This is a genomic window from Cognatiyoonia koreensis (assembly GCF_900109295.1).
GTDB lineage: Bacteria > Pseudomonadota > Alphaproteobacteria > Rhodobacterales > Rhodobacteraceae > Cognatiyoonia > Cognatiyoonia koreensis.
Genome location: NZ_FOIZ01000001.1, coordinates 1475683 through 1531974, shown reverse-complemented (window position 1 = coordinate 1531974; position 56292 = coordinate 1475683). Strand labels below are relative to the sequence as shown.

Below are 56292 nucleotides of genomic sequence, written 5' to 3'. Positions count from 1 at the left end.
CGTCCTTGTAGGCGTGCATGGCTGTCACGAAATCAGGTTCAGGCCATTGCGTAATCGCAGGTATACCATCGCCCGCACCGCTGGTTTGATGGCAGGACGTACATTCCCCCGACAGATATTCACCGTAGTCCGGGTCACCCACGATCGCGAGGATTTCGGGATCAACAGAGTGATCGACTGCCTGCGCCGTCGGGGCTGATTCTGGAATGTCTTGTGGATTGTCTGAAAAGACGCGCAAATATGCGATCAGATCTGCGCGGTCTTGAGGATCAGACATGCCACGAAAGCTCATCCGGGTCTGGCTGACCAGTGACCGCGGATTTTCGATAAACGCATCCAAGGTGTCGTAATTCCACGCGAGGCCACCATCCGCCGCACGGGTGAAGCCTTTCGAATAACGAAATCCTTCCGCTGCGCCAGCGTTGCGTTCGAAGATGTGGTTCAGTTGTGGACCAATGCGGTCCACGGCCCCTTCGCCGATCTGATGGCAGCCTGAACACTGGCCGTAAAGGGCTTCACCGCGGGTTGCGTCGCCATTGGTTTGGGCACCGCTCGATGTGGCGGCGACCAAACTAATTATTGTTGCAACCATTCGTTTCATTCAGCAGCAAAGCTCTGCAAATAGGCGGTCAGGGCGGCGATGTCTTCTTCATTGCGCACACCACGGAACGACATCTTGGTGCCAGGCATAGCCCCCTTCGGATCGGTCAAGAACGCAGCAAGCGCCTCTTTAGTCCAGACATCGCCTGCGGCCATCGCGTCAGCGAAAGTGGCAGAATAGCGGAACCCGTCGACGCTGCCGATGGTGCGCCCAAGGACATCGTTCAGATGTGGACCGCTGCGGTTTACAGCGCCTTCACCGACTTGGTGACACGCCTTGCATGCACGAAATGCGCCTTCGCCTGCGGCGACAAGTGCAGGATCGGGACCTGCGGCGGCAGCGTCTTCTACTGCAACTTCCTCGACTGCGGTTTCTTCAACAACCTCTTCGGCCACTTCTTCCACGACGGTTGTTTCAGCGGTTTCAGTTTCAGGCGTAACGTCCAAGACCATCGCGTTCATTGTGATCTCAACGCTGTCCTTACAGTTCTCCATGCAAACATCAGCAGATTGGAACAAAGGCATCTCGACCGTCAGGCGATCATCCATGTAAAAGTTGTCGACATTGGGCATTTGGACGTCGAGAAAGTTCTCATTGCTAAGCGTAAAATCATCCTCGACCAGATCGTTGACGTACAACAGGTATGCCGTGATTGCGTAGATTTCGTCAGGTTCAAGTGACTGCGCTTCACCAAATGGCATCGCCCGGTTCACATAATCGTAGACAGTCGAAAGATACGGCCAGTAGGACCCTATCGTCTTGACCGGATCATCGTCAGACAAGGTATTGAGCCCACCTGCAAGGACAGGCCAGCGACCAACCGCCTCACCAAAATCACCGTGGCATGCCGCACATTTTTCAACGAATACCTCTTCACCGGTCCAGACGTCACCGCTGCCAGCAGGCAGACCCAGCCCGTCTGGGCGCACATCGATATCCCAAGCCGCCACTTCTTCTTCCAAAGCGAGGCGACCCAATCCTAGACCCCCGGCCACGACAGTAGCACCCTCTTCGGTCGGGTCGGGTTCTACAGCGGCTGTTTCTTGTGCATTCGCAGGTTGGATCAAGGTCCCACGCATCGGCGCGGGCATGTCCGTGACAAACTGATCGGCAAGAAAGTATGCCAAAGTCAAAACAGATGCCGTACCGGCTCCGGCAGGAATGAAAAGCTTAAGAAATTTCAACATTTTCCGCCACACCTTGCTCGTTAACAGCCCATGTCTGGATGCTGTTGTTGTGATAGATTGAGTTTTCACCCCGGACCGCGCGCAGCGCGTCTTTGGTTGGCTGGACATAACCTGTGCTGTCATGTGCCCTGCTTTGCAGGAGCATTGGTTTTCCATCCCAATTGAAGTCATAGTAGAAGCGGTGCATCGACTTATCGAAACTTGGCCCGGACATCCTGGCCTGATGCCAGTTGATCCCACCATCAATGGTGACATCGACGCGCGGAATTGTTCCGCGGCCGGACCATGCCACACCTGTCAAGACCATCGGGCCTGGTCCATGTGTGATCGGCTTTTGCGGGCTTGGGCTGGTGATGACGGATTTAGCATCCATTTCCCAAGTGAAGCGACGGGCCTTGCCGTTCGCAAACAGGTCTGTGTACTTCGACGTTTCTTCGCGATGGTGCCAAGGTTGGTCGCCAATTTCGATCCGGCGCAACCATTTGACCCACATGTTGCCTTCCCAGCCAGGGACGACCAAGCGGACAGGATAACCCTGTTCAGGACGCAATGCCTCCCCGTTCATTTTGAACGCGACAAGGCAATCATCCATCGCCTTTTCCATCGGGATCGAGCGAGTCATGCCAGACGCATCCGCACCCTCTGGTAGCAGCCATTCTGCGGTAGTTTTCACACCGGCTTCTTCTAACAGCAAGCGCAGCGGAATGCCCGTATACATCACGTTATGGATCATTCCGTGGGTAAACTGGCAACCGTTCAGCTGCGACCCGGCCCACTCCATCCCCGAATTCGCGGCGCATTCAAGGAAGTAGACGTGGTTTTCGCGCGGGAAGCGCATCAGATCTTCCAACGTGAAGACCAGTTCACGGTCCACCAGTCCGTTGATCATCAGGCGGTAGTCTTGCGGTGCAATCTCTGCGACGCCTCCATGATGTCGCTCAAAGCAAAGCCCGTTCGGGGTAATAATTCCGTCCAACTCGTGAAGCGGTGTGAAGTTCACGGAACTGATAGGATCAGCTGTCAACCACGGGACATCCTGACGGCGCACATGGGCCTCGAACTTGGATGGCATCCCGTAAGGTGCCTCATCAACACCTGCGCCGAGAAATTGCGACCATGGTTGCTTCTCGACGATCAGCGGATCGGCTTGAGCCTTGGCGACCGTCGTGCCGCCCACCAACGCCGCTCCACTCGCCGCAGCGCCGCGCAGGAAGTTGCGGCGCGTTGGCTTCATGCCTTTGTAAATGTTGCTCATGCTATGTCCTCGATCTTATGCGCCAATAACCTGCACGGACGTGTTCGGCGCGACAGAAACAGTGCCTTGGCGGCGGATATGATTTTCAACGACGTCCCAAATGGGGGGACCTTCAGTGCCTTCGTTGACCGAAGCCCAACCCGCGACAGTGTATGTCTTGGCCGGATCAATCGCTTCGCCCGTTTTTAGCAAAGTCATCTCGGTGATCCGCTCACCAATTGGTTTGGTGACGTCGATCCGGTAGCCCATGCCGCCGACACGGACCATATCTCCGCCTTGCTGGTAGTAGGGATCAGGGTTGAACAGGTTGTCGGCCACGTCTTCCATGATCTCATGGATGAATTGACCTGTCATTTCAGTGCGGTATGCATTCGGATAGGTCATCGATGTGACATTCCAGATGTCTTCGCGCGTGATGTCCTGACCCGGCATGATTGACGGCCCCCAGCGGACCCCAGGGGACATGGCGATGTCTGCTTCGCGCTCTTCAATCAACGCATCACAGATCAGATCATCCCATGATCCGTTTAAGTTCCCGCGCCGGAAGAGGGTGGTATCGTCGGCCGTGCGCCCGATGACCTCTGACAATTCATTTGCGAACGGCGCGCGTTCCGCATCAATGGCCTCAGCAACCTCAGAATCGGGCGCGATGACGTCCGAAAAGATCGGGATCAGCTTGTGGCGGAATCCCATCATCCGCCCGTCACGCACATCCAGATCAACCCGGCTGATGAACTTACCGTTCGAGCCAGACGCAACAATGAGCGTTTCACCAACAAGATAAGGCTCGGGCAGGGCGTCGTGGGTATGACCTGCCAGGATCACATCAATGCCTGTGACCCGCTCTGCCATTTTCTTGTCGACGTCGAATCCATTATGAGACAGGCAGACGACCAATTCGGCACCTTGTCCGCGCACTTCATCCACCATCTTCTGCATGCGTTGGTCCCGAATTCCAAATGAATATTCGGGAAACATCCAGCCGGGATTGGCGATCGGCATGTAGGGGAAGGCCTGACCGACGACAGCAACTTTAACGCCGCCGCTTTCGTAAAACTTGTAAGGCGCGAAGTCTTCGGCGGGTTCATCCCATTCGCTGTCAAAAATGTTTTGACCAAGTGCGGCAAAGGGCAGGTCATCTACAATGTCACGGACCCTGTCCGAACCCAGCGTGAACTCCCAATGAAATGTCATTGCGTCAGGTTTGAGGAGGTTCATGACGTTCACGACGTCCTGACCTTCGGTTTTGTAGCACGTGTAAGAGCCGTGCCATGTGTCGCCGCCGTCCAGCAGCAAGGCATCAGGGCGTTCGGCCCGGATGTTGTTGATCACAGTGGCGCAGCGATCAAGGCCGCCCATCTTGCCATAGGCATGGCCGAGAGCGACAAAGTCATCATAGCTCAGTGCATAGTGAGAAGGAGAGCCATCTTCGATCCCGTAGGCCCGTCGGAAATCCGCGCCGGTTATGTGGGGCACTTGGCCTTTGTTGCCACCTACGCCAAGGTTGATTTCAGGTTCGCGGAACCAGATCGGTTTCAATTGCGCATGAATGTCGGTGATATGAATCAGGGATACGTTCCCAAAGGTATCAAACTGCAAAAGATCGTCTTGGCTAAGTGTTTGCTGGGCCGCCAAACGTCCCCAATTACCAAAGCCTGACGCTCCGTAGATCGCCGATACAGCCATTGACGCCTGAAGGAAGTCACGTCTGGATATCATAGTGGGTTCCCTCACTTTTCACATGCAGAAATATGAATGTTTCGACTTAAAGAAAACCCGCATCCGAATGCTCGGACGCGGGCCTCAGGAAGGATTAGTTTCGGACAGACGGTCCTTCGACCGAAAGACCATTGCCACGTGCAGCAAGATACAGTTCCAGCGCAACAAACTCGTCGGAACCGACGTCGTACGTCTCGGCCCGTGTATCACGAATGCAACCTTTGAAACGGGAATGTACGCCGTTCAACTTGGCATTCTTCAAACGATAGGTTGGAAAACCGTTGATCTGACCCTGGCTAAGATGATCTGCGCGAATGTAGTTGCCGTAGTTCTGCTCGTGGCAACTGGCGCATGAAAGATCGAGCTGGCCAGTACGGGTGTAATACAATTCTTCACCTAGCGCATAAGTAGCTTCGACAGGTCCGTCGATTGCAACATTGATGGGCAATCCTCGCGATACGGACGCCATCAGGGCCTCCATGTTCAACATGTCGGCTTTGTCGTAACCCCAAGGTTCGGCACCCATTTGTTCGGTCCGACATGCGTTGATCTGCATTGCCATCGTGCGAACCTCTTCGGCTTCGTCGTTCCACTTGGGGTGGGTCGCGCGTGCACCAGCAAGGCTTTCGGGGTTTTCGTGGCAGCTTGCGCAGGAATTGCTCTCAGTGCCCTCAACTGTGTTGAAGGCCTCGATTGCTTCATCAACAAAGATCATGCCGGGATTTTCAAAGTCGTCCATCTGAAGCGCTTGTGTTTCGGAAGAGCGGAACAACCACCCTGATAGAACTTCGCTCAGCCCATCAATGTGTGCAGGTGCTTCTGCGCGGGTAGTGATTTCAATCTCACCATTGACGACGAGATTGGCATTCTCATCTGCCTGCACAGCTGATGCAGCTATGACTGCCAATGCTGAAGTTTTCAGAAACCATTTCATACGCTTGGCCCTCCCTGACCGTGTCCGCCTTACTTAGCTGACCGTAATTTCTTTCGTTTCGGTGTAGACGTCACCGTCGTCATCGTACCAAGTAAATGTGAAGGTCCCGGACTCGGGCACAGTGGCTTGGAATTCGAAGAACGGGTTGGTTGAAATTGCCGGTTCCATCGCAACTTCTAAAACGTTCACACCGTTGAAATCGCAGGTGAAGCGGTTGATGATCGACCGGGGAATGATGTTGCCATCATCGTCGCGGCGTTGTCCGGACTCCATGTTGTGGCTGATGAGGGTTTTGATCGTGATCACCTCACCGGCTGTAGCATCACGGGGGACGCGGACGCGGGGTTTTACATTGTCTGCCATGTCTGAATTCCTTGCCTTAGCCGCCGCAGCCGCCGATTGTGACTTTCACTTCCTGGCTCGCCTTCACAAACGACCCGTCGGGCATGCGCGCGATCGCAATGACATCTTGGGTGCCAGCAAGGCGAATTCGGGTAGATCCGGACTGCGCAGCAGCCAAGGGACCAAAGTTGAAGGTGGCAACGCCAGGTGTCGGATTTCCCGCTGCGACAATGAAAATTGCCTCGGCACCTGGTGCGTTCACTTCAATTGGAACCGTGTTTCCGTTTTCTGCAATTTCAGGCGCGATCAGGGTGATACCCTCGCTGCCCATCTCGGCACCACCGGTAAAGGCGGCAATCGCCTCATCAACGGCAGCAGTCGCCTGAACCGGCAGAACCGCAACGACGGTGGCACCCAGTCCAAGAAAAAGCGTTTCTCTGCGCGTAAGTTTCATCGTTTTTCCTCTACAAATTGGGACCAGATCACTCAGTCAGTGTCTGGAGATAGGCCACAACATCTTCGACTTCTTGTGCTGTCAGCAGGGGGGACAACGGTCCAGTTGCGGCCTTGCCGGTGAATGCATCACCCGGACGCGTAAACCCGCTTGTGCGGTAGAAGGCCGGCATCACCGTTCCTTCAAAAGTGTTTTTTGGATTTGCGACAAGTCCGCGAAGCTCTGCTGCCGTCCACCGATCACCGGCACCATCAAGAATTGGGCCAACTTCGCCATGGAAGGGCTCGTCTTTGAGTGCGGTGACTTCATGACAGGCGATACAGTTGCCTTTGCCACGTGCGACCATTATTTCGCGGCCTGCGTCCGGATCTCCAGCGACGCCAGACAGAGATGCTTCAACTTCACCGTACTCACTATAGACGACGTCGTCAGGTGCGACGTCTTCCGCAAACGTTGGGGTTGCAAAGGCAAGGCAACAGAAGATCAAGATTTTACGTTTCATGGTCCCTCCCTGGATCACAAAATCTTGTTGTATACCGTAGACCACCGAACGAGATTCTCGCAACAACAAAATCAGTTATTTGAATGTTTCGTGCCTAAGCCCTTATTTTATTCGGTAATTCCCTTCTCTTGAAGGATGCGCGCGTGGTATCTTTGAAAGGTTTCGTCACCCAGATAGCCTTCTTCCTGCACCCAATTCAGAAGGTTCTGAGTCGTCCAACGCCCAAATGCTCCGGGAACAACCGCCACGGCAGCCTGCTGCGCGGTCTGGTCCGCGTCGACTTCCTGCGGCAAGAACATCATCGTTGGCGTGAACAGGACGTTCCAACGCTGGGCCATATCTTTTTCGGACAGAACACTGCCATCAAAATCGGTGACTTCCAGGTCGCCGAAAAGGTTCAGTTGCACCACGAAATAGCTGTCGTGCAACGTCGCGTCGATCTCTGGAATTGGAAACACTTCTTCATGCATTTTTGTGCAATAGATGCAGCCGCGTTGTTCGATGATCACCATCAGGCGTTTGCCCTCAGCATTCGCTTCTTCCAGATCCTCGCGTAAATCGAGGAACGTCTCGCGCATCCAGTCAGCTTTGTGCAGACCGTCGTCGCCAAGCTCGGCCGCGCTCAACGGGACTGCAGTTGTTAGGGCAAGAAATGCTACGATAAGACGTGAAAACATAAGATTATCTCCTTATCCTAATGTGCCAAAAGCCGGCACATACTCGATCATCAATTGTGCGATGTAGTTCACTGAGTTCGTCGCGATCAGGACGGCAAAAATGATCAGCATGACCCCCATGACCTTTTCGACGTAACCCATGTAGCGGCGATTGCGTTGCACCCACCCCAAGAATGGTCGTGCGAACAGGGCCGCGATGATGAACGGCGCAGTCATCGACAGACCGTAAACAAGCAAAAGTAGACCGCCGCGCCAGATATCGCCCATGCCGCTGGCCACCATCAGAATCGCAGCAAGGGCAGGGCCGACGCAGGGCGTCCATCCAAATCCAAATGCAAGTCCCATGAGGTAGGCACCAATGGCTGTTGTCGGTTTTGCGGTACTTTCAACCTTCGCTTCGCGGTACAGCAGGGGAACTTTCACGACCCCCAGAAAGTGCAAACCGAAAACAAGCAGCAAGGCAGCGGCGACATAGGACAGCGTGTCCCGCCATGCGCCAAAGGTCTGGCCGATTGCCGTTGCGCCCAACCCCAGCAAAACGAAAATTGTCGTCACGCCAAGCGCAAAAAAGACAGACGAAACGATCAATCGCTTTTGGGCCCCTGCAGGGATTGCGTCTCCGTCACGCAACTCGTTCATCGACAGGCCCGCCATGTAGCACAGATAGAACGGCACCATCGGTAGGACGCAGGGCGTGAAGAAGGACAAAAGCCCCGCAAATGCTGCCCCAAGGTATGTCACGTCAAGCATCAGCGCTCCCTTGTACCAATCCTATTTTCATATTAAGATTATTGAATGTATAAGCGTTTGACCATCCTTTATCGTGCAATCGTCGTATTGATGGTGTTCAGTATGTCCGCGGCAGTTGACGCGCAGACGGAACTGATGATGGCTGAAGAGCCGGGCTGTATCTGGTGCGCGCGTTGGAACGCAGAGATCGCGACAGCCTATCCCAAAACGCCCGAAGGCATTGCTGCGCCTTTGCGGCGTGTCGATATTTCGGACACTTTGCCGGAAGACATAACACTCGCGCGGCGGATCAATTTCACGCCAACGTTTATTCTGCTTGTCGATGGTGCAGAAGTTGCCCGCCTTGAAGGTTATGCAGGCGAAGACTTTTTCTGGGGCCTTTTGGGCAAGATGCTGGATGACCATGGAGTGGCGTTTACTGATGACACATCCGGATAGACATGCTGATCATGACCGCAGATGGCTTGATCCATTGGGTAAACCGTATACAGAGTGCGCACCCTTTGAGACACAACAGGCTAATCCGAGAATGACACTTCCCGTGTTCCATCCAGATATGGACCCCGATGAGCTTGATCGCATGATGGACAATGCGACCATCGCGACGAACTACCTCAAGGCGATCAGCCATGAGGGACGACTGATGATCTTGTGCCATCTGGCCACTGGCGAAAAGTCGGTGACAGAGTTGGAGGAATTGTTGTCGGCCCGTCAGGCTGCAGTATCCCAACAGCTGGGCAGGTTGCGCCTTGAAGGTTTGGTGCAGCCGCGCCGCGAAGGAAAGACGATCTATTACAGTTTGACCGATGAGCGGTCTCGCCGCATTCTTGGCTTGGTCTATGAACTGTTTTGTAAGCCAGACTGAACGGTTTCGCGCTCGGAGGAGGGGCCGCAACCGCTGAAGAGCAATGGGAGGGCTCTGATGTTGGACGTATGGGGGGAAGCCAATGTGGCGGCTGCGATCGGTTTGGTCGGGGGCATATTGCTAGGCTTGGCCGCGCGCTTGGGCCGGTTCTGTACCCTGGGCGCCATCGAAGACGTTCTATATGGCGGGAGTGATCAGCGCATCCGGCTTTGGATTGCAGCGATCGGATTTGCGATCATCGGCAGCTTTGGTTTGATGGCGTTTGGGCTATTTGACCCCGCCCAGTCATTCTATTTGGCCCGTACTTGGGTTCCGATTGCAAGCATCGCAGGCGGTCTTCTCTTCGGGTATGGTATGGCGCTCGCTGGGAACTGCGGATTTACGGCGTTGGCACGTCTCGGCGGTGGTGATTTACGTTCATTCGTCATTGTCGTCGTCATTGGTATGTCGGCCTATGCGACGCTATCGGGGCCGCTGGCTTGGGTGCGGGTCAACATACTGCCTGAATCAACGCTCGCAGCAGAGCCAAATGGCATTGCGCATATGTTGGGTAACCTTACCGGGATTTCGACTCCGTTCATTGGTATTGGCATCGGCCTGTCGGCCGTTGTTTATGCAATGTCTAACAGAACTTTTCGCAAAGACAAAAGTAATGCTTTTTGGTCTTTCATCATCGCATCTTCTGTCATCATTGCATGGGCAGGCATGAGCTATATCAGTCGCACTGGATACGAAGACTTGGCCGTCGTGTCCCATACGTTTTCTGCGCCTATCGGAGAGAGCATCCTTTATGGAATGACATCGTCAGGCCGCAGCCTGTCTTTCGGTATCGGTTCAGTCGCGGGCGTATGGATTGGAGCCTTCGCAGGAAGTTTGATCAAAGGACATTTCCGCTGGGAGGCCTGCGAAGACCCGCGCGAACTACGCCGTCAGATTTTTGGTGCGGCGATGATGGGCGTGGGTGCGGTTGTGGCACTTGGCTGCAGCATCGGGCAGGGCCTTTCAGCTTTCTCAATTCTGTCATTCAGCGCACCGGTGACCTTCGCCGCGATCTTTGCGGGCGCGGCATTCGGCTTGCGTCAATTGATCGTTGGTTTCGGGCGGGCACATACCTAGCGAAGTCAGTCGCCCAAGCCGCAAGTCCTGGCTGCCGTGTTTTAATGGAACCCTGTGGTTCTTTTTCAATTGCGGTTGACGGCCCACCTTCATCTGGAACAAGTCTCACCCTTCAAGGGTTATCTTGCCATCGGCCCGCGTCAGCGGACATCCTGCAGTGGGTCAGGCAAAAGCGTGTAACAATTGAATATGAGCGATAATCCCGAGCTAATCTACGTATCCGATAGCGATCCCGGCATTTCCCGCCGCCGCTGTGGCCGTGGATTCTCCTACATAGCTCCAGACGGCACGACGATTTCACGGGGTGCTGAGCGGAAGCGGATCGAGGCATTGGCCGTTCCGCCAGCATACGACGATGTGTGGATCTGTGCTAAACCGAATGGTCATTTGCAGGCGACAGGTCGTGATGTTCGCGAGAGAAAGCAATATCGCTACCATCCCGCATGGGCGGCGGCGCGGGCCGAAACCAAATTCAGCCAGCTTGCAGAATTCGGAGCAGTGCTGCCACGTATCCGTCGCCGAGTGCGGCGCGATCTCGAAGCAGCACCGGGCGATCTCGACTTTGCCTTAGCAGCGGCCGTCAAGCTGATCGATCATGCCTCTTTGCGGGTCGGCAGCGAGGACTACACACGAGAAAACGGCACATTCGGCGCGCTGACATTGCGCAGTCGCCATCTGAAGGCGAAGAAGGATGGCATGGAGTTGCGATATACTGGGAAGGGTGGTGCAAAGATCTGCAAAGCCGTGACCGATACGAGACTGCAGCGAATGCTTCAAAAGGTGAACGATGTCCCCGGTGCGACGTTGCTAACTTGGATTGACGATGACTCCCAGACCCGAACGTTGTCATCGCAACAATTGAATGCCTACCTTTCTGATGCCGCAGGCAACGACACGGTGACCGCAAAAACGTTCCGCACATGGGCTGGCACTGTTGCGGCTTTTGCACGGGCCGAAGAAGGCGGAAGCACAATCAAGGATCTGGCGAAAGCTGCATCCGAAAGGCTGCACAATACGCCAACTGTTGCACGCAATAGTTATATTCATCCAGCAGTGATTGACCTCGCGGGTGTAGAAAAGATCGATGCGCAGGCAGTTGAAAAAGCGGGACTTTTCGCGATCGAACAACGGCTGCTTGGCTTTCTGACAAATGCGTAGTCTTTTGACCATTGACTGTGCGCAGGCGACTGCGCGCAATTTCAGTGCTTCTTAATGGGCGCAAGATTGAAAGACTGATAGATGAGTAAACGCGCGATTGTCGCCAACCTGATTACAAAGACACGCTCCAGTTATTGGTTCCTGCCAACTGTTTTGGCGCTGACGGCCTGTCTGGCGTCGCAGCTTTCGCTCTACTTGGACCGCAACCACAGTTCAGTCCTCTATTTGTGGCCCGCCAGTTGGGAGACGACCCAGGTTGAAGGGGCTCGCTCGACCTTGTCGGTTATTGCGCAGTCTATACTTGGTGTCGCGGGCGTCATGTTTTCGGTCACGATTGTTGCCGTGTCCTTTGCCTCTGGCAACTTCGGGCCGCGCCTGATCGGCAATTTCATGCGGGACAGGGGCACGCAGTGGAGCCTTGGAATTTTGATCAGCACGTTCGTTTTCGCCTTGCTGGTGCTGCGGGCCGTCCAAGGAGTGCCGAATGAATCGGACGGCAGCACCGAAGCTTTTGTCCCGCACATGTCCTTATCTATCGCTATCGGCCTGGCAGCCGTGTCGATCATGACGGTGATCTTCTACGTGCATCACATCCCCGAGACGATCAACGTTTCCAATATTTCAGCTGGACTTGGCAAACGTTTGCGTGGCGCTGTCGAGGACGCAATCGATAAAGAAATTGAAGATGAGGCCGATGAGCGGCCGAAACGGGATCCGGACCGGACCGTCAACCTTGACGGGAACGGATATATCCAGACGTTCGACGTCTCGCGCCTTGTCGAACTCGCAAAGAAACATGATTGCCATATGCGCATCGTTCAAGGCGGCGGTGAATTCGTGAATCCGTACACGCCGGTTCTGGACATCTGGTCTAACGAAGAGCTGTCCGACGAAGTATTGGATGAATTGCGTGGTTGTTTCGTGATCGGCCAGATGCCGACAGAAAGACAGAATACGTTATTCATTGTCCAGCAGCTCGTCGAGATGATCGCCCGCGCACTTTCTCCCGGCGTGAACGATCCTTACACCGCGATCAACTGCCTCAACTGGCTTTATAGCGGTCTGGCGACGGCGGCGAACTATAAGGGAGGACTGCCTGAACCAACGTACAAGCGGGTCGAATTCCAGCCTCTGACGTTCGAGCGGCTGTTCAATCATGGGATCGCAAACAGTCTTCCTTACTGCGAAACCGACGTTCTGACGCTGCAGCATCTGAAAATCATGCTCAAGCGTTTGGAAGACGAGATTACGGAGCGAAAGCACAAGAAAATCGTCTCTGACTTTCTAAAATCCCTGAAGAAAGAATAATTTCGGGGCAACGCTGCAATTACTGGAACATTTTCGCGTCTCGTTTGTCTCTCCTCTTAAGAAGAGAAGGAGACAGATATGTCTGCACCAGACACAAACGTGAACAAACAGACCCGCCGCCATCGCGGGCCAATCATCGGAATAGCTTTGGTTTTGGCCTTTGCCGCCGTCCTTTTCCTCGGTCTGCTGGGCTACGTGTGGGAACCTGCCGAAACGGCAGGCGAAGTTCCTGCGGCCGCTGCGACCGTATCCGAATAACCTGATAAGGAGTGCGTAACATGTCAGATATGAAATCAGTTCGTGAGACAGGCAAGGAAACGCTGAAGAAAGCGAAATCCACTGCTAAAACCGGCGCGAAAGCGCTTCGTGACACGGCAACGTCGACTGTTCAGGAGCAGGCAGAAAGCGCGAAAGATGCACTGGCAAACGGTGCGGCATCAAAGGCAGAGCAGCTACACGCTGTTGCCGATCAAATGACCGAAGGCGCACCGCATACAGAAGCTGTCGAGGCTGCTGCTGCTCGTGTTCAGGCTTTTGCAGACAAGGTGCGTACAACTGATCCAGCGAACCTCGCTGCGGACACGGCCGAACTTGCGCGTCGTCACCCGATTGCAGCCTTGTCTGTCGCTGCTCTTGCCGGTTTCGCCGTCGGGCGTTTCGTGCGCTCTAGCGGGCGGACGCTGGATCAACAGGCTACGGACACTGCTGTGGATCACGGCCTAACACCGGATCAGCGGATCCCGTCATGAAGACACCAGGATCGCATCCTGATACGACGACAGCCGTTTCATCAATTCTTGCGCACCTGCATCGTCTCTTGCGCAAGGAGCTGGCGCTTCTGAAATCAGAAATGTCTGCGCGGTTGAACCGGGTCTTTGTCGCTTGTGCGCTACTCGCAGCCGCGATGGTTATCGCCGTCGCAGGGTTTCACGTTCTGACAGCCGCGGCTGTCGCAGCATTGATCGCTTCCGGTTTTTCGCCCACTGCAGCAGCCTGCATTATAGCAGCACTTTGCTTGCTGATTGCGGGCGGTCTGGTCTGGAAAGGCACGACAATGCTGAAATCTGCATCTTTGGTGCCGCACGACACCATCAGCACGATCCGAAAAGATGCTCGGGCTTTGAAGGAGACATACAATGGTTGACCACATCAATAACGAAATGCTTCAAGCGGAAATTGAAGAAGAAAGAAACGCTTTGGCAACTTCCCTGTCCGCACTCGCTGAAAGCTTCAAGCCGAAGGCGCTGATGGATAACTGGGACAAATCCGCTCCTGAGTTTATCCAGAAAGCTTTGCAATCCGCGAAAGACAATCCGGTTGCTGTCGCCGTGATCGGTGCAGGAATTGCCATGTTGACGCTCGGCACGTCAAAACAGGACGATGAGAAGGGTACCGCGTGGCGAATTAACGGTGAGGCAGATCCTGTCCGCACAAAGATCGCACAAGCAAAGCATCAAGTAACACAGACCGCAGCGCAAATGCGCGATGCGTTGTATGATGGAACGGCCAATCTTGGTGATGCCGCACGTGCCCGTGTCATAGAAGCGCGAAAGAAGGCGCTTGATGCCCAAGTGAAGATCGAACAGGCAGGAAATGCCGTCAAGACACGGTCAAGCAATGCGTTCGATGCCAATCCACTAGCCATCTGTGCAGGTGTCGCAGCGGCTGGTGCTTTGATTGCAATTACGCTGCCGCGCACAAAGATCGAAGACGATACATTTGGCGACTACCGTGACGCTTTGGTTGACCAGGCCGAGGCAGTTTTCCGGCAGGAAGTCGATCGCGTCGCAGCCCAAGGTCGCGAAGCGATGGACGCTGCACAGGATGCAATGCGTCAGCAAAGCGATACGGCGTCTACACAGACGACAATGCCGTCAGATGTAAAGCCGCACTAGGACTTCACCTTGGAGCCGATCAATATCCTTCTAAAGCAGCTGAACGAAATCGGCCGCGCAGCGATCGAGATGCTTCCGCAGTTTGCGGTGGCACTCGTCGTTTTGATTGCAACCTGGGCGGTGAAGCGGGCTTTGCAATCGCTCGTCGAAAGGGCGCTGGCGCGGACTAACCTGCGCCAAAGTCTGCAAGACCTGTTTTCGCTTCTGGTGTCTATCGCGATCTGGGTTCTTGGCGTCATGATCGCGGCGATCATTGTATTTCCGGGACTAACGCCGGCCAGCATTCTTGCGGGCCTCGGCATTGGATCGGTCGCTATCGGTTTTGCATTCAAAGACGTTTTCGAAAACTTTCTTGCAGGCATCATTATTCTTTTCCGCAAAGAAATGCGGATCGGCGATCACATCGCCTGCAACGACATCGAAGGCCGCGTGGATCATATAGCCATTCGTGAAAGCCATATCATGCGGACCGATGGCCAACTTGTCATCGTCCCGAATGCAATCCTTTTCAAAAATCCCGTCATCGTACGCACACAACAAGAGCTGCGGCGCGTTACTGTGATCTGCGGCGTTGCCTATGATGTCGATCTTGATGAAGCGCGAAGCACAATCAAGGACGCCGTCAGTGGGTGTGAGACCGTTGCGAACGTCGACAAACCAATTCAGATATTCGCACAGGAATTTGGCAGTTCTTCCGTCAATTTCGAAGTAACGTGGTGGACTGGATCAGAACCGGTCAAGGTGCGTCAGTCGCGCGACGAAGTGATCGGTGCGGTCAAAAAGGCGCTCGATACAGCCGGGATCGAGATACCGTTCCCTTATCGGACTCTCACTTTCAAAGAGCCTCTTCCGATTGCAGGCCAATCAGGGACAGACTAGACATGCGTCATGCCTGAAGCCGATCTTCCAGATGAACCAACCTCAGACGATCTTGCGGACACGCGCACGGCTTGGGCTGAAGATCGGACGGTCTTGGCAAATGAACGCACGTTCGCCGGCTGGATGCGGACAGGCATGGCATGCATCGCGCTAGCTTTAGGTTTGCGCGCCTTGTTTGGTGATACGAGCTACCCGCTGATCGCGAAGGGCGTATCCCTCGTCTTCGTTCTGGCTGCGATCATGATCTTCTGGGCTGCTGCGACAAAAGCACGCCGAACACAGCAACGAATGGATAGCCACGACGTGGCGGAACAGTCTGATAAACAGATGTATATTCTGGCGAGCATCCTAACAGTCGGTGCACTCGCGGTTGGCGTGCTTCTCGTGATGCTGTGATGGTTACGAAAAGCACTTCCTTGTCAGTATCCTGTAAAACGAATTAGGCCTTCGAAACCTCGCTGTCGGATTTCAGAACTTCATCACCGTCGTCCTGTTCGATCAGATAGGCAGGCTTGTCTTCGCTGGCGTTGCGAGTGACTTCATTGCCCTTGATCGTGCGCGTCACGTCGCTGGTGAAAACTTCTTTGACCTCACCTTTCGCGGTGCCATCACCCCAGTCCCACTTGACCTGATCGCCTTTTGAATAGTTTGACATTGCAGCTGCTCCTATTGATTACGCAGGGCGTCGATAAGTTCATCCTTGGTCATGTCCGACCGACCTTCGACGTCCAACTCTTGCGCGCGCGACATCAGTTCGTCCTTCGTCCATTCCTCGTAAGGCGGCGCTTTTCCGCCTTTCTTTGATGGTGATTGATCGTCGTTGGCTTGCGCATTCGCAATTGCCGCCGCTTTCGACTTGGAGGCACCATCTTCGCGAAGAGCCTCGTAAGTGTCGTCATTCTTGATGGAATTTCCGTGGTCTGCCATTGGGCACCCCCTTTCGCTGCATCAACTGTCAAAATGCGCTATTGTTCCAAAGCGTTTGGGAACAATCCTGCTAATTGATTGTTCTTTCAGAGAAACTGACGTCATGGGGAGAGTGCGATGCCGACAGGTGATCAAACCCGCGAACAAGAGCAAACCGTCACCCTGCGCACGTTGCGTGAAACGCGGCTCCTCTTTCGGGAAGCAACGAAAGACGAAGGCGAAATCCTGGATTTTATCGTCGACATAGTGACAAGCCGTATCAGTATGATTTTCGCCAGTGTTTCGACCGATCGTGGCAAGATCCCGATGTTGATTGACACCCGCTGCGCCAAGCTGGAGGGGGCGCAGGTGCTTGTCGATCGTTCAAAGGATGGTGCGATCCGGGAAATCGAAAAATCGGATCAGGCTGTCGATGTGTCGGCGCTGCCACCGCTGATTACAGGCCCATTCGGAAATACCGTTTCGCTTGCGCTGATGGGGGCGCTTTTGAATGAAAGCCTTTTTGACAGCGACGCAGTGGAAAGACCGGATGGTGCAGTAGATAGTAAAGGCCGTTTTTGGGCGTCACAGCTTCAAGACGTGCCGGTCTTCAATTCCATCAAAGAACTTGGCCGTTGGCATGATATAGTGGTGAAATGCTCTGACATGGCATGTCAGAACATCATCTTACGGACAGACGAAGATGAACAGGTCATACCTTTCGATATCCGCAATATTCCGAAAAAAGCGGACAACATCATAGTCAGCGACAGCGTGCCAGCGCCATGGAGCGTCGAGGCGATCATCAACTCTGCTGGTTGAGAAACCACGCAACATTGGAACAGATCAGGTGCTTGGTGGTTCCTTACTAAAGGCAACCAAACTGAGGAAATCACCATGTCTATGGAACTTTTACTTGGCGGACTATCAATCTTTACGCTTTTGACCGTCGCCGCACTGGCGCTTTACAGCAAAAAGCGGACCGAAACGCGCTTGGAGCGTGACACGAAGAAGTCGACGTTGGCCAAAGACGGCCCAGACCACTAAGGTCAATCAAACGGGGGTGGGATCTGATCCTGACGCTCGTTCATTTTCGAAGTTTTGTGCCACAGTGCCAATTCTGGCGAAAGGCACCTGTGGGGCAATACCTATGAATGCCAGCGACCTGATGGTTAAATGCCTCGCGGCGGCGGGTGTACAGCGGATTTTCGGTGTCCCGGGCGAGGAAAACGCAGATTTCATGATCGCACTGGAGAAGTCGGAAATCGACTTCGTTCTAACCCGACACGAACAGGGCGCTGCCTTTATGGCAGCAGTGCATGGTCGGCTGACCGGCGAAGTTGGCGTCTGCCTTGGTACTTTGGGACCAGGTGCAACCAATTTGATGACCGGAGTCGCGCAGGCGAATATGGACAATACGCCATTGATTGTCATCACAGGTCAGGCCGGGCTGGAACGACAGCACAAGGAAAGCCATCAGATGATGGACGTCATGCGCATGATGGCACCAATAACGAAATGGCAGGCCAGCGTTAAGACTCCTGAAACAATACCGGAAATCGTCTCACAGGCCGTGCGCACCGCCACGGCGGAACGGCCTGGCGCTGTTCACATCGAATTGCCGGAAGACATTGCAGGACAGGATAGTGATGGAGCACCTCTACACTTTACCACACCGCCGCCAGCAGTTCCAAATTTGGATCAAACGGCACGGGTCTGGAGCCGCATCGCAGAAGCAAGCAGCCCGATTGTCATTGCAGGTCACGGCGTTATCAGGTCAGGGGCGAGCGAAGAGCTTCGCACCTTTGCAAAGTCATCTGGCATCGGCGTCTTGACGACAATGATGGGTAAGGGGGCTGTCGCTGCCGATGACCCGTCCTGCCTGCACACCATCGGGCTTGGGCAATTCGACATCCCCGATCTGATCGCGACCGAAGCAGACCTTGTCGTGGCAGTTGGCTATGATCTTGTCGAATATCCACCATCAAACCTCAATGCGACCTGCGAGCTTATTCATGTTGGGGCTTCGCCTGCAGTCGTCGATGCGGCGTATCAGCCGGTGCTTGAACTGGTTGGTGAAGTTGGTGTTTCCCTCGCAGAGCTTGCAGAATGCGCGATGAATAGACCCGCAACGTTCGATCTTGCGCGCCAGCACAATCTGCGCGACGCGATGCGCGAGGAACTTCAGCGCAGGCCCGAACCCAACAACAAGGCAATTGCGCCCCAGACAGCTTTGGCTGCGATGCGCGACGTCATGGGCGCGTCTGATATTCTCATCTCAGGCGTGGGCGCGCACAAGATGTGGATTGCGCGCCATTTTGGATCAAGTCTGCCGAACACATGTCTGATCTCAAACGGCTTTTGCTCAATGGGGATGCCGCTGCCGGGCGTCATCGCAGCTGCACTTGCCTGTCCGGATCGCAAGGCCGTCGGTCTCGCCGGTGACGGCGATATCATGATGAACATACAGGAAATGGAAACTGCTGCGCGACTTGGCGTTGATGTCACAGTGGTCGTCTGGGAAAACGAAAGCTACGGATTGATCGCGTGGAAACAAGACGAACAATTCGGCCATCACACGCCCTTGTCATTCACAAATCCGGATTGGGCCGGGCTGTGCAAGGCGTTCGGCTGGAAGCCGGAAATCTGCAAAGCACCTGAAGACTTCAAAGAACGTTTTAAAGCTGCACTCGCGTTTGAAGGCCCCGCGCTCGTGGTGGTGTCGGTAGACGACGAAGAGAACACGAAACTTACGAAGCGGCTGCAAGATCTGATGCAAACGCTTTGACAAAACCAAAGGCTAGCGATGACCTCCAAGATTGATGCCCACCAATTCCTGTCGGATCTGCGGATCAGAACACCGCACGAGGAAGAGTTTCACCAAGCGACCGGAGAAGTTATTCCTGATCTAGTTCCAGTCGTGAATGAGAATAAGGAATACCTGGACGCGGGCATTCTTCCGCGGCTCGTCGAGCCCGACAGGATCATCACGTTTCGCGTATCGTGGGTCGACGATTCAGGCGCAGTACAGGTGAACCGCGGTTACCGGGTGCAATTTAATGGTGCAATTGGCCCCTACAAAGGCGGGCTGCGATTTCATCCCACGGTCAATACGTCAGTTCTGAAATTTCTTGGATTTGAACAGACCTTCAAGAACGGGCTTACCGGGCTCCCTATGGGCGGCGGCAAAGGTGGATCAGATTTTGATCCATCAGGCCGGTCAGACGCAGAGATTATGCGCTTCTGTCAGGCGTTCATGGGCGAACTCTACCGTCATATTGGTGCGGACACGGACGTTCCAGCAGGTGATATCAACGTGGGCGCACGCGAGATCGGCTATCTGTTCGGTGCTTATCGGCGCATCACAAACCGGTTCGAGGGCGTCCTGACCGGAAAAGGCCTTTCCTTTGGCGGCAGCGATATGCGGACAGAGGCAACAGGCTATGGGGTTATCCAGTTTCTGTCGTGCATGCTCGCGGCCCATAACGAAGATCTTGATGGTAAGTCCGTCGTCATTAGCGGTGCCGGAAACGTTGCAACCCACGCCGCAGAGCTCGCGCTGGATCGTGGTGCAAAGGTCATCACGCTATCTGACAGCAATGGGTTCATCCACGACAAGGATGGTTTGACGCAGGACAAGATTGATTGGGTGCGCACGCATAAATCACAACCGGGTGCCAGCCTTGAAAAATACGCATCCGAATTTGATGCCGACTGGCACGCTGACAAGGCTCCGTGGTATGTCGTATGCGATATCGCAATTCCTTCTGCGACGCAGAACGAATTGGACGCTGAAGGCATCAAAGCACTGATCGATAACGGCTGCATGGCCTTGGTCGAAGGGGCAAATATGCCGACGACTGCACAAGCCAAGGAACTGGTGAAGCAAAGCGATTTGTTGTTTGCACCCGGCAAGGCCGCCAACGCTGGCGGCGTTGCCGTTTCCGGGCTGGAAATCAGTCAGAACAAGATGCGCAAAAGCATGTCGAAAAAAGCGCTGTGCGAAGAGCTAATGCAAATCATGACCAACATTCATGACACGTGTGCCGATGAGGGGCAGGGCGGCAAGCGTATAGATTACGCAAAAGGCGCGAACATTGCCGGGTTCCGCAAGGTTGCGGATGCGATGCTTGCGCAGGGCGTGGGCTAAACAGACAGCGAACTGCGAAAGACAAGACGGCCGCCGGACATCACCGGCAGCCTTTCATTATTCTGCAGCGACCTGGTCTTGTTCATCGGGTCGAATAAAGGGGATCGGATCGTTGTAGACCATCGTGCGGGTAGGAAACGGGATATCGATTTCGTTTTCGTCCAACGCCTCTTTCACCTTTCGCTTCATGTCGGCCTGATACTGGAAGTAAACATCAGCATTACACCAGAAACGTACCAGAAAATCGACGCTGCTGCTGTTGAGATTATTGACCTGAATGAACGGCTCTGGATCCGTAAGCGAACGTTCGTCAGCCGAAATGGTGTCGCGGATCACTCGCTCTGCTTTCGCAAGGTTGGCACCGTATCCGACACCAAATGTCCACTCTGCGCGACGCGTATCATAGCCCGAAAAGTTCTTGATCGTATTGCCCCAGACTTCGGAATTGGGAACGACGACCATCACGTTGCCGACGTCCGCAATCTCCGTATAGTTCAGCGTGATTTCTTTAACAGTTCCCATCACGCCATTTACTTCAACGAAGTCGCCAATCTTAAGCGGGCGGAACAGGATGATCATGACGCCTGCCGCGACATTTGAAAGTGTGCCCTGCAGCGCGAGTCCGATCGCAAGGCCGGCGGCACCGATCACCGCAATGATCGAAGTGGTTTGCACGCCGAATGTGTTCAGAACGAACAGCGTCGTGAAGGCGAGAATTGTGTAGCGGGCAATATTGCCGAGAAAGTTAAAGAGGGTATTGTCAAGATTGGCGTGGTTCTCACCAATTCTGCGAACGCGTCGGTTCATGATGCCAGCAATGATGAAACCAATGATCAGAATGAAAATGGCACCGATCAGGTTACCTGCAAAACCAATCAGGAAATCGAACGTCAAGTAATCAGAGAACGATTTGCCATCGTAGATTTCCATCGTGAACAAACTGCTCAGCGTGTCTAAAATTGCGTCCATTTGGCGGCCCTCTCGGTCTTGGTATGGTCAGAAAAAAGGGCCCGGCAAAAATGCCAGGCCCTTGGGGATCGGTTTACTCACACTCTTCAAGGGGACAGGTACAGAAGAGTTCGGGATAGAGCAAACCGCATCGCGAAATTAACGACGGGAGAAAAGTTCGGGGGGACTGTCCGACATCCGCGCCGCACTGCGCTGCATGGACTTTCGCACATCCGTCATGGGCATGTTCAGTGGCCCAGGTACGCTGCAGGGATAGCGAAACGTCTGACCCCCACGAATGACGTCAACACGTCCTTCATAGGCTGCGGTGCTTGGGTTATATCGGATGCTTCTGATGCTCATAGTCATAGGAACGCCTCAACTTCATGGTTAACTCGGTTCAATCGGGCGGGGCTAACCCCGCCCAGACTGATATTACTTCGCGTTTGCCATCCACTGATCGACTTCTTCACGCGCGGCTTCTTTTGATTTGCCGTACTTCTCCTGAAGAAGTCCCTCGAGCTGCTCGCGGTTACCTTCTACCTTGTCGAGGTCATCATCTGTCAGGTCGCCCCACTTCTCTTGGGCCTGACCCTTTAGTTGTTTCCATTGACCTTTGATTTGATCCCAGTTCATTGGCTTTTCCTTTCGGTGACGTTTCGATCAAAAAACCATCTTGCTGATTGATTGTTCCATCGTCTCGGAACATTTTTTTCTAAGGGCGGTTCCTCAATAGAGAGCGAGGGGCCATGACAGCGAAGAACACTCCCAACTATGCGCTGTGGCTTGTCGCCATCATTGTGACGCTTGCTGCATTGGATATTGCTGCGAGCCTCATGGCACCCATTTTTCTTGCTGTCGTGCTCGGTATCGTTCTGTCGCCATTGACCGATTTTATGCGGCGGGGCGGTATACCACCGTCTGTCGGTGCGCTTTTCTCTCTTATGATCATCCTCGGGCTGATCGGTCTGCTGGTGTTCTTTCTCGAACCCATTCTCACCGACATCATTAACCGTGCGCCGCTCATCTGGTTGGAACTTCGGGCGACGATCACGGACGCGCAGGCCACACTGCGCGGGATCGAGGAAGTCAGTGCGGACATGGCAGAGGCGCTCAATCCCGACGACGCCCCTGACGAGGACGACGCAGTCAGGCTCCCTTCAGTAACAGATGCGCTGTTGTCAGCACCGGGATACGCTGGACGGCTGATGATTTTCGTCGGGACACTCTATTTTTTCCTGCTTGCACGTGTTGAGGTCTATGACTGGGTTACCCGGTCGACCCTGCGCCTGAAAGCTGCGCATCTCGTTGAAGCGGAAAAGCGGGTCGCCCGCTATTTCCTGACGATCACAATCATCAACACGACTTTTGGTTTCCTTGTTGGCGGCGTTCTGTTGCTTCTTGACATGCCTTATGCCCCGTTGTGGGGGTTCATCGCCGCACTCGTCAATTTCGTGTTGTATCTAGGCCCTGCGGTCTTCGTCGTCGCGCTTGTGACAGCAGGCGTCGTCACGTTTGATGGGCCATACAGTTTTGCACCCGCAATCGCATATGTCTTGATGAACATGACCGAAGGTCAATTTGTAACGCCTGCACTGGTCGGTCGGACGATGTCCGTCAATCCGTTGCTTGTCTTTCTGTCGCTCGTCCTGTGGCTTTGGTTATGGGGTCCGGTCGGCGGCATCATCGCAATTCCACTGCTGATCTGGGCAATCGCGATCAAGGAACAGGCAGAGAAGATTTAGATCTTCCTGTCATTTCCAAAGCTCGCACCGCATTCGCACAAAAAGAAACCCCGGCTTCTGGCAGGCATAAGTAGCTATGCTGACAGAAGACCGGGGATAAAGTTAGGCAGTGCAAGGCTCATGAGCCTTGGGGGGGGGGAGGTTGGTTAAACTGTTGCGCCGGCTGATTTTGGTCCGGCAATCAGCCAGATAATGAAGCCGACCAAGGGTAGGACAAGGACCAGAAGCGTCCAAAGAACCTTGCTACCTGTACTGGCAGAAGACCCGATGATCGACACAATCGCCCAGATGTTCAGGGCCAAAAGGATGAAGCCGCCAATTCCTGCATATTCCATGAGATTTTCCCTCCTTGAGAATGTTACTCAAATGGAAAAACCCGCAAGAAAAGAAAATGTTCCAGCTTAAACCAAGGGACGTGTCACAAGCTCAATGCTTTCGACCATGGCGACATCGGCCAGTTTCTGCGGGTCAATCACGACCAATTCCCCGTCCTGCCACGATACAAGTTGCCGCTCGCGCAATTGCTTGAGGGTGCGGTTGGTATGGACAAGTGACAGGCCGAGCGCGTCCGCGATGTCCTGCTGGCGATAGGGGAAGGGCATACGGTTTTTATGCACAAGATCAAGGTGTTGCCCACGGCTGAACACCTTGATCAGCGCCCAAGCCACTGCCTGCAGCGCGGTCCGTTGGCCAAGTGTCGTGAGCGCATCGCCAAGAAAGTGTTCCTCGACGGCAGCCAGCCAACTGATTGCAAATGCACGACGCGGATTGTCACGGAAGAATGACCAGAACTCCGAGCGATCGAACACGCAGAGGGTCATGGCGGTCGTCGCTTCGACAGAGTGACCCATCTCGCTCATCAAAGCGGCTTGGAGCCCGATAAAGTCACCTGGCAATACGAGGTTGACGACCTGCCGACGCCCGTCAGAAAGCAATTTCGAACGCAACCCCATACCACGCAACGCAGTAAACAATTGCGGGCTGTTTGATCCTTCCATCAGGAGGGGGGTTCCAGAATCAACTTTTAGCTCGCCAACTTTGAAGCGTTGCATCACGCGCACTTCGTCTTCTGTCATACGATCAAAGAGCTCCTGTCTGCGTAAAGGACAGTCGGCGCATTTGGTCGTCATATTTTGTTGGCTCCTCATTAACCTATGTTAATGCACGATTGCGTACAACTTGCGAGAAGAAACAAACCCCAGCGGAATTTGTTTCATGCAACGAAAATTTGTCATTCTAGCAGAAGACCCGGTCATCGCGCTCGACGTGACAGAAGTCATCATGAACGCTTTCCCAGATGCGCTCATCTGCGCATCCGCCAAGTCAGCACTCTTGTTAGCAATCACTGACACCGAATCCGACATTGCGTGCCTGGTGACTTACATCAACGGCGATATAACACCTCAGCAGGCTGCTGCTGCAAAAGCCCTTAATCTGCCGCACATTCACATCGGGGAAGAAAGTCTCTTCACCCAAGCTCGCCACGTTTCGCTGCCTTTCACATCCGAACACATTCGTCGGGCATTGCAGGATGTGTTGGCCATGAGTGGCGCTGATTAAAGATTCATCGGAACAAACGTAGCATCAATCGGTTCCTCCAATCAGAGAGCAGACTAGCACGCACGCTGGTCAAACCCTGAATAAAAAATGGAGCTGACAATGCTTTACTACGCCATAACTTTTCTCGTGATCGCGCTCATCGCGGCCGTGTTCGGCTTCGGTGGTATCGCAAGTGCATCCGCAGGGATCGCACAGATCCTCTTCTTTGTCTTCATCGCACTGTTTGTGATCTCCTTGATCGCACGTGCCGTCCGCGGATAACGGAGCAAGCACAATGACAAACGCATTAAACGTTATCAGCGAAGAAAAATCGGTCGACACCGGTATTACGGATCAGGACGCCCTCGCCACCGCACTTGGCGATATATTGGCCGACACCTACCGTTTGACCTTCAAGACCCACGTGTATCATTGGAATGTCGCAGGCCCGATGTTCTTTGCGGTCCATAACCTGACCGAAGGCCAGTATGAAAACATGTTTGCGGCGGCCGACGAATTGGCAGAACGGATCCGCGCAATCGGCAAACTGGCGCCGTCCACATTGAACGGGATCGTCGGCGACTCCGTGATAGAAGACAAGCCGGATATCCTGTCCGCGGGCGATATGTGTGAAGATCTCGCTGCTGATCACGAGCGCATCGCCCACCGTCTGCACGCGTTGGTTGAACTCGCCGGAAAGCACAAGGATCCAGTGACGGAAGATCTTGCAACAGCACGTTCAGCGTTCCACGAGAAGGCGGTCTGGATGCTTCGCGCGCTTTGCGCCGAGTAAATCTGGAACTTCAATGAAAAAAGCCCCGCAGATGATGCGGGGCTTTTTGATTCAGCGCGACAACCAGTCGCCGCACGTCATGTCATGATGCGTTTTGCAGCGTCTCGGTCGATGAGAAGAACATCGCTTGACTGACAGCAGAGCGGATCTGCTTCACTTTGAAAGGTTTTGAGATCAAGAACGCGGGTTCTGGTCTATCGCCGGTCAGCAGCCTTTCAGGAAACGCCGTGATGAAAACGACTGGTATGTCGAAATCGTTCAGCAGATCATTAACAGCATCAATTCCGGACGAATTATCAGCTAGCTGGATATCGGCGAGGATCAGGTCTGGCCTTTCGGCTTTGCCCAATGCCACGGCCTCGTCCCGAGTCCGCGCGATACCGGTAACACGATGGCCCAGATCACTGACAATATCGCTCAGATCGTCCGCAATGATCGGCTCGTCTTCGATGATCATTACTTTGCCAGCGCTGCTTTTCGCGATATCGGCAATCGCAACTTCCAGAAGATGCTGCACATCTTCAACGTCCGTTCCGATGATTCTGGCTATTTCGTCGACACTGAACTCCTCGATCGTGTTGAGCAAAAGCACCTCACGCGAGTTCACGGTCAGTTTGGCAAGGTGGCCATGTGCGCGGCCCACAATACCTTCTTCTTCCATGTCAAGTTGACGGCCACTGCTGACCCAGATGGCATGAAAGCACTGGAACAGGCCTTCCCTGATGCTCGCGGCAGCTTCGACGATACTGCGGTCGCGCAGGATTACGTCAAGCGTTGCGATTGTGTACTTGTCGCCGCTCTTTTGGGAACCAGTCAACGCACGGGCATACCGACGCAAATATGGCAACGATTGCGCGACAAAGTCTGAGAATGTGGCTTCTTCAGCACCTACAGACATAAAAATCCCCTTTTATCAGTTGGAATCTTGGAACGATGTGTGGATGCACTAGTTGTATCCTTCAAGACCTTAGAGAGCAAACTTGGTGCCGGACACAATGAAGTCAACTCCCGCGGACCCGAAACGTAAAACACTCATCGCGCAATATATCAACGAAAACCTAAAAGAGGTGTTCGATGAGTATGCGAGCGAGGATATGCCGGACGAGATGAAGGATATGCTGAGCCTATTAAAGGCGCAGGATGAAGACATGCCCAAGGGTGAAAAATGAGTACCCCAAATCCGCGGGACGAACTGCTGGAATATTTGGCTGACATGCGCGGGTTTGCACGCAGCTTGACGCGGAACCGTGCAAAGGCTGACGACCTCATGCAGGACGCTTTGCTGAAAGCATGGAAGAACATCGATCGCTACAAACCGGGCACCAACATGAAAGCCTGGTTGTTTACGATCATCCGCAACACATATTACACGCAACACCAGCGCGCGAAGCGCGAAGTCGCCGACGTCGACGGCGCATTTTCCTCCAAACTTTCTGTAAAGCCAGATCATGATGGTCGTTTGCACCTAAAGGACTTTCGCACGGCGTTTGAAACCTTGCCGGTTGAACAGCGCGAAGCTTTGGTCCTTGTCGGCGTGCAAGGATTTTCATACGAAGAAGCGGCGGCAACAGCGGGCGTCGCGATGGGGACGATCAAAAGCCGATTGAATCGCGCGCGTGAACGTCTGGCTGAAATTTTGGAATTGAACGGTGATGGTGAAATGGAACTGACAGATACCGCGACTGTCGCCGTTATACAGCAGGATCATTCACTGGTCGATCGTTGATGGACGAGACCGGAAACAAACACAAATCGTGGCGGAATGGCATAAGGGTTCGCGTGATCCTGATGCTTGGTCTTGCACTGCTACCGATTGGACTGATCGCCGTATACCAGACACTGAGCGTCGCCCGCGCTGCGGAAAGAAGCACGGAAATGGCTTTGCTCGCTGTCGCGGACCGCGCTGCGCAGGAAGACAGGCTCGCAATCGAACGCGCGTTCGGGGCCGGTGACATGCTCGGTAACGTCGTCGGGGAACTGTTGGACGACCCGGCCATCTGCTCGGACTATCTGCGCAACTTTGTTGAACGCGAAGAGTTGTTCAGTTTTGTCGGCGTTATGCCGCTTGACGGGACCATGGAATGTTCATCGGACGGTACGGTTAGCGACTTCTCGGAATATCCCAATTTTGCAGACGCGACGGCGCGGGACCGTCCATTTATTGAGGTCGATGCGGGCGCACCTGCCAGCGGAACGTCGGTTATCATCGTATCCTACCCATATTATATCGCCGACAGCTTTGCAGGTTACGTTACCATTTCGGTCCCGCATGAGCGTTTGGATACAAGTTCCCTTGACGAGAAATTGCGTAGTGATGGCCTGCAAGAGCTGATTACGTTCAATGACATGGGCATCATCGTCACCGCACAGGGCAATCGCGAAGACGCCCTTGCGTATCTGCCTTCCGATTGGAACCTGACCGACGTCGACACAACTCGCTCTAGGACGTTCCGTGCTACGGGTGCCGATGGAAATAAATACATCTACTCGCTTGTTCCTGTTGAAAACGGTCAGCTGACAATTCTCGGTGTGTGGAACGCCTCTGTCGATTTTCGCAATGGTGCTTGGTACAACCGGCTGCCACCCGCGCTTTTTCCGGCGCTGATGTGGATTGCAAGTCTTCTTGTGGCCGCGATGGCGATCTATTCGCTTGTTCTGCGGCATATCTCGCGTCTGCGCGCTGACATGGACCTGTTCGCGACAAAGCGGAAAGTAGCGTCGACGCGTGTGACAGCGGAAATGCCGAACGAGTTGCAAGTTCTGAATGCCCGCTTCCTTGAAATGACCGACGCGATCGTACGCGAGGAAGCGCGGCTCGAAGACATGGTGCGCGAAAAAAATATTCTCCTGAAAGAGGTCCATCACCGCGTGAAGAACAACCTGCAAATGATCGCATCGATCATGAATATGCAGATACGGACAGCCACGCATGATGAAACCGTTGAGAACCTGCAAAAAATCCAAGATCGGGTTACAAATCTCGCAAGCATCCACCGCGACTTATATACTTCACCCAAAGGTGGCAGGGTCGACGTCGGGGAATTAATCAAGCGGAACGTCGAACAGACGATTGAATTAAGCCCGATTGATCGATCCCAACTCGATTTGCGTCTGGATATCGACTCTGTCCTGCTGCTTCCCGATCAGGCTGTCCCGCTCTCGCTTTTGGCGGCCGAAACCATGACAAATGCGGTAAAGTTCATGCGCGCGCCGGTGGACGGGCCAAGTGTTCTTGATGTCTCGTTGAAATCAACTGGCAATACATGTGCTTTCAAGATTTCAAACACGACCGAAAGCATCCCGGACGAGATCGGCGGCGGTGTTGGTGGCAAGTTGATACGCGCATTTGCTACAAAGCTCGGGGCAGAACTTGAAACCCACAATCAAGACGGTCTGTTTACCCTAAGCCTGACATTTACAGTTGCCGAGTTCGAAATCGAAACACAGGACTATTGAGTCCCACTTGCGGTTTTCAGGACAGCAGAAGTGGCATCATCAATGTCGCTAGACTGAGAACAAGAAAAAAGCCGGCCATATCGGTTATAGTCGTCAAAAGGGGCCCACTTGCCGCTGCAGGATCCTGCTTGAGTCGTTTCAACAGCAGCGGTACGACCCCACCGATAGACACGGCAATTACCGTATTTATCGCCAACGCCAGACCGATTACCAATCCCAAAAAAGGGTTGCCTTTCCAAATGAACGCAACAAAACCGATCAACACGCCAAGGGCCAACCCATTGATCATACCAACGGAAACTTCTTTCAGCCAAACGCGAAAGGCGTCCTTTGGCTGAACAATACCAAGCGACAATTCCCGCATCGTAACACCGACTGCCTGATTTCCAGAACATCCGGACATGTCCGACACCATCGGAAGGAATACCGCGATTGCGATAACGGCAGCCAGCGTTTCCTCGTAAGCTGAAATCACACTTGCTGCGATGATGTTCAGCACGATATTTGCCGATAGCCACGCCAGCCTGCGCCGAGAGCGGATCCAGAGCGGCATCGCGCGGACTTCATCTCCGACAACACCCTGACGTTTGAGGCTTTCGCTTTCCGACCGCTCCAATGCGGCGCCATCGACCGCACTTCGGGACACGACCCCGGCGAGTCTGCCGGTTGAGTCAACGACAGGAAGGCCAAGGAAATTGTTGCCGTCGAACAAATCCTGCAGATCATCCAGCGAAAGGTCCGCATCAACCGTGATCGGGGGCGTCATGATTGTTGTCAGTTTGTCGCTGCGTTTGGCCGTCAAGAGACCACGCAAGGATACAACGCCGACAGGGTGTCTGTCCGCATCAACGACATAGGGGTGCTGGCCGCGATATCGCTCGAAATCGTCGTCATCACTGACCATGCTGCGCAGTACTGCACCAACGGTAGCTGTGTCAGGGAACGAGAATGACTCAGCCACCATCAAGCCACCGGCGGTGTCGTCGTCATACGTTACCAGACGTCTGACATCGGCCGCATCTTCCGGATCAAGCCGCGACAGAATGGCTTCTGCCTCGTCGTCATCCAGATCGCCAATCAAGTCGGCCTGAAGGTCTGAATCCAGTTCTTCGAAGATTTCTGCCGCCCGGGACGCTTCCATGCGCTCGACCATTTCGGTCGCTGCCTCAAAGGGCGCTTCCTCGACCAGATCAGCTGCCAGTTCGGCATTGACGACTTCAAGAAGTAGATCACGGTCGTCCTGTGACAGGTTCAGAAGCTGCCGCATCTTGCCACTCAGCGGCAACGGTTCGAGCAGTGCCTCGATCTTTTCGACATCGCGTTGATCGACGGCATCTTTCAGCTGTTCCCGCACGGAACGCGTCGTATCCTCGATTTGAAGATCGTCAGATGGGTTGCTGTCGGGGTCGTGTTGATCGGTCATGATGCCGATTCCCTTTCATTCCAATGGGGGCTGGATGGTGTTGACGTCAAATGCAGCAATTGCGCGCCGCCCGAAAGCCGGAGTGCCAATTGACTGTGAAGCGCGGGAAGTCGGTCATGGCGTAGGGAGACTCAGATGACCTTACTGATCGCGCGATCCAGCTTGTCCACCAGTTCATCGATTTGCGCATCATCGATAATGAAGGGTGGGGCGAGCAAAACATGATCACCTCTGCGGCCGTCGATCGTACCTGACATGGGATAGCAGATCAGACCTTCTTCAAAGGCAGCCTTCTTGATTTTGGCGGCCACACCTCGATTGGGATCAAACGGGTCTTTCGTCGCGCGATCCGCGACAAGCTCGATGCCGCGAAACAACCCGCGCCCGCGAATGTCACCAACGTTTGGGTGCTGGCCAAACCGCTGTTCGAGTTGCTGCATTAGCAGATCACCCTGCGTATTGACCCGTGAGACCAAATCGCGATCAAGGATGGCGCTGACGACGGCATGTCCTGCGGCGGCGGCTGCAGGGTGGCCCAGATAGGTATGGCCGTGTTGGAAAAAGCCGGACCCATCAGCAATCGTGCTAAATATGTCAGACGTGCAAAGCATCGCGCCGATCGGCTGGTACCCCGCACCAAGTCCCTTTGCGATGCAGACGACGTCAGGAGCAATGCCATCCTGTTCGCACGCAAACAGACTTCCAGTGCGGCCCATGCCGCACATGACCTCGTCAAGGATCAACAATACACCGTAGCGGTCACAGATTTCCCTGATCCGCTTGAAGTATCCGGGGGCAGGGGTGAGTGCACCAGCCGTCGCACCGACCACAGGTTCAGCCATAAACGCCATCACTGTTTCAGGGCCAAGGCGCAGGACTTCATCCTCCAAAGCCTGGGCTGCGCGCAGGCCATAGTCCTCCGCGCTTTCACCGTCCTGCTGAAGGCGATAGGCATTACAGGGGTCGATATGGCTCACGTCCAAGAGAAGGGGCCCGAATTGCTGACGGCGCCATTCGTTTCCACCCGCACTCAATGCGCCGATGGTATTGCCGTGATAGCTTTGCTTGCGGGCAATCAGGCGGCTGCGTTTGGGTTCGCCTTTTTCAACCCAGTATTGCCGCGCCAGTTTAATGGCCGCTTCGGTTGCTTCGGATCCGCCCGAAACCAGATAGACCTTGTCCAGATCACCGGGTGCATTGGCGATAAGAAGATCGGCAAGTCTTTCCGCAGGCTCGGACGTGAAGAACCCGGTATGCGCGAACGCGAGCGAGTCCATTTGCGATTTGACGGCCTCTGTCACTGCGGGGTCACTGTGTCCAAGGCAGCTGACGGCTGCACCACCGGAACCGTCAAGATACCGCTTTCCAGTTGAATCCATCAGGTAACATCCGTCTCCGCCAACCGCAGTGGGCGGTGAAGCATGACAGTGGCGGGCAAAAATATGCGACATCAGAAATTCCCCCTATTGGCGGACACCCGACGTTAGTCCCGCCCACACAGTCTGACCCATCAAGGTAAAAATGAAAACGGGCAGGGCAGATGGTCCCATGGCAAAGCCAGTGCCATGGGTCTGCCAAGGCCGCTACCTAAATAGCAGCAAGATGGCTTTCGGCCGCAATAGCATCGGCAAGCGCGGCTTCGAAGATCGCAAGACCTTCGTCGATAATGGCATCGGACGCGGTCAGCGGCACCATGATCCGCAGTGCGTTGCCGTGCATGCCACAAGACAGCAGGATCAGGCCACGCTTCAGCGCATGTGCAATAACCGATTTCGTCAATGCAGCGTCGGGTTTCGCCGTTTCAAAGTCGGTGACGAATTCAACAGCTAGCATCGCACCAAGGCCGCGAATGTCCCACATCCGGTAGGGGGCCGTGCGCGCGCCTATCTCAGCAAAACGGGCGCGGAAAATTTCGCCCAACGCAGTGGAGCGTGCCAAAAGGTCTTCGGATTCAATCGCCTCGATCGCAGCAAGGGCAGCGGCACAGGCAACAGGGTTGCCGCCATAAGTGCCACCAAGTCCACCCGGTGCAAGTGCGTCCATGATGTCAGCACGACCGATGACGCCGGCAATTGGATATCCGCCAGCCATGGATTTCGCGACGGTGATCATATCAGGCACCACTCCGGAATGGGATATGGCGAACCATGCGCCAGTTCTGCCAAAGCCAGCCTGAATTTCATCAGCGATCAGGAGAATCCCGTGCCTGTTGCAAATCTCGCGCAGGGCGATCCACATTTCGGTCGGAACAGGAACATAGCCGCCTTCGCCCAGAACAGGTTCCAGGATGATCGCGGCCACCCGTGATGGATCGGCATCTGTAAGAAACATTGTTTCAAGCCCGTTCAGTGCGTCCTGCACCGTGATCCCGTTGCGTGCATCAGGGAAGGGTGCGCGGAAAATGTCAGAAGGAAATGGGCCGACGTCTTTTTTGTATGGTGTGACTTTGCCGGTCATGCCCAGCGTCAGGAGTGTGCGGCCATGATAGCCGCCAGTGAATGCGATCACGCCAGGTCGGCCCGTGTGGGCACGCGCGATCTTGACTGCGTTCTCGACGGCTTCGGCCCCGGTTGTGACCAGCAGCGTCTTTTTCGGTGCATCACCCGGAGCCAACGCATTCAGCTTTTCAGCCAGCGCCACATAGGGTTCGTAAGGGACAACCTGAAAAGACGTGTGCGTATAGCGGTCTTCCTGCGCCTTGGCTGCTGCGACAACAGACGGATGGCGATGGCCGGTATTCAGAACAGCGATCCCGCCTGCAAAGTCGATATAGCGATTGCCTTCGACATCCCAAAGCTCGGAGTTCTCGGCGTAAGACGCAAAAATCGGCGCAGCGGATGCGACCCCGCGCGGAACTGATGCCTCACGGCGCTTGAGCAACGCCGCATTGGATGTTTGTGCGATATTCATCGCTGATACGTCAGCGGCAAGCTTGGCAACAACCTCGGATTTCGTGGTTTTCGCTTTCGTTTTCTTGGCATTGGATTTGGCGGGCGCGCTTTTGGTCGCGGCAGATTTTTTTGTCATGGAAAACTCCGGTTTCAGAAGTCTGAAAGTGATGAAAATATTTACAGCCTGATTATTATAGTTGTCAAACAATTTGGCGAGGAAGTGCAGAAAAACCGCCTATACTGCAGTTGAGCGGTTGGAATGGAAGAACTTTTTCGTTGACGGAGGTGCCCCTGCGGTGCTTAGAATAACAATCATAAGCTAAAAATAGGGAGAGACGCGCCTTGGATATTGGAGGAAAACTCCGAGCTGTGCGGGAATCGCGCAAGATGTCGCAGCGCGACCTCGCAGAGCGTGCCGGACTGACCAGCGGCGCGATCTCCAACATCGAACAGAACAAGAGCAGTCCGTCGGTTGCCTCACTCAAAGCGCTGCTTGACGGAATCCAGATGACCATGTCGGAGTTCTTTGCCGAAGTGGAGAGCACCGGACCGCCGAAGTATTTTTATGGGACAAACGAGTTTGTAGAGCTGTCACCTGACGATATTGGCCTCGGCGACAAAGCCGCACGTTTGTCATTGCGGCAATTGGGGAATGCACTCGAACACAGTCTCCAGATGCTGCACGAACGCTACCCGCCGGGGACAGATACAGGGCCAGATATGCTGAGCCACGAGGGTGAGGAGGCGGGTATCGTCGTCTCTGGCGTGATCGAGATCACGGTGAACGACCAAGTGCGCGTTTTGAATCCTGGCGAAGGCTATCTTTTCGATAGCCGGCTGCCACACAGATTTCGGAATATTGGCGACAAGGACTGTACGATTGTCAGTGCCTGTACGCCGCCAACGTTCTGAAATTTGTAATTTTTTCTGGGGGGCCTTACGCTTCCTGAATCGATGGCAGCCTAAAAGCTGCTTACTCAAGCCAAGAAAATAGGGAGAAACGAATGAAAATGATGAAAGTAGGAGCGATACTGTCCGCTGCTTTGCTGACCGGACAGTCTGTCGCGGCACAAGAACAATTCATCACGATCGGGACGGGTGGACAGACGGGCGTCTACTTTGTTGTGGGCCAGTCCATTTGCCGTCTGGTGAACCGTGGCACAGCCGAGCACAACCTCAAATGCACAGCGCCATCTACCGGCGGGTCCATCGCGAACATCAACGCGATCAAGGCTGGTGACATGGATATGGGTGTTGCGCAATCTGACTGGCAGTTCCACGCCTACAACGGTTCGTCCGAGTTTGAAGGCGACCCCTATGACAAACTGCGGGCAGTCTTTTCTGTCCATGGCGAACCCTTCACAGTCGTGGCGCGGGCCGACAGCGGTATCGAAAACTTCGATGACCTGTTCGGGAAGCGTGTGAACGTCGGTAATCCCGGCTCTGGTCAACGCGCAACGATGGATGTTGTGCTTGAAGCAATGGGCCGTTCAACGGATGACTTCGGACTTGCTTCTGAACTCAAGCCAGCTGAACAGTCCGCAGCGCTTGGCGATAACAAGGTCGATGCGATCATCTATACGGTCGGTCATCCAAACGGGTCCATTCAGGAAGCCACTTCGACAGTCGATGCCCGTCTGGTGAATGTCACTGGCGAAGCCATTGATACGCTTGTGGCAGAAAACCCGTACTACGCCAGTGCGACTATCCCCGGTGGCCTTTACCGCGGCAATGACGAAGACACGCAAACCTTCGGCGTGAAAGCGACCTTTGTCACTTCTGCCGACGTATCCGACGAGGTTGTCTATACCGTCGTCAAGGCCGTGTTCGATAACTTTGATCGCTTCAAGGGACTGCATCCTGCCTTCGCTACACTGGAGGAGGAAGACATGATCGCGGACGGCCTGAGCGCGCCGCTGCATCCGGGTGCAGAACAGTACTACCGCGAGCGTGGCTGGATCAACTGATCCTGCTGACGATACGAAAAGTGGGATACCCGGCAGCGGGTATCCCAGCGAGGGAGCGCACGAAAAACATAGACGCATGAGCGCTTACAGCACTAGGTCTGGGGGACAGCACCATGAGTGACGACAAGCAATTCGAAGCAGCCGCAGTCGAAAATGCCGCGGCGGGCAGGGGTGGACTTAGTCAGGCAGAACTTGACGAACTGGTTGCCTCCTCTGACACCGGCGGTCGCAGTCCTGCGGGCTTCGTTGGAAAGATGCTGGTCGCCGTCGCACTTGTCTGGTCCCTGTTCCAGCTCTGGATTGCGTCGCCTCTGCCGTTCATGATCGGATGGGGCGTTTTCAATGATACCGAAGCCAGATCGATTCATCTCGCATTCGCCTTGTTTCTGGCCTTCGCGGCCTATCCAGCGGCCCGCACAAGAGCCCAACTCATTCTGGCCCTCATCGTACCGGCGCTGCTGACGTTTCTCTTTATCTATGGCTCAAAAGAAGGTGTTCCCGTCTGGTGGATACCCATCCCCGGCGTTCTTTTGATAGCGGCGATCATCCTTGGATCACCGAAGACTCACATCCCATTCTGGGAATGGGGCCTCGCCATCGTTGGCGCGCTTGCTGCGCTTTACCTCTATGTCTTCTATGACGGTATCGCCACGCGCGTTGGTGCACCGATCCTTCAGGATTATGCTGTCGCTGTCGTCGGGATATTGTTGCTACTCGAAGCCACACGCCGTGCGCTTGGACCGGCGCTGATGATCGTCGCGACGGTCTTCCTCGCCTATACATTCCTCGGGCCGCTGATGCCTTCCATCATCGCGCACAAGGGCAACAATCTGTCCGAAGTCGTGAACCACCAATGGATCACGACAGAAGGCGTCTTCGGCATCGCTTTGGGCGTATCGACATCTTTCGTCTTCCTCTTTGTGCTTTTCGGTTCTCTGCTGGATAAGGCAGGGGCGGGAAACTACTTCATCCAGGTCGCATTCAGCCTGATGGGGCACCTGCGGGGCGGGCCGGCAAAGGCTGCCGTCGTTTCTTCGGCGATGACAGGTCTTATTTCAGGGTCGTCCATTGCCAATGTCGTAACAACCGGCACATTCACGATCCCGCTGATGAAACGTGTCGGGTTCTCGTCGGAAAAGGCGGGGGCGGTCGAGGTTGCATCATCTGTCAACGGGCAGATCATGCCACCCGTCATGGGGGCCGCGGCCTTCCTCATGGTTGAATACGTCGGCATCCCTTATTTCGATGTGGTCAAGCACGCCTTCGTGCCTGCCGTGATCTCCTACATTGCACTTGTCTACATCGTGCACCTTGAAGCGATGAAAGCGGACATGCAGGGGCTGCCACGCGCAGTCGAACCCAAACCATGGGTTGCGTGGCTGATTTCCATAGCCTTCACGATCGCTGCCATCTGCGCACTGAGTTTTGCAGTCTACTACCTGATGGGCTGGATCAGACCAGCTTTTGGCGATGCAGCAATCTATGTCGTGTTTGGTTTTCTGACGGCCGTTTACATCGGCTTGCTCTGGATTGCGTCGCGTGAAGAACCATTGCGGATGGAAGATCCGGACGCACCAGTCACAAAATTGCCGATACCGGGGCCGACGATCCGCAGCGGCCTGCATTACATCCTGCCCGTGGTGGTGCTTGTTTGGGCGCTGATGGTTGACCGTCTGTCACCTGGGCTCAGCGCCTTCTGGGCCGCGTCTTTCATGGTCTTTATCCTCGTCACCCAACGTCCGCTTATGGCGATCCTTCGGGGCGAAGGTAACCTTGGTGGCGCGATTGGCGAAGGCTTCGGCGATCTCCTCGAAGGCCTTGTCGCCGGTGCGCGCAACATGATCGGCATCGGTATCGCCACTGCGACAGCCGGTATCATCGTGGGATCGGTCAGTCAGACAGGTGTGGGGTCCGCACTCGCCGACGTTGTCGAGGTTCTGTCGGGTGGTAACATCATGGCGATCCTCGTGCTGACAGCAATTCTTAGCCTGATCCTTGGCATGGGCCTTCCAACAACGGCCAATTACATCGTCGTTTCAGCATTGCTGGCACCGGTTATCGTGACCTTGGGCCAGCAGAACGGATTGATCGTACCGCTGATCGCAGTGCACCTCTTCGTATTCTACTTCGGGATCATGGCGGATGTGACACCGCCAGTGGGGCTTGCGTCGTTTGCGGCGGCAGCGGTGTCCGGCGGTGATCCGATCCGCACGGGTGTTGTCGCATTCTTCTACAGCTTGCGCACAGCAGCGCTGCCATTCCTGTTCATCTTCAACACCGACCTGCTGTTGATCAACGTGGGATGGGGGCAGGGGATTTTCGTGTTCATCACGGCCACCGTCGCAATGCTCTTGTTTGCGGCGGCGACGCAGGGCTGGTTCCTGACGCGTAACCGGATCTATGAAACCGTTGCGCTCCTGCTCGTGGCCTTCACATTGTTCCGTCCGGGATTCTGGATGGATATGGTCGCGCCACCCTTTGAGGATGTCGCACCAGCATCGATCGCGGAAGCGGCAATGGATACTGCTGTCGGTGACAACCTTCGGCTGCAGGTCAGCGGTCTGAATAATGTCGGCGATCCGGTAACGTTCACGGCGCTTTTACCGGTCAGTGAAGGTGAAACAGGCGAAGATCGGTTGCTGGCATCCGGCGTTGACTACATCGTCAATGAAGAAAGTGTGATCATTGATAACGTGACATTTGATAGTCCGGCAGCGGCTGCTGGCCTCGATTGGGACCAAACCATCGAACAAGTGCGCAAACCTGTCCCGCAACCGTCTAAATACTGGATGTTCATCCCCGCGTTGCTTCTCCTTGGACTGGTGGTGATGCTCCAGCGCGGACGCGGGCAGCCGGTGCGCAAGACAGCAGCAGAAGGAGCGTAAGCGATGTTCGACAAAATCCTGCTACCAATCGACGTAAACCACCGCGAAAGCTGGGAAAAGGCGATCCCGATGGCCCGGCAATGTGCCGGATCGGAGGGCGACATCCACCTGCTTGGGATCGTACATGATCTGGGCAGCGCGATGGTGTCATCCTTCTTGCCCGAAGATTTCGAAAAAAAGGCGATGGAGTCCCTCAAGATGCGGCTGTCAGAACTCGCCGAGAAAGAGTTTCCGGCCGGTGCGAAGGTGCAGACCCATGTGGGGCATGGTCATGTACCTGAAACGATCCTGCGCATTGCAGATCAGATTGACGCCGACCTGATAGTCATGGCATCGCATCCGCCCAACGACCTGCAAACACTTCTCGTCGGTTCCAATGCCGACAAGGTCGTGAGGCACGCAACAATACCGGTCCTGACAGTGCGTTAGACTGGTTCGCGCACAACATAAAAGAAAGCACACACCTGCATGACACCCTTCGCAATCGCCGGCATACAGATGCATGTCTCGGCGCTTCATTCCAACGTCGAAGCGATGCGACACCGGCTTGAAATACTGATGGCACGTTTTCCGTGGACCCAGATGGCCCTGTTCTCTGAACTTGCGCCCTACGGTCCGCTTGATCAGTTTGCCCAACCCTTCCCGAACGAAGCGCTGACACAGTTCCAAGAAGACGCCAAACGGTTCGGTATCTGGCTCATACCGGGCTCGATGTTCGAAAAGCTCCCTGATGGTCGCATCTTCAACACCTCTGTCGTGATCAATCCGGAAGGAGAGATTGTAGCGAAGTATTCGAAAATGTTCCCGTTCAAACCGTATGAACAAGGCATATCTTCGGGAACCGATTTCTGCGTGTTCGACGTGCCGGACGTCGGGCGTTTCGGTCTATCGATCTGCTACGACATCTGGTTCCCCGAAACTACGCGCCAATTGACGAGCCAAGGTGTCGAGGTGCTATTGCATCCGGTCCTGACCGGCACGACGGACCGCGAAGCGGAAATCGCCATTGCCCGCGCCACTGCTGCCCAGTTCCAGTGCTACGTCATCGACGTCAACGGTCTCGCGGCTGGCGGGGTCGGACGTTCGCTTGTCGTCGATCCGACGGCGACAGTCCTGCACCAGTCGGCCGGACAGGAGGACATGTTCCCGATCGAAATCGATCTCGACCTTGTGCGCCGCCAACGCGAAACAGGTCTCAAGGGATTGGGACAGGTTCTGAAAAGTTTCCGTGATCGCGAAGCAGAGTTTTCTGTCTACGACCGTCAAAGCGGTGTTGACAGCTACCTCAAGACACTGGGCCCGCTTGAAACCCCGAAGAAAGGGTCGATGGCTGGTGTAGGTGTCACCGATCCGCGCACTGCACTGGCCCAGGAAGTGCCTGACAGCGCAGCAAGATATGCCGTTCCCGGGATCAAGGGCATGACCGGAACGGAGTAGCATCGCTGGGCGATAGAACCGCATCTTGCAAAAGATGCACAACAGAAGGATCCGCGTATGAACGTGCAGCACGAGCCGAAGAAACTGCCGTCTGTCAGTGACTACTACAGTGCAACACAACTGCGCGCCGACCGGTGGAGCGCGCTGCGCGAAACGGCAGAGTCGATGCGGATCCATGGGGTCGAGGGGCGCATGGGCGGTAAACTCCTGCGAACTGCAGAAGAACTGCTCGATGCTCTTGCGCCCATCGAACTTTATTGGGCTTTTCCGGGCGCGCATGCGTTCGACCATCTCAGCCGGTTACTCGAACAGCGCAATATCGATGATTTCTCTGTCTCCGTGCGCCGCGTCGCGCGCGCGCTGACCTCAGGTGCCTATCGTCGTCGCACAATACCGCTTGGCGGAGATGAGACGGACAACGAAGATTTCGAAGACGAAAGCACGCTTCCCCCCGAAGACCGCGCGTTGGGTCGCCCCTATTTCGAAGTGCTGATTGTCGATAACGTCAACGAGCACCAAGAGAGGTTCCTGCGCAACAACCTGCACCGGGTGCGCCGCGCGGAAGATCCATTCATCTATGAACCGGTCATTGTTCCCAGCATCGAAGACGCGCTGATGGGCATTCTGTTCAACTACAATGTCCAAGCCGTGATCGTTCGGCCCGGTCTTGTTCTAAAGTCAGAAAACGTCTTGCCGATCTTGCAGCAATATCTGAATCGCCTGAACGAAGACGAGGATGTCGAACGGCTCCAGCCTTACGAATACGGACCCGAGGCTTGTCGCCTTATCGCGAAAATCCGGCCAGAACTTGACGCCTACCTGATTACCGACCGCTCTGCCGAAGACATCGCGGGCCTCGATCTCGGACGGTGTCGGCGCGTCTTCTACAATCAGGAAGACTTCCTTGAATTGCACCTCAACATCCTGCGGGGCGTAAATCGACGCTACAAGACTCCGTTCTTCACGGCACTCAAGGAATATTCACGGCAGCCAACAGGCGTATTTCACGCCATGCCGATCAGCCGTGGCAAATCGATCAGCCGGTCACACTGGATTCAGGATATGGGCGCGTTTTACGGGCCAAACATCTTTCTTGCGGAAACCTCCGCAACGTCCGGAGGACTGGACAGCCTTTTGGAACCACGCGGTCCGATCAAAGAGGCGCAGGATATGGCGGCACGGGCCTTCGGGTCCAAGCAGACCTTTTTTGCCACGAACGGAACCTCCACTTGCAATAAGATCGTTGTCCAGGCCCTTGTCAGACCTGGTGATATTGTTCTGGTGGACCGCGACTGCCACAAGTCGCATCACTACGGTATGGTCTTGGCTGGTGCCAACGTCGTCTACATGGACAGCTATCCGCTGCATGAATATTCGATGTATGGCGCGGTGCCGCTTCATGAAGTCAAGCGGACGCTTCTGAATCTGAAAGCGGCAGGCAAGCTTGATCGGGTGCGCATGGTTCTTCTGACGAACTGCACCTTTGACGGTCTGGTCTACAATGTTGAACGTGTGATGGAAGAATGCCTCGCCATCAAAAGCGATCTCGTCTTCCTGTGGGATGAAGCATGGTTTGCCTTCGCCCGCTTTAGCCCAACCTATCGGCAGCGAACGGCTATGGCTGTGGCAAACAACATGCGCGACAGGTTGCGCGAGGACTCGCACAAAGCAGCCTATGAGGCACAGCAAGCGACCCTCAAGGACGCTGATAATGAAACCCTGCTGAACACGCGACTGGTCCCGCCACCGACGGCACGAGTGCGAGTCTATGCGACGCAATCAACGCACAAAACCCTGACTGCACTGCGACAGGGGTCGATGATCCACGTCAACGACATGGATTTCAAAGGAGAAGTCGAACAGGCTTTTCACGAAGCCTATATGACGCACACGTCGACATCACCGAACTACCAGATCATTGCCTCGCTTGATGTCGGGCGGCGTCAGGTCGAACTCGAAGGGTTCGAATTCGTGCAACGGCAGGTCGAAAGCGCGATGGCCATCCGCCGCGCGGTCGCGACACATCCGCTGCTCCAGAAGTATTTCCAGGTGCTGCGCCCTTCCGACATGATCCCGGAACAGTTCCGCGAAAGCGGGATTTCGGCATATTACGACCAGCATGACGGTTGGTCGGACAAATGGGAAATCTGGGCGAAGGACGAATTCGTGCTCGATCCAACGCGGGTCACACTGGCCGTAGGCGGTACGGGATGGGACGGTGACACGTTCAAGACCAAGATTTTGATGGATAAATACGGTATCCAGATCAACAAGACGTCGCGCAACTCTGTCCTGTTCATGACCAACATCGGGACGACACGGTCGTCGGTGGCCTACCTGATCGAAGTGCTTGTCGAAGTTGCGAACGAACTTGACGATCTGCTGGACGATGCTTCGCGGATGGAACGTCTGTCCTTTGAAAAACGCGTGTCGGCACTTGTAGATGATGTTCCACCACTGCCCGATTTCAGCCGTTTCCATGATGCCTTCCGCTCCGGCTCCGAAACGCCGGAAGGCGATATCCGCACAGCCTTCTTTTTGGCATATGATGAAAACAACTGCGACTATTTCGATCTTGATGACAAGCTGATGTCGCGGCTCGAAGCTGGAGAAGAGCTCGTCTCCGCCTCGTTTATCATTCCCTATCCACCCGGTTTTCCAATCCTGGTGCCGGGCCAGGTGATCAGCACGGAAATCCTGTCCTTCATGCGGGCATTGGATGTGAGTGAGATCCACGGCTACCGGCCAGACCTTGGCTTGCGGGTGTTCACGAACGAGGCCCTCGAAGGGGTCGCGCAAAAGTCGAAATAGAGAGGAAGAAACATGCCAAAGAAGACACTCAAGAACATCTCCGAAATCCGGCGGTTTTTTCACACCAACACCGATCCGGTCTATTTCGTTTCCGCCACCAACTTCAATCTGCTTGGACTTGATGAATGGGTGAAGAATTTCAAGTACATCTGCTACATGGATTGTTTCGACGGACGGCATCCGAACGTTCTTGTGCCATCCGAACTGCCGCATGACGAATTCCAGTCGATCGAAGACATCAACAACTATCTTCTGCAGCACAAAGAGGTGGTTGATTACGTGAAAGAACGCGGCGGCAAGCCGAAGTTCGTGTTCCTCATGTTCGACGAGAAAACGGAAAAGCTTGCCAAGGAACTGGGCGGAGAGGTCTGGTTTCCCAAGGCAAAGCTACGCACGAACATGGACAACAAGATCGAAACAGTCCGCATCGGCAACAAGGCCGGTGTGCCATCCGTGCCGAACGTCCTGTCCGTCGTAAAAAGCTATGATCACCTGCGTCAAGTCTGCGAAAAAGCAGGGATCGGGCATGACCTAGTCTTGCAGTCTGCCTTTGGCGACAGCGGGCACACGACGTTCTTCATCAAGTCAGAGGCAGATTTCCGCAAGCACGAGCACGAAATCATCGGCGAGGGCGAGATCAAGATCATGAAACGCATCGATTGCCGCGGATCGGCAATCGAAGCTTGTGCCACCTCAGAAGGCACGATCGTTGGTCCATTGATGACCGAACTGGTCGGATTCAAGGAACTGACCCCTTATCGTGGCGGCTGGTGTGGGAATGAAATCTTCGCAACCGCCTTCCCGCCGAAGACTCGTGAAAAGGCGCGCGAACTGACGTTCAAATTCGGAGAGCAACTGCGCAAGGAAGGCTACCGCGGCTATTTCGAACTCGACTTCCTAATTGACAAGAAAACGGGTGACATCTGGCTCGGCGAACTAAATCCGCGGATCACCGGTGCATCATCCATGACGAACCACGCGGCCTTTGCCCATGCAGACGCGCCCCTGTTCTTGTTCCACTTGCTGGAATTCTCGAAAAAGCCGTTCAAGTTGGACGTCGAGGAGATCAACGCCCGCTGGGCTGACCCGGATATGATCGACAGTTGGTCGCAGATGGTGATCAAGCACACGGATGACAACGTAGATATCATCACCCATGCACCTGAATCCGGCATCTACAAGATGCTACCGGACGGGCAGGTGGTCTTTGACCGCTTTGACTACCACCGCCGTGCGGTCGAAGACGATAACGAAGCGTTTTTCTTGCGGATATCGAATGCCGGCGACTACCGCTATGAGGGCGCGGACCTTGGAATTCTTGTCACGCGTGGTCGCTCGATGACGAAGGGGTTCAGGCTGACAGACAAGTCCAAGCAATGGATCGACGGAATCAAGAACGCCTATTCTGCCCGTCCTTTGCCTTCAGCGCAGGCTTTGGAAGATCCGGCATTCAAAATCATGTAGCATCACGCGAAAGGGTCGCGATGGAGTCAGGTCCATCGCGTTCTTCGCGGCGCATCAGCTTGTGCTACCTCCTTCAATGGGTAACTAGGGGCCATGACTGTTCTGTTTCGCGCCATCAGTGAGGACATAGCCGGCCCGAAGTGGGCCGCACAGTTCGCAAGCTATTGGCCGTCGTACGCTGCCTGGTGGGCGCGGGAAGGGCTTTCTGGGCGTCCGACCTATCATGAGTGCCGACAAGCCATCAAGAAACACATGCCCGAAATTTCCGGGCTGTACGAAGACTTGTGTGAACTGGTTGGCGGTGGCGATAAAGAAGCACGCTTTCTCAGCTTCTATTGCCCGCCGCGTTATCTCGCCGGATGTAGTCAGGCGATCTGGCCCGGCGATGAACCGCTGCTGGTGCGCAATTACGATTACGACAAAGACGCCTTCGATGCGGTAATCCTCAAGACCAAGTGGAACGGTCGCGGCGTCATAGGAACGACAGACGGTCTATTCGGGCTGGTCGATGGGATGAACGACGCAGGGCTTTCAGCTTCGCTGACCTTCGGCGGACGAAGAGAGGTTGGCACCGGCTTCGGTGTGCCGCTCATCCTGCGATATATTCTGCAAACCTGCACGACGACCGAAGAAGCGGGCAAAGTTCTGCGCCGTGTGCCATCGCACATGAGCTACAACGTTACAGTTCTGGACGCCAAGCGGCACTTTCTGACTGCGTACCTGACACCCGACCGGCCGACTGTGTTGACCCATGCGGCTGTCGCAACGAACCATCAGGAACGGGTCGAATGGGCCAGCCATGCAAAGTTCACGGCCACCGTGGAGCGGGAGCGCTATCTATTGCAGCGCCTGACCCTGCATCCTGAAACGCAAGAAAAGTTCATCGGCGCGTTTCTACGTCCGCCGCTTTATTCCACGGCGTTTTCGTCGGGGTTCGGAACGCTTTATACCGCTGCTTACCGCCCAAAGGATGGCGTGCTTGACGTCCATTGGCCGGATCGGAAATGGACCAAGGGCTTTGACAACTTCAGCGAAGACAGCGTCCGTGTCGTGTTCCCCGGACAGATCCATCAGGTCGCAAGATGAGCGACAAACAGTCATCCAATTGGCGCGCGGACCCGTATATGAATCAAAAAGGGGGCTATGATGTTTCGCTCATTCTGTATGGCCGTGCTGATCTGCGTCGGTTTGCCTGCGAAGGCACTCGATCTGGAAACGACGTTTGACTCGATCGACGGAGGCACGCTCGCCGTTTCGCAATGGGCAGGACAGCCCGTTTTGGTGGTGAACACGGCATCGCAATGTGCTTTCACCGGCCAGTATCGCAGCTTGCAGGATCTCTATGACACCTACCGGGAACGGGGGCTTGTCGTGCTTGCAGTGCCATCTGATGATTTCAATCAGGAACTGGCCAGCGATGCAGAGGTCAAGGAATTTTGCGAATTGCAGTACGGAATTGACCTTCCCATGACGACGATCACCAGCGTCAAAGGAAATGCGGCGCATCCATTCTTTGCGTCATTGAACGCAGAAACAGGTTTTGTCCCCCGTTGGAACTTCAACAAGGTTCTGATCGGCCCAGACGGAAATGTCGTTGACACGTTTGGCTCGCAAATCGATCCACTGTCCCGCCAGGTGACGGATAAGATCGAAGCGCTCTTTCCCTGAACCTTAGAACCGATCAGCCAGCGTTCCAGCATCTACCATCGCCTGATATTTCTCGGCGTCAAACCACCAGAAATCGACATTCCGGAAGAAATCGAATGGGGCAGGTTCAGACGGAATGCCGAACACGTCCCAGTGGGCAACGCGGTGCCCGCCACCGTTCCAATTGCCGATCCAGACATGCTTGGACCGCAGAACGCGATCAAGCGCGCGGGCGGCAACAGTCAGGTCTTCACGGCTTTCCGCTGCAGCAACCTTTTCGATCAAGGCGTCGACAACTGGATCGGCAAGACCGCTCAGGTTGTTGCTGCCGTCAGTCGTGGCGGCATTCGATCCATAAAACGCACGTAATTCTGCGCCCGGCGTGACAGATACGGCCCAACTTGCCAAAGTCAGATCAAAGTCAAAGACCTCGCGGCGTTGGCTCTGAGCCGCCGGGTCCAGCACTTCAAAGACGATGTCCACACCGATCGATTTCGCGTTCTCGATAAAAGGGATCAGAACCCGTTCAAGGCTCCTGCTGTCTTCGGGAAATTCCAATCGCAATACCTCGCCAGCGGCGTTGACGCGCAACCCGTCGTCACTGACGCTCCAGCCGGCGTCATCCAGCAACTGGCCTGCTTTGCGCAACGCGGCGCGATCTCGCGGCGCTTCGCTTCCTGCGTAGGGAATATAGGCAGGTTCTGTAAAAATTTCCGGCGAAAGCTGGTCGCGGAACTCTTCAAGCAGCGCGAGTTCCGCGCCCTCGGGCACTCCGATGGCCTCCATGTCAGTATTCTCAAAAAAGCTATCGGTGCGCTTGTAGGCGTCATAGAACAGCGTTGCGTTCGTCCATTCGAAGTTGAACGCATATTCCAGCGCTTGCCGAACGCGAACATCCTGAAGAACAGGATTACGCAAGTTGAACCAGATGCCTTGCGCGTTGGCAGGACGACCGTCAGGTATTAGGATTTTCTGCACATCCCCGCGCACAGCTGCTGGGAAATCATAGCTGTTCGCCCAGTTCGCCGCGCGATTTTCCGTGCGGAAAAGGTATTCCCCGGCGGCAAAGGCTTCCAGTCCGACAGTGTCATCAGCAAAATACTCATAGGCAAAGCAATCAAAGTTGTTGCGGCCTGCATTCACAGGAAGATCGGCGGCCCAATACTCATCATTCCGACAGAATTTGATACTGCGCGGCGCGTCGACGTTGTCGATGATATAGGGTCCGGACCCCACAGGAATTGTCATCCAAGACTCGCCAAATGGCGTTCCCTCGTAGAAATGTTCTGGCAGGATGGACAGGCCGGCAAGATCGCCAAGAAACCCGCGTCCAGCGCCCGGTGCAAGATCGAACCGCACGCGATGTGGTGTCTCGGCCGTGACGTCTGTCAGATCGCTTAGCAGATTGCGATAGTAGGGATGACCTTCGGACTTGAGCGCATTGACAGTGAAAACCACGTCATCAGCGGTCAACGGCTCGCCATCATGGAATTGCGCTTCGGGCCGCATGTTGAAGACGACATAGGAGTAATCATCCGGATACTCGATGGTTTCGGCAATCAACCCATACATCGCGTCAGGTTCGTCATTGGCCCGCACCATCAGACTATCGTACATGTGGACGCCGACTTCGGGTGCGTAGTCTCCTTTGACGATAAACGCATTTAGGCTGTTAAACGTCGGAATACCGAACAGCTGTCGCTGGCTCATCGTGCCGCCTTTTGGCGCATCCGGGTTGGCATAGTCGAAATGCCTGAAATCCGGCCCGTATTTCAAATCCCCGAATGCAGAATAACCGTGACTGATCGTGACATCCGCAGCAGCCGGAGCAGCGGCGAAAATGATGGCGAACAGGGGATAAAAACGGGATTTCATGCAAAGCCTCCAAAGCTTGAGTCAATGCAAGTCACAACCAGCAGCAGTGAACTGTCAAGTCACCTCTATGACAGAGGGACGGACCGGTGATCCAGATATTCATTTTGACAGGCTCGGGAACGCGATGTAGCGTCTTCCTACACTTTTGGGAGAACCGGTAGTCCCGGTGCCGAAGGAGCAACCGCCTCGGAAACTCTCAGGCCAAAGGACCAAAGGTGTATAAGACTCTGGAGAGAACCGCAAAGCGGTCGCCGAAGGGATAATGATCTCAGGCAAATGGACAGAGGGGGCACTGAAGCGCAGGTCATTACCTGTGCAGGATCAGTGCTGACGGATTTCCAGAATCACGCCAGCAAGAGATTGGCAAAGGCGTGATGACAGACCTGAAAAAGACTCCCCTCCATGCACTTCACACAGAATCTGGCGCGAAAATGGTGCCTTTTGCAGGGTATGACATGCCGGTGCAATACGGCATGGGCGTTCTGAAGGAACACTTGCATACCCGCGAAAAGGCTGGGCTTTTCGATGTCAGTCACATGGGGCAGGTGATCGTCAAAGGGGCGAGCTATAAAGCCGCCGCTGCTGCCTTGGAAACCCTGATCCCCGTTGACATCATCGGACTGAAACCTGACCGACAACGCTACGGGTATTTCACGAATGCGACTGGCGGGATCGACGACGACTTGATGCTGGCCAACCGGGGCGATCATGTTTTCCTTGTGGTTAATGCGGCCTGCAAAGCGAGCGACATCGCCCGGATGAAAAAGGCACTCGAACCTGACGTCACCGTGACAGAACTGACAGACCGCGCACTGCTTGCATTGCAAGGGCCGGCAGCCGAGACCGTGCTGTCAGCATTAGATCCAAGCGCTGCCAACATGCAATTTATGGACGTAAGTACACTCGACATCGCCGGTACCGAGGTCTGGGCGTCACGCTCGGGCTATACCGGAGAGGACGGATACGAACTCTCAATTCCTGCGACAGCAGCAATGGGCATTGCAAGAACACTGCTCGACCATCCGGACGTGGCCCCCATCGGCCTTGGCGCGCGAGATTCCTTGCGGCTAGAAGCCGGCTTGTGCCTTTACGGCCATGACATCGACGAAACCACAACACCCGTCGAAGCGGCGCTGACATGGGCAATCCAGAAAGTGCGCAGGCAGGGTGGTGCACGCGCCGCTGGCTTTCCCGGGGCCGAAAGAATCTTGTCACAAATTGAAAGCAACTCATCGCGCAAACGTGTCGGTCTCCTCCCAGACGGACGCGCGCCAATGCGCGAAGGTGTCCAGCTTTTCGCCGAAGAAAACGCAAGCGTCCCCATCGGAACAATTACATCTGGCGGTTTCGGACCGACCGTAAACCGCCCCATCGCGATGGGCTATGTCACGACGGCGCTTGCAAAACCCGGCACGACGGTCTGGGGCGAATTGCGCGGTAAGCGCCAGTCGCTAACCGTGACGTCACTGCCATTCACACCAGCCAACTTCAAACGCTAGAAGGAAGACGACCCTATGAAATATACTGAAGAACACGAATGGTTGCGCGCTGATGGCGACGTTTATGTCGTTGGCATTACCGAGCACGCAACAACGCAATTGGGCGATCTTGTCTTTGTCGAACTTCCAGAGGTCGGCGCGACCGTGACCAAGGACGACGAAATCGTCGTCATCGAAAGTGTTAAGGCTGCGTCTGATATCCTAGCCCCCGTCGATGGTGAAATCACTGAAGTGAACACAAGCCTTGTCGATGACCCAAGCCTCGCAAACACGGACGCACTGGGCGACGGTTGGTTTTTCAAGATCAAACCATCCGATCCGTCCCAGCTTGACGATCTGATGGACGAAGCCGCCTACAACAAGATGATCGGCTAGGAGCAGTAGAATGACCTTCACCCCGACCGACTATCTGCCATACGATTTCGCAAACCGCCGCCATATCGGTCCGTCACCAGCGGAAATGAAAGACATGCTGGAAGTCGTCGGGGCGAAAGATCTGGACGATCTGATCGCGGATACGATCCCTGCTAACATCCGGCAAAAGACGCCGCTCGATTTCGGCAAGGCAAAGTCCGAAAGCGAATTGCTTTACCACATGCGGGTCACGGCTTCCAAGAACAAGGTGCTGACCTCGCTGATCGGGCAGGGTTATCACGGGACAGTCACGCCACCGGCGATCCAACGCAACATTCTTGAAAATCCCGCTTGGTATACGGCCTATACGCCCTATCAGCCAGAGATCAGCCAAGGCCGCCTCGAGGCTTTGCTGAACTTCCAGACAATGGTTTCCGACCTCACCGGCCTCGATGTGGCCAATGCATCGCTGCTGGACGAGGCCACGGCCTGTGCAGAGGCCATGACCATGGCGCAACGGATCAGTAAGGCAAAGGTCAAAGGGTTCTTCATCGACAAGAACTGCCATCCGCAAAACATCGCGGTGATGCAGACGCGGGCCAAACCGCTGGGGATCGACATCATCATCGGTGACCCCGACGATCTGGATGCAACTGCTGTCTTCGGGGCAATCTTCCAGTACCCCGGCACATACGGCCATTTGCGCGATTTCAGCGATCCGATCTCGAAACTGCATGCAGAAAACGCAATCGGCATCATTTCGGCTGACCCGTTGTCACTGACGCTCCTGAAAGAACCCGGTGCCATGGGTGCAGACATCGCCGTCGGCTCGACCCAGCGCTTTGGCGTGCCCGTCGGATATGGCGGCCCGCATGCAGCCTACATGGCAACGAAAGCGGGATATGCCCGCAGTATGCCCGGCCGGATTGTCGGCGTGTCAATCGACAGCCACGGTAATCGCGCCTATCGCCTGTCGCTGCAAACGCGCGAGCAACACATCCGGCGCGAAAAGGCGACCTCCAACGTCTGCACGGCCCAAGCATTGCTGGCCGTCATGGCAGGCTTCTACGCCGTTTTCCACGGCCCGCGTGGCCTGAAAGCGATCGCCCAGCGGATTCATCGCAAGATGGTGCGGCTCGCGCGAGGATTGGAAGAGGCCGGCTTCACCGTCACGCCCAAATCCTTCTTCGACACGATCACGGTCGATGTAGGGCCACTTCAATCAGCCGTGATGAAATCGGCGGTCGATGAAGGTATCAACCTGCGACGGGTGGGGGATCAACACATCGGGATCACGCTAGACGAGCTGACCCGCCCTGACACGATCCGAAGCGTTTGGCGGGCCTTCGGCATTCTGAACCGCGACACGGACCTGACAGCAGAATACCGCATGCCCGACGCTCTGGTACGTCAGTCCGATTACCTGACGCATCCAGTCTTTCACATGAACCGCGCCGAAACAGAGATGATGCGCTACATGCGGCGCCTGGCGGACCGCGATCTCGCGCTTGACCGGGCCATGATTCCGCTGGGGTCGTGTACGATGAAGCTGAACTCGGCCGCAGAAATGATGCCTGTGACGTGGCGCGAATTTTCGCTACTGCATCCCTACTGTCCGGCTGATCAGGCGGCTGGTTATCACGAAATGATCGACGATCTGTCGGCAAAACTGTGCGAAATCACGGGCTATGACGCCCTGTCGATGCAGCCGAATTCCGGCGCGCAGGGTGAATACGCCGGTCTGCTCGCCATTGCGGGGTATCACGCCGCCAACGGTCAATCGCACCGCAATATCTGCTTAATTCCGATGAGCGCGCACGGCACAAACCCTGCCTCTGCGCAGATGGTTGGCTGGAAGGTCGTGCCTGTGAAATCCGACCCGAATGGGGACATCGACCTTGACGATTTCAGGGCGAAGGCAGACGAACACGCGGACAATCTGGCCGGGTGCATGATCACGTATCCTTCGACACATGGCGTTTTCGAGGAAACGGTGATCGACGTCTGCAAGATCGTTCACGATGCGGGCGGGCAGGTCTATATTGACGGGGCGAACATGAACGCGATGGTCGGTCTAAGCAGACCGGGCGATCTCGGCGGTGACGTCAGCCACCTCAATCTGCACAAGACGTTCTGCATCCCGCATGGGGGCGGGGGCCCCGGCATGGGACCAATCGGCGTCAAATCGCACCTCGTCCCGCATTTGCCAGGTGATCCAAACGGCGGCGGAGGTGCGGTAAGCGCGGCGGCCTTCGGATCACCGTCGCTCCTTCCGATCTCATGGGCCTACTGCCTGATGATGGGCGGGGACGGGCTGACGCAGGCCACACGCGTCGCCATTCTGAACGCAAATTACATCGCCAAGCGGCTCGAAGGGGCGTTCGATGTGCTTTACAAAGGGCCGACGGGGCGCGTCGCGCACGAATGCATAATTGACACGCGACCATTCGCAGACAGCGCGCATGTCACGGTTGATGATATCGCCAAGCGTTTGTCCGATTGCGGCTTCCACGCCCCAACGATGAGCTGGCCGGTCGCGGGTACGCTAATGATCGAACCGACAGAATCCGAAACAAAGGCCGAACTTGACCGGTTCTGCGATGCGATGCTGGGGATACGCGAAGAAATCCGCATGATCGAGGATGGAAAGATTGATCCCGAGAACAACCCGCTCAAGAACGCACCGCATACGATGGAAGATCTCGTGCGCGAATGGGATAGACCTTACAGCCGCGAAACCGGTTGCTTTCCAGCGGGTGCCTTTCGCGTCGACAAATACTGGCCGCCGGTCAACCGGGTGGACAACGTCTGGGGCGATCGCAACCTCTCCTGTACCTGCCCACCGATGGAAGACTATGCAACCGCAGCAGAATAGGTGCACCTGATACGACACAAAAAGGCCTTCCCGGGATGGGAAGGCCTTCATTCTATTGCGCAGATCGCCCGCTTACTTCACGTCGAAACGATCAAGCATCATGACTTTGTTCCAGGCCGCAATGAACTTCGCGACAAAATCAGCTTCTGAGCCATCCTGCGCGTAGACTTCCGAAATCGCACGCAACTGGGAATTCGATCCGAAGACAAGGTCAACGCGTGTACCGGTCCACTTCTGATCACCTGTCGCGCGATCCGTTGCGGCGAAAATGCCATCGCCAGTTGGTTTCCACTCGATATCCATGCTGGTAATCGTGGTGAAGAAATCGTTGGACAACACGCCCTTGCGATCCGTGAAGACACCATGCGGGCTGTCTTCGGTGTTCGCTCCAAGCACCCGCAGGCCGCCGACCAATGCAGCCATTTCCGGTGCAGATAGGGTCAGCAGCTGGGCACGATCAACCAGCATTTCTTCGGCAGAAAACGAATAGTCCTGTTTTTGATAATTGCGGAACCCGTCAGCCAACGGCTCAAGCGGCTCAAAGGATTCTACGTCGGTTTGCTCTGCTGACGCGTCTGTGCGGCCCGGCGTGAACGGCACGGTTGCATTATATCCGCCTGCCTTGGCAGCCTTCTCAATCGCCGCACAACCGGCCAGAACGATCAGGTCAGCCAAAGACACGCGCTTTCCACCAGCGGCATTCGCGTTGAATGCGGACTGAACGTTCTCAAGCGCTGACAAAACTTTCGCAAGTTTGTCTGGTTCGTTGACGTACCAATCCTTTTGTGGCGCAAGACGAATGCGGGCACCATTGGCACCGCCGCGCTTGTCCGATCCGCGGAACGTCGACGCCGAGGCCCACGCAACGCTGACAAGATCTGCCGTCGGCAGTCCGGTTGCCAGAATGTCCGACTTGAGCGCCTCAATGTCGGCATTGTCGATCAGCGGATGATTGACTGGCGGGATCGGGTCCTGCCACAACAGGTCTTCGGCTGGAACATCCTTGCCCAGATAAAGCGACTTTGGACCCATGTCGCGGTGGGTCAGCTTGAACCAGGCACGGGCGAAAGCATCCGCAAACTCGTCCGGATTCTCGTGATAGCGGCGCGAAATCTTTTCGTAAGCGGGGTCCATCCGCATCGCCATATCAGCCGTGGTCATCATCAACTTGACCGGCTTGCCTGATCCATCCACTTCGGGTGCGTGATCTTCTTCTCTCAGATCGACAGCTTCCCAGATGTGGGCACCGGCAGGTGACTTCGTCAGCTGCCAGTCATAGCCGAACAGGACATCGAAATATCCCATGTCCCATTTGATCGGATTTGCGGTCCACGGACCTTCGATGCCCGAAGTCGTGGTATCAACGCCTTTGCCGGACTTGTGGCCGTTTTTCCAACCGAAACCCATGGCTTCCATTGCGGAACCTTCAGGCTCCGATCCGACAAGGTTCGGATCACCGGCACCGTGGGCCTTACCAAAGGTGTGACCACCTGCAACAAGGGCGACAGTTTCCGCATCGTTCATCGCCATGCGGCTGAACGTTTCGCGAATGTCATGAGCAGAGGCGAGCGGATCGGGGTTCCCATCCGGACCTTCTGGATTGACGTAGATCAGACCCATCTGAACAGCGGCAAGTGGGTTTTCCAACTCGCGATCACCCGAATAGCGGCTATTCGGCTTGTCGGAAGTAGCGAGCCATTCGTCTTCGCGGCCCCAATAGATGTCTTCTTCGGGTTCATAAACATCAACGCGGCCGCCCGCAAATCCAAACGGCTTGAGGCCCATGTCTTCAATCGCGCAGTTCCCGGTCAGGATGAACAGGTCGGCCCATGACAGCGCATTGCCGTATTTTTTCTTGACTGGCCACAAAAGACGGCGGGCCTTATCAAGGTTGCCATTGTCAGGCCAGGAGTTCAGGGGCGCAAAACGGAATGAACCGGATCCCGCACCACCGCGGCCATCCGCCGTGCGATAGGTGCCTGCAGAATGCCACGCCATGCGGATCATGAAGGGGCCATAGTGTCCGTAGTCGGCAGGCCACCATTCCTTGCTGTCTTTCAGAAGGGCAAAGATGTCTGCCTTGACCGCATCCAGATCAAGCGTCTTGAACGCTTCGGCATAGTCAAACTCTTCGCCGATCGGGTTCAGTGCCGTGGAATTCTGGTGCAGGATCTTCAAATTCAGCTGGTTTGGCCACCAATCGCGTACCGATCGTGTGCCGAACTTGCTGTTCATCCCGTGGCCCATGACCGGGCATTTGCCGATATCATTACCATCCATCATCTGATCTCTCCCAAGCTTGCACAATTTCCAGCAGACGCAGGCATGACCTCTGCATCGCTCTTTTAGATGCATTCTAAATAGCCGACAGCGACGATATGTTTAAGTTGAATATTTTTATTGGATTGATAAGTCATGGTTATGAATAACCTGACTTTAAAGCAACTGCGCTATTTCGAGGCACTGGCCGCCCAAGGCCACTTCGGTCGTGCTGCGGATGTCTGCGCGATCTCGCAACCAGCGTTATCTGTACAGATCAAGGACTTGGAGCAATCGCTTGGCGCGCAGCTGTTCGAACGCGGCACGCGCCACGTGCGTCTGACGCGCTTCGGAGAGGAGTTTGGCGCGCGCGTGCGGGACATTCTACGCGCTGTGGACGAATTGGGCGAACTTGCGCGGGCTTCAGCCGACCGCCTGTCCGGACGTCTGCGGATCGGTGTGATCCCGACAATTGCACCGTATCTTTTGCCCGCATTGATTGGTCATCTGGGAGAGGCCTTCCCCGAAGTGGACGTGCACGTGCGGGAAACGATGACGGACAAGCTGCTTGGTGAACTTGCGGCTGGACGGATTGACTTTGCGATCCTCGCTCTACCCATAGACGACCCCGCTCTCGTCGAGGTGCCTCTTTTCGAAGAGGCGCTTTTGCTTGTCCGGCCCATCTCAGAAGCAAAGACGCCCGTTCCAAACCGCGAATCCCTGCGCGATATGCGTCTGTTGATGCTTGAAGAAGGGCACTGCTTTCGCGACCAGGCCTTGTCTTTCTGCGATCTGCGGGGGGTGCGCCGCCGCGAAGGTCTGGATGGATCTTCCCTTTCGACACTGGTGCAGATGGTCGGGGCAGGGATAGGAATCACACTGATCCCCGAAATGGCCGTACCGGTCGAGACACGCTCGGCGGGCGTCTGTGTCGGACGCTTTGCCGACCCACAACCTTCCCGCACCGTTGGCATGATCTGGCGGAAATCGAACCCGCTCGCGGATCAGTTCATGGCACTTTCAAAGATCGTGCAAAGGGCCGCGCAAAGTTGATTGCGGGGCCACTTGCCCTGTGACAGTCTCCCGCAACGGGGAGAATAGCTGATGGACGCAACGCTGCCACGAAAGGCACTTTTCGATATCCCCAACGGGGTTATCTATCTCGACGGTAACTCCTTGGGACCGCTGCCAAAAGCCGTACCTGCGCAAGTTGAAAAGGCGATGCAGTCTGAATGGGGCGGGCAGCTTATCAAGGGTTGGAACACCTGCGGATGGATGGCGCAGCCGGGATTGGTGGGTAACCGGACCGCGCGTTTGATCGGCGCGGATGACGGCAGTGTCATGATGGGCGACACGCTGTCCATCAAGGTGTTTCAGGCGCTCGCTGCTGCTCTGAAACTCCGCCCTGACCGCCGGGTGATCCTGTCCGACAGCGGGAATTTTCCAAGCGATCTCTACATGGCAGAAGGCCTGATCGACACGGTTGCCAACGATTACGACTTGAAGATCGTGGCCCCCGACAAAGTTCGCGGTGCGATCGACGATACTGTTGCCGTTGTCATGCTGACCCATGTCGATTACCGCTCTGGACGGATGCACGACATGGCAGGGCTAACCAAGGCCGCACACAGGGCTGGGGCGGTCATGCTTTGGGACCTTGCGCACAGCGCCGGGGCCGTGCCTGTCGACCTGACCGCTTGCCAGGCTGAATTCGCAGTTGGCTGCA

At 55.2% G+C, this 56292-nt stretch carries 58 protein-coding genes and 1 riboswitch (2 of these 59 cut by a window edge); of the genes, 36 read left to right on the top strand and 22 right to left on the bottom strand.

Annotated features, from left to right (window positions below):
• From BMY44_RS07590 to BMY44_RS07545, 10 genes are all read right to left on the bottom strand, one after another.
• Positions 1-601 carry the 5' portion of a c-type cytochrome gene (locus BMY44_RS07590; protein WP_089992311.1) on the bottom strand. 95 nt of this gene lie to the left of the window's left edge, so only the first 601 of its 696 coding nucleotides appear in the window; its start codon is at positions 599-601; the stop codon falls past the left edge of the window.
• Positions 598-1788 carry a c-type cytochrome gene (locus tag BMY44_RS07585; protein WP_089992308.1) on the bottom strand — a complete coding sequence of 397 codons (1191 nt, stop codon included), beginning with the start codon at positions 1786-1788 and terminating at the stop codon, positions 598-600. Before BMY44_RS07585 ends, BMY44_RS07590 begins: the two co-directional genes overlap by 4 nt.
• The gene (soxC, locus tag BMY44_RS07580; protein WP_207510495.1) at positions 1772-3043 is read right to left on the bottom strand and encodes a sulfite dehydrogenase; all 1272 of its coding nucleotides are present in this window, start codon (positions 3041-3043) and stop codon (positions 1772-1774) included. Before soxC ends, BMY44_RS07585 begins: the two co-directional genes overlap by 17 nt.
• Positions 3044-3058: 15 nt before the next feature.
• On the bottom strand, positions 3059-4762 hold the full coding sequence (soxB, locus tag BMY44_RS07575; RefSeq protein ID WP_089992305.1) for a thiosulfohydrolase SoxB: 1704 nt from the start codon (positions 4760-4762) through the stop codon (positions 3059-3061).
• A gap of 94 nt (positions 4763-4856) precedes the next feature.
• A complete protein-coding gene (gene soxA / locus BMY44_RS07570; protein ID WP_089992302.1) occupies positions 4857-5696 on the bottom strand; it encodes a sulfur oxidation c-type cytochrome SoxA in 840 nt (279 codons plus the stop codon).
• A gap of 33 nt (positions 5697-5729) precedes the next feature.
• A complete protein-coding gene (gene soxZ, locus BMY44_RS07565) occupies positions 5730-6059 on the bottom strand; it encodes a thiosulfate oxidation carrier complex protein SoxZ (RefSeq protein ID WP_089992299.1) in 330 nt (109 codons plus the stop codon).
• A 16-nt stretch (positions 6060-6075) separates the two neighbouring features.
• The gene (gene soxY, locus BMY44_RS07560; RefSeq protein ID WP_089992297.1) at positions 6076-6492 is read right to left on the bottom strand and encodes a thiosulfate oxidation carrier protein SoxY; all 417 of its coding nucleotides are present in this window, start codon (positions 6490-6492) and stop codon (positions 6076-6078) included.
• Between the two features lie 28 nt (positions 6493-6520).
• On the bottom strand, positions 6521-6994 hold the full coding sequence (soxX, locus tag BMY44_RS07555; RefSeq protein WP_089994670.1) for a sulfur oxidation c-type cytochrome SoxX: 474 nt from the start codon (positions 6992-6994) through the stop codon (positions 6521-6523).
• A 107-nt stretch (positions 6995-7101) separates the two neighbouring features.
• On the bottom strand, positions 7102-7671 hold the full coding sequence (locus tag BMY44_RS07550; protein ID WP_089992294.1) for a thioredoxin family protein: 570 nt from the start codon (positions 7669-7671) through the stop codon (positions 7102-7104).
• A 12-nt stretch (positions 7672-7683) separates the two neighbouring features.
• On the bottom strand, positions 7684-8421 hold the full coding sequence (locus tag BMY44_RS07545; RefSeq protein WP_089992292.1) for a cytochrome c biogenesis CcdA family protein: 738 nt from the start codon (positions 8419-8421) through the stop codon (positions 7684-7686).
• 45 nt (positions 8422-8466) lie between these two features.
• On the opposite strand from BMY44_RS07545, the gene BMY44_RS07540 reads away from it, so the two are divergent.
• From BMY44_RS07540 to BMY44_RS07490, 11 genes are all read left to right on the top strand, one after another.
• Positions 8467-8859 carry a thioredoxin domain-containing protein gene (locus BMY44_RS07540; RefSeq protein ID WP_423219734.1) on the top strand — a complete coding sequence of 131 codons (393 nt, stop codon included), beginning with the start codon at positions 8467-8469 and terminating at the stop codon, positions 8857-8859.
• 91 nt (positions 8860-8950) lie between these two features.
• A complete protein-coding gene (locus BMY44_RS07535) occupies positions 8951-9286 on the top strand; it encodes an ArsR/SmtB family transcription factor (protein ID WP_089992290.1) in 336 nt (111 codons plus the stop codon).
• A 57-nt stretch (positions 9287-9343) separates the two neighbouring features.
• Complete coding sequence (locus tag BMY44_RS07530; RefSeq protein ID WP_089992288.1) at positions 9344-10402, top strand: YeeE/YedE family protein; 1059 nt, start codon at positions 9344-9346, stop codon at positions 10400-10402.
• 189 nt (positions 10403-10591) lie between these two features.
• Positions 10592-11560, top strand: coding sequence for a DNA topoisomerase IB (locus BMY44_RS07525; protein ID WP_089992286.1), 969 nt, complete (start codon positions 10592-10594; stop codon positions 11558-11560).
• An 81-nt stretch (positions 11561-11641) separates the two neighbouring features.
• Positions 11642-12868 carry a DUF2254 domain-containing protein gene (locus tag BMY44_RS07520; protein WP_089992284.1) on the top strand — a complete coding sequence of 409 codons (1227 nt, stop codon included), beginning with the start codon at positions 11642-11644 and terminating at the stop codon, positions 12866-12868.
• A gap of 78 nt (positions 12869-12946) precedes the next feature.
• Entirely contained in the window at positions 12947-13126 is a 180-nt protein-coding gene (locus BMY44_RS07515) for a hypothetical protein (RefSeq protein WP_089992281.1), read from the top strand.
• Positions 13127-13146: 20 nt separating this feature from the next.
• Positions 13147-13617 carry a hypothetical protein gene (locus BMY44_RS07510; protein WP_089992278.1) on the top strand — a complete coding sequence of 157 codons (471 nt, stop codon included), beginning with the start codon at positions 13147-13149 and terminating at the stop codon, positions 13615-13617.
• Complete coding sequence (locus tag BMY44_RS07505) at positions 13614-14012, top strand: phage holin family protein (protein ID WP_089992275.1); 399 nt, start codon at positions 13614-13616, stop codon at positions 14010-14012. Before BMY44_RS07510 ends, BMY44_RS07505 begins: the two co-directional genes overlap by 4 nt.
• On the top strand, positions 14005-14763 hold the full coding sequence (locus BMY44_RS07500) for a DUF3618 domain-containing protein (protein WP_089992272.1): 759 nt from the start codon (positions 14005-14007) through the stop codon (positions 14761-14763). Before BMY44_RS07505 ends, BMY44_RS07500 begins: the two co-directional genes overlap by 8 nt.
• Before the next feature lie 9 nt (positions 14764-14772).
• A complete protein-coding gene (locus BMY44_RS07495) occupies positions 14773-15642 on the top strand; it encodes a mechanosensitive ion channel family protein (protein WP_207510493.1) in 870 nt (289 codons plus the stop codon).
• Between the two features lie 9 nt (positions 15643-15651).
• Positions 15652-16038, top strand: a complete 387-nt coding sequence (locus tag BMY44_RS07490; protein ID WP_089992269.1) for a YidH family protein — start codon at positions 15652-15654, stop codon at positions 16036-16038.
• 43 nt (positions 16039-16081) lie between these two features.
• On the opposite strand, the gene BMY44_RS07485 is transcribed toward BMY44_RS07490, so the two are convergent.
• Together BMY44_RS07485 and BMY44_RS07480 are read right to left on the bottom strand one after the other, a co-directional pair.
• Entirely contained in the window at positions 16082-16297 is a 216-nt protein-coding gene (locus BMY44_RS07485; RefSeq protein ID WP_089992266.1) for a hypervirulence associated TUDOR domain-containing protein, read from the bottom strand.
• An 11-nt stretch (positions 16298-16308) separates the two neighbouring features.
• Positions 16309-16569 carry a DUF7218 family protein gene (locus BMY44_RS07480; RefSeq protein WP_089992264.1) on the bottom strand — a complete coding sequence of 87 codons (261 nt, stop codon included), beginning with the start codon at positions 16567-16569 and terminating at the stop codon, positions 16309-16311.
• A gap of 117 nt (positions 16570-16686) precedes the next feature.
• Here BMY44_RS07480 and BMY44_RS07475 point away from each other — a divergent pair, with 117 nt between their 5' ends.
• From BMY44_RS07475 to gdhA, 4 genes are all read left to right on the top strand, one after another.
• Positions 16687-17370 (top strand): hypothetical protein, encoded by a 684-nt coding sequence (locus BMY44_RS07475; RefSeq protein ID WP_089992261.1) that lies wholly within the window; start codon positions 16687-16689, stop codon positions 17368-17370.
• 75 nt (positions 17371-17445) lie between these two features.
• Positions 17446-17595, top strand: a complete 150-nt coding sequence (locus BMY44_RS18185) for a hypothetical protein (protein ID WP_165611802.1) — start codon at positions 17446-17448, stop codon at positions 17593-17595.
• Positions 17596-17698: 103 nt separating this feature from the next.
• On the top strand, positions 17699-19336 hold the full coding sequence (locus BMY44_RS07470) for an acetolactate synthase large subunit (protein ID WP_089992258.1): 1638 nt from the start codon (positions 17699-17701) through the stop codon (positions 19334-19336).
• 18 nt (positions 19337-19354) lie between these two features.
• The gene (gdhA, locus tag BMY44_RS07465) at positions 19355-20698 is read left to right on the top strand and encodes an NADP-specific glutamate dehydrogenase (RefSeq protein ID WP_089992255.1); all 1344 of its coding nucleotides are present in this window, start codon (positions 19355-19357) and stop codon (positions 20696-20698) included.
• 57 nt (positions 20699-20755) lie between these two features.
• On the opposite strand, the gene BMY44_RS07460 is transcribed toward gdhA, so the two are convergent.
• Positions 20756-21667: a mechanosensitive ion channel family protein gene (locus tag BMY44_RS07460; protein ID WP_089992252.1), complete on the bottom strand. Its 912-nt coding sequence runs from the start codon at positions 21665-21667 to the stop codon at positions 20756-20758.
• Between the two features lie 414 nt (positions 21668-22081).
• Entirely contained in the window at positions 22082-22282 is a 201-nt protein-coding gene (locus BMY44_RS07450; RefSeq protein WP_089992245.1) for a CsbD family protein, read from the bottom strand.
• Between the two features lie 113 nt (positions 22283-22395).
• Between BMY44_RS07450 and BMY44_RS07445 the strand changes: the two genes are divergently transcribed.
• The gene (locus BMY44_RS07445; protein WP_089992242.1) at positions 22396-23391 is read left to right on the top strand and encodes an AI-2E family transporter; all 996 of its coding nucleotides are present in this window, start codon (positions 22396-22398) and stop codon (positions 23389-23391) included.
• A 146-nt stretch (positions 23392-23537) separates the two neighbouring features.
• Here BMY44_RS07445 and BMY44_RS07440 read toward each other — a convergent pair whose 3' ends face one another.
• The gene (locus BMY44_RS07440) at positions 23538-23726 is read right to left on the bottom strand and encodes a PLDc N-terminal domain-containing protein (RefSeq protein WP_089992240.1); all 189 of its coding nucleotides are present in this window, start codon (positions 23724-23726) and stop codon (positions 23538-23540) included.
• Between the two features lie 66 nt (positions 23727-23792).
• Positions 23793-24521 (bottom strand): Crp/Fnr family transcriptional regulator, encoded by a 729-nt coding sequence (locus BMY44_RS07435; RefSeq protein WP_089992237.1) that lies wholly within the window; start codon positions 24519-24521, stop codon positions 23793-23795.
• 49 nt (positions 24522-24570) lie between these two features.
• Here BMY44_RS07435 and BMY44_RS07430 point away from each other — a divergent pair, with 49 nt between their 5' ends.
• The 3 genes from BMY44_RS07430 to BMY44_RS07420 all read left to right on the top strand — a co-directional run bounded on the left by BMY44_RS07430 (position 24571) and on the right by BMY44_RS07420 (position 25723).
• Positions 24571-24951 carry a hypothetical protein gene (locus BMY44_RS07430; protein WP_131801586.1) on the top strand — a complete coding sequence of 127 codons (381 nt, stop codon included), beginning with the start codon at positions 24571-24573 and terminating at the stop codon, positions 24949-24951.
• A gap of 99 nt (positions 24952-25050) precedes the next feature.
• Complete coding sequence (locus BMY44_RS07425; RefSeq protein ID WP_089994665.1) at positions 25051-25212, top strand: DUF1328 domain-containing protein; 162 nt, start codon at positions 25051-25053, stop codon at positions 25210-25212.
• Positions 25213-25225: 13 nt separating this feature from the next.
• Entirely contained in the window at positions 25226-25723 is a 498-nt protein-coding gene (locus BMY44_RS07420) for a Dps family protein (RefSeq protein ID WP_089992230.1), read from the top strand.
• Between the two features lie 82 nt (positions 25724-25805).
• Here the strand turns inward: BMY44_RS07420 and BMY44_RS07415 are convergent, their stop codons facing one another.
• Positions 25806-26621, bottom strand: a complete 816-nt coding sequence (locus BMY44_RS07415; RefSeq protein ID WP_089992228.1) for a response regulator — start codon at positions 26619-26621, stop codon at positions 25806-25808.
• A gap of 97 nt (positions 26622-26718) precedes the next feature.
• On the opposite strand from BMY44_RS07415, the gene BMY44_RS18180 reads away from it, so the two are divergent.
• The 3 genes from BMY44_RS18180 (at position 26719) to BMY44_RS07405 (ending at position 29179) form a co-directional block, all read left to right on the top strand.
• Positions 26719-26892 carry a NepR family anti-sigma factor gene (locus BMY44_RS18180; RefSeq protein WP_165611801.1) on the top strand — a complete coding sequence of 58 codons (174 nt, stop codon included), beginning with the start codon at positions 26719-26721 and terminating at the stop codon, positions 26890-26892.
• Complete coding sequence (locus tag BMY44_RS07410; RefSeq protein ID WP_089992226.1) at positions 26889-27449, top strand: RNA polymerase sigma factor; 561 nt, start codon at positions 26889-26891, stop codon at positions 27447-27449. Before BMY44_RS18180 ends, BMY44_RS07410 begins: the two co-directional genes overlap by 4 nt.
• A 62-nt stretch (positions 27450-27511) precedes the next feature.
• Complete coding sequence (locus BMY44_RS07405; protein ID WP_242650546.1) at positions 27512-29179, top strand: sensor histidine kinase; 1668 nt, start codon at positions 27512-27514, stop codon at positions 29177-29179.
• Between the two features lie 16 nt (positions 29180-29195).
• Here BMY44_RS07405 and mgtE read toward each other — a convergent pair whose 3' ends face one another.
• From mgtE to gabT, 3 genes are all read right to left on the bottom strand, one after another.
• Positions 29196-30602 carry a magnesium transporter gene (gene mgtE / locus BMY44_RS07400; RefSeq protein WP_089992220.1) on the bottom strand — a complete coding sequence of 469 codons (1407 nt, stop codon included), beginning with the start codon at positions 30600-30602 and terminating at the stop codon, positions 29196-29198.
• A 131-nt stretch (positions 30603-30733) separates the two neighbouring features.
• Positions 30734-32053: an aspartate aminotransferase family protein gene (locus BMY44_RS07395; protein ID WP_089992217.1), complete on the bottom strand. Its 1320-nt coding sequence runs from the start codon at positions 32051-32053 to the stop codon at positions 30734-30736.
• 136 nt (positions 32054-32189) lie between these two features.
• Positions 32190-33512, bottom strand: a complete 1323-nt coding sequence (gene gabT / locus BMY44_RS07390) for a 4-aminobutyrate--2-oxoglutarate transaminase (protein WP_089994664.1) — start codon at positions 33510-33512, stop codon at positions 32190-32192.
• A 323-nt stretch (positions 33513-33835) separates the two neighbouring features.
• Here gabT and BMY44_RS07385 point away from each other — a divergent pair, with 323 nt between their 5' ends.
• The 9 genes from BMY44_RS07385 to BMY44_RS07345 all read left to right on the top strand — a co-directional run bounded on the left by BMY44_RS07385 (position 33836) and on the right by BMY44_RS07345 (position 45725).
• Positions 33836-34405, top strand: a complete 570-nt coding sequence (locus tag BMY44_RS07385) for a cupin domain-containing protein (protein WP_089992214.1) — start codon at positions 33836-33838, stop codon at positions 34403-34405.
• A 92-nt stretch (positions 34406-34497) separates the two neighbouring features.
• Entirely contained in the window at positions 34498-35460 is a 963-nt protein-coding gene (locus BMY44_RS07380; protein WP_089992211.1) for a TAXI family TRAP transporter solute-binding subunit, read from the top strand.
• 113 nt (positions 35461-35573) lie between these two features.
• Positions 35574-38345, top strand: coding sequence for a TRAP transporter permease (locus BMY44_RS07375; RefSeq protein WP_089992208.1), 2772 nt, complete (start codon positions 35574-35576; stop codon positions 38343-38345).
• A gap of 3 nt (positions 38346-38348) precedes the next feature.
• Positions 38349-38774, top strand: coding sequence for a universal stress protein (locus BMY44_RS07370; RefSeq protein ID WP_089992205.1), 426 nt, complete (start codon positions 38349-38351; stop codon positions 38772-38774).
• Between the two features lie 39 nt (positions 38775-38813).
• Complete coding sequence (locus BMY44_RS07365; RefSeq protein ID WP_089992202.1) at positions 38814-39782, top strand: carbon-nitrogen hydrolase family protein; 969 nt, start codon at positions 38814-38816, stop codon at positions 39780-39782.
• Between the two features lie 57 nt (positions 39783-39839).
• Positions 39840-42593 carry an aminotransferase class I/II-fold pyridoxal phosphate-dependent enzyme gene (locus BMY44_RS07360; RefSeq protein ID WP_089992199.1) on the top strand — a complete coding sequence of 918 codons (2754 nt, stop codon included), beginning with the start codon at positions 39840-39842 and terminating at the stop codon, positions 42591-42593.
• A gap of 12 nt (positions 42594-42605) precedes the next feature.
• Entirely contained in the window at positions 42606-44057 is a 1452-nt protein-coding gene (locus BMY44_RS07355) for a biotin carboxylase (protein WP_089992196.1), read from the top strand.
• A gap of 93 nt (positions 44058-44150) precedes the next feature.
• A complete protein-coding gene (locus BMY44_RS07350) occupies positions 44151-45143 on the top strand; it encodes a C45 family autoproteolytic acyltransferase/hydrolase (RefSeq protein ID WP_089992194.1) in 993 nt (330 codons plus the stop codon).
• Between the two features lie 60 nt (positions 45144-45203).
• On the top strand, positions 45204-45725 hold the full coding sequence (locus BMY44_RS07345) for a glutathione peroxidase (RefSeq protein ID WP_089994662.1): 522 nt from the start codon (positions 45204-45206) through the stop codon (positions 45723-45725).
• 3 nt (positions 45726-45728) lie between these two features.
• Here BMY44_RS07345 and BMY44_RS07340 read toward each other — a convergent pair whose 3' ends face one another.
• Positions 45729-47579, bottom strand: coding sequence for an extracellular solute-binding protein (locus tag BMY44_RS07340; protein ID WP_089992191.1), 1851 nt, complete (start codon positions 47577-47579; stop codon positions 45729-45731).
• A 136-nt stretch (positions 47580-47715) separates the two neighbouring features.
• Positions 47716-47801: riboswitch (glycine riboswitch) on the top strand.
• A gap of 152 nt (positions 47802-47953) precedes the next feature.
• Between BMY44_RS07340 and gcvT the strand changes: the two genes are divergently transcribed.
• Genes gcvT through gcvP form a run of 3 tightly spaced genes read left to right on the top strand, consistent with a single transcriptional unit; the run spans position 47954 to position 52307 of the window.
• Entirely contained in the window at positions 47954-49078 is a 1125-nt protein-coding gene (gcvT, locus tag BMY44_RS07335) for a glycine cleavage system aminomethyltransferase GcvT (protein ID WP_089992188.1), read from the top strand.
• A 15-nt stretch (positions 49079-49093) separates the two neighbouring features.
• On the top strand, positions 49094-49453 hold the full coding sequence (gcvH, locus tag BMY44_RS07330; RefSeq protein WP_089992185.1) for a glycine cleavage system protein GcvH: 360 nt from the start codon (positions 49094-49096) through the stop codon (positions 49451-49453).
• Positions 49454-49463: 10 nt separating this feature from the next.
• Positions 49464-52307, top strand: a complete 2844-nt coding sequence (gcvP, locus tag BMY44_RS07325; protein ID WP_089992182.1) for an aminomethyl-transferring glycine dehydrogenase — start codon at positions 49464-49466, stop codon at positions 52305-52307.
• 72 nt (positions 52308-52379) lie between these two features.
• On the opposite strand, the gene katG is transcribed toward gcvP, so the two are convergent.
• Positions 52380-54587 carry a catalase/peroxidase HPI gene (katG, locus tag BMY44_RS07320; protein ID WP_089994661.1) on the bottom strand — a complete coding sequence of 736 codons (2208 nt, stop codon included), beginning with the start codon at positions 54585-54587 and terminating at the stop codon, positions 52380-52382.
• 141 nt (positions 54588-54728) lie between these two features.
• Here katG and BMY44_RS07315 point away from each other — a divergent pair, with 141 nt between their 5' ends.
• Both BMY44_RS07315 and kynU read left to right on the top strand, forming a co-directional pair.
• Positions 54729-55619: a LysR substrate-binding domain-containing protein gene (locus BMY44_RS07315; RefSeq protein ID WP_089992179.1), complete on the top strand. Its 891-nt coding sequence runs from the start codon at positions 54729-54731 to the stop codon at positions 55617-55619.
• 51 nt (positions 55620-55670) lie between these two features.
• A protein-coding gene (kynU, locus tag BMY44_RS07310; protein WP_089992176.1) for a kynureninase crosses the window boundary here: on the top strand, positions 55671-56292 show its 5' portion. Its footprint extends 572 nt past the window's final position; only the first 622 of its 1194 coding nucleotides appear in the window; the start codon lies at positions 55671-55673; the stop codon falls past the right edge of the window.

What these genes read in the sequence shown, in the direction of transcription:
- BMY44_RS07395 (WP_089992217.1), bottom strand. Translation starts at nt 32,053, where the DNA reads ATGTCGCATATTTTTGCCCGCCACTGTCATGCTTCACCGCCCACTGCG.
- BMY44_RS07510 (WP_089992278.1), top strand. Translation starts at nt 13,147, where the DNA reads ATGTCAGATATGAAATCAGTTCGTGAGACAGGCAAGGAAACGCTGAAG.
- BMY44_RS07435 (WP_089992237.1), bottom strand. Translation starts at nt 24,521, where the DNA reads ATGACGACCAAATGCGCCGACTGTCCTTTACGCAGACAGGAGCTCTTT.
- katG (WP_089994661.1), bottom strand. Translation starts at nt 54,587, where the DNA reads ATGGATGGTAATGATATCGGCAAATGCCCGGTCATGGGCCACGGGATG.
- BMY44_RS07545 (WP_089992292.1), bottom strand. Translation starts at nt 8,421, where the DNA reads ATGCTTGACGTGACATACCTTGGGGCAGCATTTGCGGGGCTTTTGTCC.
- BMY44_RS07370 (WP_089992205.1), top strand. Translation starts at nt 38,349, where the DNA reads ATGTTCGACAAAATCCTGCTACCAATCGACGTAAACCACCGCGAAAGC.
- BMY44_RS07500 (WP_089992272.1), top strand. Translation starts at nt 14,005, where the DNA reads ATGGTTGACCACATCAATAACGAAATGCTTCAAGCGGAAATTGAAGAA.
- gabT (WP_089994664.1), bottom strand. Translation starts at nt 33,512, where the DNA reads ATGAATATCGCACAAACATCCAATGCGGCGTTGCTCAAGCGCCGTGAG.
- BMY44_RS07515 (WP_089992281.1), top strand. Translation starts at nt 12,947, where the DNA reads ATGTCTGCACCAGACACAAACGTGAACAAACAGACCCGCCGCCATCGC.
- BMY44_RS07355 (WP_089992196.1), top strand. Translation starts at nt 42,606, where the DNA reads ATGCCAAAGAAGACACTCAAGAACATCTCCGAAATCCGGCGGTTTTTT.
- BMY44_RS07405 (WP_242650546.1), top strand. Translation starts at nt 27,512, where the DNA reads ATGCTTGGTCTTGCACTGCTACCGATTGGACTGATCGCCGTATACCAG.
- BMY44_RS07415 (WP_089992228.1), bottom strand. Translation starts at nt 26,621, where the DNA reads ATGTCTGTAGGTGCTGAAGAAGCCACATTCTCAGACTTTGTCGCGCAA.
- BMY44_RS07365 (WP_089992202.1), top strand. Translation starts at nt 38,814, where the DNA reads ATGACACCCTTCGCAATCGCCGGCATACAGATGCATGTCTCGGCGCTT.
- BMY44_RS07315 (WP_089992179.1), top strand. Translation starts at nt 54,729, where the DNA reads ATGAATAACCTGACTTTAAAGCAACTGCGCTATTTCGAGGCACTGGCC.
- BMY44_RS07470 (WP_089992258.1), top strand. Translation starts at nt 17,699, where the DNA reads ATGAATGCCAGCGACCTGATGGTTAAATGCCTCGCGGCGGCGGGTGTA.
- BMY44_RS07585 (WP_089992308.1), bottom strand. Translation starts at nt 1,788, where the DNA reads ATGTTGAAATTTCTTAAGCTTTTCATTCCTGCCGGAGCCGGTACGGCA.
- BMY44_RS07360 (WP_089992199.1), top strand. Translation starts at nt 39,840, where the DNA reads ATGAACGTGCAGCACGAGCCGAAGAAACTGCCGTCTGTCAGTGACTAC.
- BMY44_RS07490 (WP_089992269.1), top strand. Translation starts at nt 15,652, where the DNA reads ATGCCTGAAGCCGATCTTCCAGATGAACCAACCTCAGACGATCTTGCG.
- BMY44_RS07350 (WP_089992194.1), top strand. Translation starts at nt 44,151, where the DNA reads ATGACTGTTCTGTTTCGCGCCATCAGTGAGGACATAGCCGGCCCGAAG.
- soxB (WP_089992305.1), bottom strand. Translation starts at nt 4,762, where the DNA reads ATGATATCCAGACGTGACTTCCTTCAGGCGTCAATGGCTGTATCGGCG.
- BMY44_RS07550 (WP_089992294.1), bottom strand. Translation starts at nt 7,671, where the DNA reads ATGTTTTCACGTCTTATCGTAGCATTTCTTGCCCTAACAACTGCAGTC.
- soxC (WP_207510495.1), bottom strand. Translation starts at nt 3,043, where the DNA reads ATGAGCAACATTTACAAAGGCATGAAGCCAACGCGCCGCAACTTCCTG.
- BMY44_RS07425 (WP_089994665.1), top strand. Translation starts at nt 25,051, where the DNA reads ATGCTTTACTACGCCATAACTTTTCTCGTGATCGCGCTCATCGCGGCC.
- gcvH (WP_089992185.1), top strand. Translation starts at nt 49,094, where the DNA reads ATGAAATATACTGAAGAACACGAATGGTTGCGCGCTGATGGCGACGTT.
- gcvT (WP_089992188.1), top strand. Translation starts at nt 47,954, where the DNA reads ATGACAGACCTGAAAAAGACTCCCCTCCATGCACTTCACACAGAATCT.
- mgtE (WP_089992220.1), bottom strand. Translation starts at nt 30,602, where the DNA reads ATGACCGATCAACACGACCCCGACAGCAACCCATCTGACGATCTTCAA.
- BMY44_RS07505 (WP_089992275.1), top strand. Translation starts at nt 13,614, where the DNA reads ATGAAGACACCAGGATCGCATCCTGATACGACGACAGCCGTTTCATCA.
- soxA (WP_089992302.1), bottom strand. Translation starts at nt 5,696, where the DNA reads ATGAAATGGTTTCTGAAAACTTCAGCATTGGCAGTCATAGCTGCATCA.
- BMY44_RS07530 (WP_089992288.1), top strand. Translation starts at nt 9,344, where the DNA reads ATGTTGGACGTATGGGGGGAAGCCAATGTGGCGGCTGCGATCGGTTTG.
- BMY44_RS07410 (WP_089992226.1), top strand. Translation starts at nt 26,889, where the DNA reads ATGAGTACCCCAAATCCGCGGGACGAACTGCTGGAATATTTGGCTGAC.
- BMY44_RS07525 (WP_089992286.1), top strand. Translation starts at nt 10,592, where the DNA reads ATGAGCGATAATCCCGAGCTAATCTACGTATCCGATAGCGATCCCGGC.
- BMY44_RS07480 (WP_089992264.1), bottom strand. Translation starts at nt 16,569, where the DNA reads ATGGCAGACCACGGAAATTCCATCAAGAATGACGACACTTACGAGGCT.
- BMY44_RS07340 (WP_089992191.1), bottom strand. Translation starts at nt 47,579, where the DNA reads ATGAAATCCCGTTTTTATCCCCTGTTCGCCATCATTTTCGCCGCTGCT.
- BMY44_RS07420 (WP_089992230.1), top strand. Translation starts at nt 25,226, where the DNA reads ATGACAAACGCATTAAACGTTATCAGCGAAGAAAAATCGGTCGACACC.
- gdhA (WP_089992255.1), top strand. Translation starts at nt 19,355, where the DNA reads ATGACCTCCAAGATTGATGCCCACCAATTCCTGTCGGATCTGCGGATC.
- BMY44_RS18185 (WP_165611802.1), top strand. Translation starts at nt 17,446, where the DNA reads ATGTCTATGGAACTTTTACTTGGCGGACTATCAATCTTTACGCTTTTG.
- BMY44_RS07445 (WP_089992242.1), top strand. Translation starts at nt 22,396, where the DNA reads ATGACAGCGAAGAACACTCCCAACTATGCGCTGTGGCTTGTCGCCATC.
- BMY44_RS07520 (WP_089992284.1), top strand. Translation starts at nt 11,642, where the DNA reads ATGAGTAAACGCGCGATTGTCGCCAACCTGATTACAAAGACACGCTCC.
- BMY44_RS18180 (WP_165611801.1), top strand. Translation starts at nt 26,719, where the DNA reads ATGAAGTCAACTCCCGCGGACCCGAAACGTAAAACACTCATCGCGCAA.
- BMY44_RS07380 (WP_089992211.1), top strand. Translation starts at nt 34,498, where the DNA reads ATGAAAATGATGAAAGTAGGAGCGATACTGTCCGCTGCTTTGCTGACC.
- soxX (WP_089994670.1), bottom strand. Translation starts at nt 6,994, where the DNA reads ATGAAACGTAAAATCTTGATCTTCTGTTGCCTTGCCTTTGCAACCCCA.
- BMY44_RS07440 (WP_089992240.1), bottom strand. Translation starts at nt 23,726, where the DNA reads ATGGAATATGCAGGAATTGGCGGCTTCATCCTTTTGGCCCTGAACATC.
- BMY44_RS07540 (WP_423219734.1), top strand. Translation starts at nt 8,467, where the DNA reads ATGTATAAGCGTTTGACCATCCTTTATCGTGCAATCGTCGTATTGATG.
- gcvP (WP_089992182.1), top strand. Translation starts at nt 49,464, where the DNA reads ATGACCTTCACCCCGACCGACTATCTGCCATACGATTTCGCAAACCGC.
- BMY44_RS07485 (WP_089992266.1), bottom strand. Translation starts at nt 16,297, where the DNA reads ATGTCAAACTATTCAAAAGGCGATCAGGTCAAGTGGGACTGGGGTGAT.
- BMY44_RS07375 (WP_089992208.1), top strand. Translation starts at nt 35,574, where the DNA reads ATGAGTGACGACAAGCAATTCGAAGCAGCCGCAGTCGAAAATGCCGCG.
- BMY44_RS07460 (WP_089992252.1), bottom strand. Translation starts at nt 21,667, where the DNA reads ATGGACGCAATTTTAGACACGCTGAGCAGTTTGTTCACGATGGAAATC.
- BMY44_RS07475 (WP_089992261.1), top strand. Translation starts at nt 16,687, where the DNA reads ATGCCGACAGGTGATCAAACCCGCGAACAAGAGCAAACCGTCACCCTG.
- soxY (WP_089992297.1), bottom strand. Translation starts at nt 6,492, where the DNA reads ATGAAACTTACGCGCAGAGAAACGCTTTTTCTTGGACTGGGTGCCACC.
- BMY44_RS07535 (WP_089992290.1), top strand. Translation starts at nt 8,951, where the DNA reads ATGACACTTCCCGTGTTCCATCCAGATATGGACCCCGATGAGCTTGAT.
- BMY44_RS07345 (WP_089994662.1), top strand. Translation starts at nt 45,204, where the DNA reads ATGTTTCGCTCATTCTGTATGGCCGTGCTGATCTGCGTCGGTTTGCCT.
- BMY44_RS07450 (WP_089992245.1), bottom strand. Translation starts at nt 22,282, where the DNA reads ATGAACTGGGATCAAATCAAAGGTCAATGGAAACAACTAAAGGGTCAG.
- soxZ (WP_089992299.1), bottom strand. Translation starts at nt 6,059, where the DNA reads ATGGCAGACAATGTAAAACCCCGCGTCCGCGTCCCCCGTGATGCTACA.